The following is a 43,934-nucleotide window of genomic DNA, read 5'->3' on the forward strand; positions in this document are numbered from 1 at the left end:
GTTCAGGGCCACCTGGATTCGGTTCTCGACGTCCACGTTTGGGATTATTTTCCCATTTTGCCAGCGAGTCAAGGACCCTGCCTCCAAGATTTCACCGCCGCTTCACACAAGCCCGGAAGCTTTCGAATGCCCTTCGCAAGCCGCCCGGATGCTGACGACCGTGCCGCGATGGAGCGCGGCACGCCTTCAGGAGAAGCCGCATGCGCCGCGTTCGAGGACCCGTCTTTCCGCTGTTTCGTCACCCCGTGGCGCCGCTGTCACGCACCGGCCGGGTGGTGCTGTGCGTGCTGTTCGCCATCTGGGCCTTCGCCTTGTCCGTGGCCTGGTCGCCGGCCCGTGCCGACGACGCCCAGGCCACCCCGGCCGAAGGCCCGTACTTCCACATCCGCGGCGGCGACCCCGCGCTTGACCGGCTGCCGCTGAAGTCGACCCAGGTCGACGTGCGCATCGCCGGCGTGATCGCCGACGTCACCGTCAGGCAGCGCTACGCCAACGAGGGCCAGCGGCCGATCGAGGCGCGCTACGTTTTTCCCGGCTCGACACGCGCCGCGGTGCACGCGATGCAGGTGAAGCTGGGCGGTCGCGTCATCGTGGCGAAGATCGACGAGAAGCAGCGTGCGCGCATCCGGCACGAGACCGCCAGGCGCGAGGGCAAGACCAGCGCGCTGCTCGAGCAGGAGCGCCCCAACGTCTTCCAGATGAACGTAGCCAACATCCTGCCCGGCGACGACGTGCAGGTGGAGCTGCGCTACACCGAGCTGGTGCTGCCCACCGAGGGGCGCTACGAGTTCGTCTTCCCCACCGTCGTCGGCCCTCGCTATCACCGCGCAGCAGCCGATGGCGGCAGCAGCTCCTTCCCGGCCACGTCGCACCTGAAGGAGGGCGAGGCCTCGCCGGCAGCCTTCGAGCTGAGCCTGCGCTTCGCCTCGCCGCTGCCGGTCAGCGACGTGCGTTCGCCCTCGCACGGCATCGAGGTCGCCGGCGAGGGCACGGCGCAGGCCGAGGTCGTGCTGAGCGACGTCGGCGAGCGTGCCAACCGCGACTTCGTCCTCGCCTACCGCCTGGCCGGCGAGCGCACCGCCACCGGCCTGACGCTGTTCCGCGGCGAGGGCCAAGACGGCGGCGACGAGAACTTCTTCCTTGCCATCGTCGAGCCGCCCAGGTCCATCGCACCCGCGCAGATCAATCCGCGCGAATACATCTTCGTGGTCGACATCTCCGGCTCGATGCACGGCCACCCCCTCGAGACCGCCAAGGTGCTGCTGCGCAACCTGATCGGCAACCTGCGGCCGAGCGACAGCTTCAACGTGATGCTGTTCTCCGGCAGCAGCCAGATGCTCAGCCCGACGCCGGTGCCGGCCACGCGCGCCAACATCGAGCGCGCCATCGCCACCATCGACAGCTCGCGCGGCGGCGGCAGCACCGAGATCGTGCCGGCGCTGCGCCGCATCGCCGCGTTGCCCAAGGCCGACGACGTGTCGCGCAGCGTGGTCGTCGTCACCGACGGCTACGTGACGGTGGAGAACCAGGTCTTCGAGCTGATTCGCCGCAACCTCGGCCGCAGCAACGTGTTCGCCTTCGGCATCGGCAGTTCGGTGAACCGGCACCTGATCGAAGGCATCGCGCGCGCCGGCCAGGGCGAGCCCTTCATCGTCACCAGGCCGGAACTGGCCGCCGCGCAGGCCGAACGCCTGCGCAGGATGATCGACGCGCCCGTGCTGACGGGGCTGCGCGCGCGCTTCGAGGGGTTGGAGGTCTACGACGTCGAACCCGCTGCGCTGGACGCGTTGCCCGACGTGCTCGGCGGCCGCCCGGTGCTGATCCATGGCAAGTGGCGCGGCGAGCCGAGCGGGCAGCTGGTGCTGGAAGGCCAGGCCGCCGGCGGATCGCACACCGACGTGGTGCCGGTCGGCGCACCGGACGACGGCGCCGCGGCGCTGCGCCTTCTGTGGGCGCGCAGCCGCATCCAGCAGCTCTCCGACCAGGAAGCGCTGGAAGGCGGGAGCGGGCAGCGCGAGGCGATCACCGCGATCGGCCTGCACTACAGCCTGCTCACGCAGTACACCAGCTTCATCGCGGTCGACCAGGTCGTGCGCACCCGCGACGCGGCCGTGGCAGCGAACCAGCCGCTGCCGCTGCCGCAGGGCGTGAGCCACCTCGCCGTCGGCGAGGGCCCAGGCGCCGAAGTCGGCGCCGCGGTGCCGAGCACGCCGGAGCCGGCCGCCTGGCTGTCGCTGCTGGTGGTGCTGGGGCTGGTCGGCGTGGCCCTGTCCGGCCGCGGCAAGTGGTGAGGGGGCAGCCATGCAACTCACCTCGATGTGGATGCGCCCGCGAGCCGCCTTCGCCGGCACCGCCCCGGTGCTGGCCTGCCGGCCCTCCTACCTCTCGCCGATGGGCTGGCTGGCGCTGCAGGCCGGCGCGCTGTGGCCGCACGGCGCCTGGATGGCGCGGCGCGTGCAGGATGGCTCGGACGACCCGCTCGGCCTGGCCGCCATCGCCGCGCTGCTGCTGTTGCTGACGCTGCGCGCCCACACGCTGCGCATCGCGCCGCAGACCGGGTGGCTGGCCGCGGCCGCGGCGCTCACCGCGGCCGCCAGTGCGGCGCCGTGGATCGCGCCGCCACTGCTCGCCGCGCTGCTCGCCGCGCTGGCGCTGGCCTGTGCGCTGATGGCCTGGTTGCCGGCGAGCGGGCCGCGCACGCCGCTCGCCGCGCTGGTGGTGCTGGCGCTGCCGCTGCTCTCGTCGCTGCAGTACTACGGCGGCTACCCGCTGCGCGTGCTCACTGCCGAGCTCAGCGCCTGGGCCATGCAGCTCGCCGGCCTCGACGCCGTGCGCAGCGGCGCCTCGATGCTGGTGCGCGGCCAGCTGATCATGGTCGATGCGCCCTGCTCGGGCGTGCAGATGGCCTGGCTGGCCTGGTTCTGCGCCTGCGCGGTGGCAGCGCTGACGGCGCTGCGCGACCGTGCCTTCCTGCGCCGGCTGCCGCTCGTCGGCGTGCTGGTGCTGGCGGGCAACGTGCTGCGCAACAGCGTGCTCGTCGCGCTGGAGTCGCGTCCGCAGGGGCTGGACGCGACGCTGCACGAGGCGATCGGCCTGGCCGTGCTGGCGGCGGTGTGCAGCGCGGTGATCGTGATGATGAAGGGAGGTCGTCGTGAAGTTCTGGTCTAGACACTGGCCGGCGCTCACCCTGCTGCTGCTCGTGCTCTCGGCGTCGCTGCCACTGCTGTCGGCGCCGCGCAGCGGGCCCGTGGCGCCGCACGTCGAATGGCCGCAGCAATGGGACGGCCGCGCGCTGCGCCCGCTGGCGCTCAGCGATGTCGAGCAGCGCTTCGCGGCACGATTTCCCGGCGCCATCGGCCGCTTCTCCGACGGGCAGCGCGTGCTCGTGCTGCGCCAGGTCAACGCGCCCACGCGCATGCTGCATCCGGCGGCGGATTGTTTCCGCGGCCTGGGCTATCGCATCGAGGCCACGCAGCTCGAGCGCGATGCGCAGCAGCGCCTGTGGCGCTGCTTCGAGGCGCAGGGCACCGACGGCCGGCGGCTGCGTGTCTGCGAGCGCATCGCCGGCGAGGACGGCAGCGCGTTCATCGATCCCTCGTCCTGGTTCTGGGCCGCGTCGCTCGGGCAATCGCGCGGCCCGTGGCAGGCGGTCACCGTGGTGGAGGCGTTGTGAAGAAGATCATGCTGTTCCTGGCCGGCCTGATGCTGGCCGTCTCGACGGTGGCGGCAGCGCTGGCCGCGGTGACGCTGCGTGCGCTGGCGCCGCAACCCGGCGAGTGGTCGACGACGCTCGCGCTCGGGCGCTGGCAGAAGCCGGCCAGCGTGCCCACGCTGATGCGCTGGGCGACGCACCCGCTGGTGCTGCCGCGGCTGCACGGCCGGCAGATCGCCGGGTGGCGGCTGCAGGTGAGGGGCGAGCACGGGCTCGAGGCGTCGTGCGCGCCCTGCCGCGTGCAGATCGACGCGCTGGGCCCGCAACCGGTGACGATCGATGCCATGCGGCTGACGCTGCAGGTGCGCGGCGCCGACCGCTTCGACGGCACGCTGCGGCTGGGTGCCGGCGCCAAACCGGTGACGCTGCCGTGGCATGCCGAGTTGAAGGCCGCGGGCCTGGCCCTGCAGGCCGAGTTCGCGCCGACGCCGCTGGCGAGCTTGCTCGCGCCGTTCGGCGCTGCACTGCCCGAGGCAAAGCGGGCGCGCATCGACGGCAGCCTCTCCCTGCGGGCGGAAGCCACGTGGGGCACGCAGGGCCTGCGCTTCACCCGCCTCGTGCCGCGCCTGGCCGATGTCGCGGTCGATGGCCTGGGCACCGAGTCGCTGCTCGATGCCGACGCCGGCGCACGCTGCCGGCCGCAGCCGGCCATCGGCCGCGTCGAGGGCTGGATCCAGAACGCGGTGATCGCCGCCGAGGACCAGCGCTTCTTCGAGCATCCCGGCTACGAGCTGGACGCCTGGGTGTCGGCGCTGAGGGCCAACCAGCGCGACGGCGAGCCGCTGCAGGGCGCGAGCACCATCACCCAGCAGCTCGCGAAGCTGCTGTTCACCGGCGACGAGCGTGACCCCATGCGCAAGCTGCGCGAATGGCTGTACGCGGTGGAGATGGAGCGCACGCTCGGCAAGGGGCGCATCCTGCAGCTCTACCTGGCGGTGCTGCCCTGGGGCGACGGCATCTGCGGCGCCGAAGCCGCCGCCCGGCACCACCTCGGCAAGCCGGCGAACCAGCTCAAGCCGCGCGAAGCCGCTTGGTTGGCCAGCCTGCTGGTCAACCCCGACACGCAGCTGCGCCGCTGGGCGGTGGACGAAGAGGCCGCGCGCGAGCGCGCCGCCTGGGTGTTGAAGGGCATCACGCGGCTGCCGCGCGAGCGGCGCGAAGCGGAACTGGATGCGCTGGTGAGCTGGCGGCCGCCGATCGGGCGCGGTGCGCCGCGCTGACCTGTCGTGCCGAGCTCAGAGCCGCATGCGCGGCGGCGTGGTCGTTGTTGGCGCCGCGCCGCCGAGCCAGTCATTCACCAGCGCCTCCAGGTCTCCGTCCTGCGCCGCCTGCCAGACCCACTCCGGCGCCATCACGCGCGTGCCGGCGGAACTGTCCGGCAACGCTTTCGCGAGTGCGACGACCAGTGCCGCCACCTTCGCCGCGCGCACCGGCTGCTCGCGCTGCGGCACCATCATGCGCAGCTGCGCGAGCACGAGGTCGGCCACGCGCTGCAGGCCGGGCCGGCGCAGCGCGTCGGGGCGCTGAGCGGTGCGCAGCAGCGCCACGTGATCGAAGCCGAGCGCGGCCACCGCCTGCTCGTCCAGCGTCGCCAGGCCGGCCTTCAGCGCCTGCGGCAGCGAGGCGCTGTCGTGCGGCATTACGACGATCAGGTGGCGCACGCCGCAGGCGAGCAACCGGATCGCCAGCGGCAGCAGCTGCTCCGGCTGCGGCTGCAGCAAGGCGGCCTCTCGGCCGTTGACGTGGCGCGGCCTGTCGAACACCACCGCCGCCAGTCGCACCCGAGCATCGGGTGTGTCGCCGAGCGTGGCCGCGTCCTGCGTCTCCAGCCCCTGCACGGTGGCGTGGAAATCCTGCGTCACCAGCACGCGCACCGGCGCAAAGGCGCGTGAGGCAAGCAGTGCTTCGAGCACCGCCGCGCCCAGCGCGCCGCCTCCGCCGGCGACGATCACGCCGGGCTGCGGCGCGCTTGCCGGCAGCATGCCACGGCCGGCGCGCAATGCCTGCTTGACCAGCTCCATAAAGCAATTGTCGCGGGTGCATTGAATTGACGCCGCGCGGTCCCACATCCGGCCTCGCGGAGTACCATCGCCGCGCTTCAACCGGGAGACCCGACCATGCTCAAGACCCTTGTCCGCTCCTCACGCGCCGCTGGCGTCGCGCTGCTGGCGGCCGTCGCGCTCAGCGGCTGCGGCTACAACGACTTCCAGCGCCTGGACGAGCAGACCAAGTCGGCCTGGTCGGAAGTGCTCAACCAGTACCAGCGTCGCGCCGACCTGATCCCCAACATCGTCGCCACCGTCAAGGGCGAGGCGAACTTCGAGCAGGAGACGCTGACCAAGGTGGTGGAGGCGCGCGCCAAGGCCACCTCCATCCAGGCGACGCCGGAACTGGTCAACAACCCCGAGGCGTTCAACAAGTTCCAGGCCGCGCAGGGCGAACTGTCGAGCGCGTTGTCGCGCCTGATGGTGGTGGTCGAGAACTACCCGAACCTGAAGGCCAACCAGGGCTTCCAGGACCTGCGCGTGCAGCTCGAGGGCACCGAGAACCGCATCACCGTGGCGCGCGGCCGCTACGTCAAGGCGGTGCAGGACTACAACGTGCTCGCACGCAGCTTCCCGACCAACCTGACGGCGATGCTGTTCAGTTACCAGGTCAAGCCGAACTTCAGCGTGCAGAACGAGGCGCAGATCTCGCAGCCGCCCGCAGTGAGCTTCGACAAGCCCGCCTCGAAGTGATGCCGTGACGCGTCTGTGGCGGCTCCTGGTGGCTGCCGCGCTGTGCGGCGCGGCGGCGCTCGCCCAGGCGCAGGACGTGCTGCCGGTGCCGCCGCTGTCCGGCCGCGTGATCGACCAGACCGGCACGCTGACGCCGGCGCAGCAGCAGGCGATGAGCGACAAGCTCGCCGCGATCGAGGCGAAGCGCGGCTCGCAGCTCGTCGTGCTGATCGTCGCCACCACCCAGCCCGAGGACATCGCGGCCTACGCGCAGCGCGTCGGCGACAGCTGGAAGATCGGCCGCCTGGCGGTGGGCGACGGCGCGTTGATCGTGGTGGCCAAGAATGACCGGCGCGTGAACATCCAGGTGGCCAAGGCACTGGAAGGGGCGATCCCGGACCTCGCCGCCAAGCGGATCATCAGCGAGGTGATCAGCCCGGCCTTCCGCCAGGGCGACTTCGCCGGCGGACTCAACGCGGCGATCGACCGGCTCGATGCGCGCATCGGCGGCGAAGGCCTGCCCGAGCCTTCGGCGAAGGCCGCCAAGCCCTCGGGCAAGGGCTTCAACTTCGAGGACCTGGCGATCTTCATGTTCGTCGCCGTGCCGGTCATCGGTGCGGTGCTCACCGGCATGCTCGGCCGCAAGCTCGGCTCGCTGGGCACGGCCGCGATCGCCGGCGGCATGACCTGGGCGTTCACCACCAGCACGCTGATTGCCATCGGCGCCGGCTTCGTCGCGCTGATCCTCGTCGGCGTGATGGCTTCGGGGGCGTCGCGCCGCGGCGTGTCGCGCGGACATTCGCAGGGCGGGCCGGTGATCTGGGGCGGCGGCAGCGGCGGCGGGTGGGGCGGCGGCGACGGCGGCGGCTTCAGCTCGGGCGGCGGCGGCGACTTCGGCGGCGGCGGCGCCTCGGGAGACTGGTGATGAACCGCTTCGTGCGCATCTTCAAGCATCGCTGGACCGACGAGCGCGACCTCGCCCGCGCCCTCGACGCCGCCACGCTGGCGCGCATCCAGGCGCGCGTGGCGGCGAGCGAGCGGCGCCACAGCGGCGAGATCCGCGTCTGCGCCGAGGCCGGCCTGCCGCTGAGCTACCTGTGGCGCGGCGCGACGGCCCGCGAGCGCGCGGTGGCGATGTTCGGCAAGCTGCGCGTCTGGGACACCGAGCAGAACAACGGCGTGTTGATCTACCTGCTGCTCGCCGAACACCGCATCGAGATCGTCGCCGACCGCGGGCTGAACCGGCATGTCGGCCCGGCGCGGTGGCAGGAGTTGATGGAGCGCATGCGCAGCGCCTTCCGCGCCGGGCAGTTCGAGGCCGGGCTCAACGACGCGATCGACGCGGTCGACGCCTTGCTGGTGCAGCACTTCCCATTGGCGCCGGGCGAGCACAACCCGAACGAGCTGGCGGACACGCCGCACCTGCGCTGAAAAGCCGGGCTCGCCGCACAATACCGCGGCGATGGACCTCACCGGCCTGGCCACCACCAAGATCCAGCCGCCGCGCGCGCGCAGCACCCGCATTGCGCGGCCGGCGCTCGACGCGGCGCTGCGCGAAGCGATGCGCACGCGCCGCCTGGTGCTGCTGGTCGCGCCGGCCGGCTTCGGCAAGACCTCGGCGCTGGCCGGGCAGATCGCTGCGCTCGACGCGGGCACGGCGCTGGCCTGGGTCTCGCTCGACGAGGACGACGACCCGGCGCGCCTGTTCGGTGCGCTGGCCGCCGCGCTGGAACCGTTCGACCTGCCCTGGCGCAGCGCGCCGTCCGCGCTGGCCGGCCGCCTCGGCGAGGAGGATGGCGGCGCGCGCGCCGCCGTGGCCGAGCTGGTCAACGCGCTCGCTGCGAGCGACGCGCCGCATGGCCTGATCGTCTTCGACGACCTGCACCGCGTTCAGTCGCCCGAGGTGCATGTGCTGCTCGAGGCGCTGCTGGAGCGGTTGCCATCGCAATGGACGGTGGTGATCTCCACGCGCGTCGCGCCGCGCCTGCCGCTGGCGCGCTGGCGCGCCGCCGACGAGCTGGCCGAGTTCGGCCAGGATGCGCTGCGCTTCAGCATGGACGAGGCGCGCGCGCTGGCCGAGGCCGAGCAGGCGCCGGGGCTGGAGGCGCGCCTGTCCGAGCTGATGGCGCGCACCCAGGGCTGGCCGGCCGGCCTGAGGCTGTGCTTCGCGGCGCTGCGCGGCCGTGCCGGCGCCGCGCCGCTGGGCACCGCCGGTGCGCGTCCGGCGGCGGTGGACCGCAGCCTGTTCGACTACCTCGCCTGCGAGATCATCGACGAGATGCCGATCGCGCTGCACGACTTCATGGTGCGCAGCTCGGTGCTGCCGGTGCTCACCGCCGAGGCTGCCGCCGCGGTGACCGGCGACGCGCGCGCCGCACAGCGACTCGACGAGATCGAGCGCCGCGGCCTGTTCGTCACCGCGCTCGACGCCGACGAGCGCACGCTGGTGCTGCATGACCTGTTCCGCGATGCGCTGGAGGACCGCCTGCGCAAGCGCTTCCCCGACGAGCTGCCGGTGCTGCTGCGCCGTGCCGCGGCGGTCGAGCACGATCCGCTGCGCCGCGTGTCGCTGCTGCTGCACGCCGGCGACTGGGCGGCGGCCGAGGCGGCGTTGGCCGCGATCGTCGACGAACTGCTGGTCGAAGGGCAGGGGCCGGAGGTATCGCGACTGGTCGCACAGTTCCCGGCCGGCTGGCGCGAGCGTTCGTCGCGGCTGCTGCGCTTCGAGGCGATTGCCGTGTGCATGCGCTGGCGCTGGAGCGAGATGGCGATGCTGATGGAAGCCGCGGTCGCGGCAGCGCGGCACTCCGGCGACGTCGGCGAGCTGCGTCTCTCGCAGGCCATGCTGCTCGCGGCCTGGAACGCCGACGACCAGGTCGAGCGCGCACAGGCGCTGTCCGACGAGCTCGTCGCGCAGGACTTGCCGCCGGAGGCCGAGCTGCTGGTGCTCGACGCCCAGTGCACGCTGCTGCACGACCGCGGCGACTTCGAAGCGCTGCGCGAGCGCTTCACCCAGGTGCTGCAGCGCCTCGAGGACCACGGCTCGCTGCTCAACTGGTGGGAGTGCTCGCCGCCCACCTCGTGGGCCGGCCTGCCTGGCATGGCGCCGCTGCTCGAGCGCTACGGGCGCGAGGCGCTGCGCCGCATCGGCGAGCGCGAGCTGCCGGTGCGCGCCACGCTGCATGCGCTGCAGGCCGCGTCGCTGGTGTGGGCCGGGCGCATCGACGAGGCGCAGGCCAGCGCGTGCCAGGCCGAGGCCGATGCGCGCTGGCTGGCGCGCTCCTCGGAGATCGCCGTCGCGCTGAACCTCATCCGCACATACATCGCCGCGCTGCATGGCGACGCTGCCGAGGTGCAGGGCCGGCTGGAGGCGCTCTTCACGCAGGAAACCGAGCACGCCTCGCCGAGCCGGCTGCGCTTCTGGCGCGCCCATGTGGCCCGCATCGCCGTGCGCGCGCTCGACCTGCTCGGCGCCGGCGGGGCGGCGCTGCGCCACTGGCAGAGCTGGCACCCGAAGCCGGCTGCAGCGGGCGACGTCGACCCGCTGGCCGCGCGCATCCTCGCCGCCGAGGGCCGCTGGGCCGACGCGGCCGACGCCTTCACCGCGCTGCTGCCCCACGCCGCCGAGCTGGACATGCTCGGCCAGGGCATCGAGCTGCAGCTGCGTGGCGCGCATGCGCTGCTGCGCGCCGGGCGTGCGGCGCAGGCCGGCGCGCCGCTGGCCGAGGCCCTGCAGCGTGTGGCCGACGCGGGCAGCGACGGCCATGCGCTGATGGCCGGCCCGGCGGTGCTCGGGGCACTGGCGGCGCAGGACTGGGCGCAGGCCCTGGATGCCTCGCAGCGCCGGCTGCTCGCTTCGCTGGCCGCACGCTCGGCAGCGCTGCGCGGAGCGTCCGCCGCGCCCGGCATGGCCGGGGCGGCCGGAGTCGACATGTCGGCCACGCCGGCACGGGAAAGCACGCCGGACGCGCCGGAGCCGGCGGCCCTGCTGCTCAGCAGCCGAGAGCGCGAGGTGCTCGAACGCATCGCCGCCGGCGACAGCAACAAGCTCATCGCCCGCGCGCTCGACATCAGCCCGCACACCGTGAAGCGCCACGTGGCCAACATCCTCGACAAGCTCGCCTTGCAGTCGCGCGGCCAGGCAGCGGCCTGGCTGCGCGCCAACCCTCGATAGCCCTTTCTCGGAGAATCGAACCATGCAACGCCGTTCCCTCGTCCTGTCACTGGCCACGCTCGCGCTTGCGCCGCTGGCCGCCTGTTCGAAGAAGGACGAATCCACAGCCGCCAGCCAGGCGGCCGCGCGCAAGCCCAGCGGTATCGAGGCCTACGCGATCGCCACGCGCGGCCACGGCTTCAGCGTCGGCGCGCTGATGGCGGCGAACACCGTCTACGTGTTCTTCGATTCCACCTGCCCGCATTGCGCCGAGCTGTGGCAGGCCTCGCAGCCGCTGCTGAACCGGTTGAAGATGGTGTGGATCCCGATCGGCCTGCTGCGCCCGCAGTCGGGGCCGCAGGGCGCGACCATCCTCTCCGCGCCCGACCCCGCCAAGGCGATGAGCGAGCACGAGGCCAGTGTGCTGCAGCGCGGCGGCGGCATCAGCGTGCCGTCCAGTCTGTCGGACGAGGTGCTGCAGAAGGTGAAGGACAACACCGAACTGTTCCGGCAGCTGCAGGCCGAGAGCGTGCCGTTGATCGTCTATCGCAACGCGCAGTCCGGTCAGCACGGCATGCATGCCGGCGCGGTGGACACGGCGACGCTGGCGTCGCTGGCCGGGGTCTGACGCGAGGCCCGCAGGGCTTGCGCTGACGAGGCGGATCTGCGTCAATGGCCAGCAATCAGCCATCCGTGGATGGTGCCTCGGAAGTGTGCGGACGATGCGGACAATGACTCAGGCGTGGCGGATCGGCCGGTGGGCGCTGCTCCTGGCCGTCGCAGGATGCGGCGGTGGTGGCAGCGACCCGGTCGTCCTCCCGCCGGGGCACTTCACGCAGGGCATCTGGCGCGGGAGCGCCGTGCTCGACGGACAGGATCTCGGGCTGGTGGTGGGCATGATTGCCGCCAGCGGTCAGGCGAACCTGATCCTGTTCGCGGGTGACAGCCAGCTGCGCGGCAACGTCGAGTCGGACGGGGCCGCCCTGGACACGGCGTTCTCGGGCCTGTCGTTGTTCGGCGTGTCCGGGGACTTTTCCGAGCGATACGAGGTCGACGGCGGCACGGTGGCCGCGGGCGCGAGCCTGACCGCCGAGTTGACCGGATCGCTGTCAGGCCGCCCGCTCACGCTCGACCTCCAGTACGACACGCGCTACGAACGCCCCGCGTCGTTCGGGGTGATGGCGGGCGTCTGGCGCCGCGAGCTCGATGGCCACTTTCTCGAATGGCAGATCGATGCCAGCGGCCTGCTGGCAGGCACCGACTCGAACGGATGCGCGTACGCGGGACAGGTGACGATTCCCGACCCCACGCGCAACCTGTACCGCATGAGCTACCAGATCACGGGCTGCTACTCGAGCGCGCTGCAGGTGGACGGTCAGGCCGTGCTCGACGACGGCGCGGCTGCCGGTGACACCCTGCACAGCGCCGGCACCGGCGCCCTGGGCCCGCTGAACATCGACTCCTTCGTGGAACGGCTGACGCGCCAGTAGGAAGCCCGCGCCGCGCGCGGTGCGTTTCGCCCGGCTAGGCCCCGCCGACCTCGGCATCGGGCACGCGGCGGCGTGCCGTCACCTCGATCTCGATGCGCATGCGCTCGTCCAGCAAGGCGGCGCACAGCATCGTCGCGGCCGGCCGCACCTCGCCCATGAAGCGGCGCAGTACCGGCACGCACGCGGCGAAGTCTTCGCGGCTCGGCACGATGTAGTGCACGCGCACCACATCCTGCAGCGACGCGCCGGCGCGCGCCAGGGCGCTGGCGATGTTGGCGAAGCACTGCTCGGCCTGGGCGGCCGCTCCGTCGGGAATCGTCATCGTCGCGTAGTCGAAGCCGGTCGTTCCGGAGACGAAGATCCAGTCACCGTCGACGACGGCGCGCGAGTAGCCGATCTCCGCCTCGTAGGCGGAGCCGGAACCGATGAGGACACGGGTCATGGTGGAGCGAGGTGGCTGCGGGAAGCGTAGTGTCGACCCTGCGAGCCGGACCGCGAAGTCTCGCCCTCGCGCAGGCATGACCGACAATCGTTGCCGACCGCCACCCCGGCCCGATGGCCCCGACCATGACCGACGTTCACGACCGCCCCCCGTTGCCCGACCGCCTGTCCATCGATCCGCGCAGCCCGCACCACGTGGCGGCGGTGTTCGCTCACGAGGTCGGCATCCGCTTCAACGGTGCGGAGCGCAACGACGTCGAGGAGTACTGCATCAGTGAAGGCTGGGTGCGCGTGCCGCACGGCCGTGCGGTGGACCGCAAGGGCAACCCGGTGATGCTCAAGCTCAAGGGGCGAGTCGAGGCGTTCTACCGCTGAGGCGCGGTCGTCGCGTCAGCGCGGCGACACGATCGCCTGCCGGAAGGCCGACAGCCAGCCCTTCAGGCGCTGTGCATGGGTCGTGCCGACGCGCACCATGATCTTCTGCCCGGACGACAGCGACTCGAGCTGCTCGTCCACGTACTCGTAGCGCACCCACGGCCTCGTCGAGGGCACCTCGCCCTTCACGTCGACCAGCTTCACCGCGGGCGGCCGCTTCGGCTCCGGCGCGGCGATCAGGTGGTCGACCACCTCGACGAGGCGGTCGTTGAAGTGGCCCTTCGGGTAGCCCAGCTCCGCGTAGGCCTGCTGGAACAGCGGGTACAGGCGCCGGTACAGCGCCGCCGCCTGCGCGGGCGGCACCGACGCGACGAAGGCGACGAAGGGCTCGTAGCGCGCCGCGTTGTCCGGCCCGATCAGCTCGGCGTCGCCGGCAATCAGGCGCTGCAGCTTGCCGGGCGTGGGCTGCACCGGCCACAGCCGCGACGCCGCCATCGGCCGCGCGAGGTTGTCCACCGTGACGACGGTGCGGCGCACGAAGCCGTCGACGTTCAGGAAGGCCAGCACGCCGGGCCTGCCCACGAGTTCGGCGAGCGCCGACTGCACCATGCCGTCGGACTGGTCGAGCGCCGGCAGCGGCGCCGGCGCCGGGGCTTCGGCGAGCGGCTCGATGGGGTGTTTCGGGCCGGCATCGGCCAGTGGCGCCGAGGCCGGCTCGGGCGCGGGCAGCGGCGCCGGCGCCTCGGCCACCGGCGGCGGCGGCGCCACCACCTTGCCCCGGGACAGCCACCACCAGGTGGCGCCGGTTACGGCGATCGCGACCAGCAGCCCCGCGATCAGGGCGATGTGGCGTCGTTGCATGCGGCCTCCGCGTGTTCCCTCGAACAGAGTGCGACCCGCAGGTTACGCCTGCGTTCGACCATATTTGTATCAATGTTTCGGTGCGAGCGGGGTCAATTCGGGTGCGCCGCGGCCGATTCGGGCTCCGGGCGGGCGCGCAGCGCCCACAGCACGCCGGCCACCAGCAGCGCGATGCCGGCCAGCGTCGCGGCCGCCGGCCACTGCCGGCGCAGCACGAAGGCATAGGCCAGCGCCGACAGGGTCTCGAACACGATCAGCTGCCCGGCGATGGTGGGCGGCAGGCGCTGGCTGGCCTCGTTCCAGCACAGCGTTCCGAGCCAGGAGGCGAACAGGCCGATGGCGAACATCAGAGCGACGAAGTCGGCCGCCCGCGGGCCGAACGGCATGGCGAACGGTGAACCGGACAGGGCGAACCAGGCCCAGGTCAGCGCATAGCCGAGCAGCGCCAGCGGCAGCGTCGCCAGGCCTTGCGCGGTGGCCCAGCCTCGCGGGCTGCGCTCGGGGTGGGCGCGCAGCCATTCGGCGTTGCGGATCGGGTACCAGGTCCAGCAGGCGACCGCGCCCACCGCCAGCGCCGCGCCGAGCAGGTAACGGCCGAGGTCGGCATCGGGCTCGGCCTTCAGCCGCTCGAGCTCGACATGGTTGACCAGCGCGATGCCGATGGCGATCAGCCCGAGCGAGGGTGCGAGCTGCGACCAGCGCAACGGATGCTCGCGCCGCGTGCCGGCGCGGTGGCCGCGCAGGTTGGCGGTGATGGCGATGACCACCGGCAGCGTGCCGATGATCATCGTCGGCAGCGGACCGCCGGCGCGCTGGATGGCGCTGGCAAGGAACAGGTAGTAGACGATGTTGCCGACCAGCGCCAGGCGCAGCGCTTCGCGCCAGTCGGCGCGGCTGAGCTGGCGCAGCGTGGCACGGTCGAGCCAGGCCAGCGGCAGCGCGATCAGACCGAAAGCGAGGTAGCGGCCGAACGACTGCAGCGTGGCCGGGTACTCGGGCAGCATCAGCGGGCCGACGAACACCAGGCCCCACATCAGGCCGGCGGCCAGGGCGAACAGCGTTCCGGTGAACAGGGGTGCGGCAAACATGAGGCCGCGAGTGTCGCTCAGGCCCGCCGCGCCGGTCTTGTACCGAGTTGCTGCTGGTAGCGCGCCGGCGTTACCCCGTAGCGGTGCGCGAAGGCACGCGTCAGGTGGGCCTGATCGACCAGGCCGACGGCCGCGGCCACCTGCGCCGGCGCCTCGCCGGCGGCGAGCTGCCGCTTCGCCTCGAACAGGCGCAGCGCCATCAGCGTCTGCTGCGGCGTGGCATGGTGGGCGCGCTTGAACTGGCGCAGGAAGTGGAACGGACTGAGTCCCGCCACTGCGGCCAGCTCGTCGAGCGTGAGGCGCTCGCCGAGGTGCTCGCGCAGGAACTCGATCACACCCGCGAAGCGCGGCGTGCTTGCGTCGCGCGCCGCCTGCGCCACGCGGGCCGCGGGGCGCAGCGCGTGCACCAGATCGAGCAGCAGCGCGTCGAAGGCGAGGGGCTCCTGCGCATGCCAGAGCTGGCGCAGCAGCCGGCCTACGCGGCGTGCGCGCGGCGCGTCGCGGCGCACCGCCTCGGCGAACCACCAGCCGCGCTCGCCGCTGAGCTGCTCCAGCACGTCGGCGTCGATGTAGGCCATGGCGTAGCGCCAGCCGCCGCTCGTCTCGGCCCGGCCGGTGTGCAGCTCGTCGGGGTTCATCAGCACCAGCGTGCCGGCCGGCGCGAGGTGCTCCTCGCCGCGGTAGCGGAAGCGCTCCACGCCGGCCTCGATCGTGCCCAGGCCGAAGGCCTCGTGGGTGTGCGGCTCGAAGCTGTGGCGCACGATGTGCGCGCGGTAGAGCTCCACGCCCGGGCGGTGCAGCGGGCGCTTGAACTCGGCGGCATCGAGCGCGTGCTCGAAGGTCTCGGGGACGGCTTCCATGGTGGTCGGCGAGGGCACCATTCTCCGCGCTTGCGCTACCCTTGCCGCATGAAGACCTTCAACGTCGAGCTGCAACGCATCAAGGCGATGTCCAACAGCCACGGCTTGGTGCGTGCGCGTGTGGACGCGATCGTGCAGCCGTCGCCGCCGCGTGACGAGGGCGAACCGAGCAGCACGCTGACGCTGACGGTGGAGAACGCGCGCGTGCTCTACCTGCTGCTCAAGCAGCAACTCGCCGAGGTGGACTCGCGCAAGGCGCGCAGCCAGCGCTGATCACTCGGCGGCCGTGGCGGCCACGCGCTGCGGCGGCAGCTTCCATGCGCCGCTGCGGATCTCCGCGTGGGTCAGGCGGCGCACCTCCACCTTGGCGATGCCGCCGATGCCCAGCTTGCGCGCGGCGGCGCGGCTGAGATCGATGATGCGTCCCGGCTTGAAGGGGCCGCGGTCGTTGACGCGCACCACCACCTCGCGCTTGTTCCTCGGGTTGCGCACCAGCGCGTAGCTGGGCAGCGGCATGGTCTTGTGCGCCGCGGTCATGGCGTGCATGTCGTAGACCTCCCCGGTGGCCGTGCGCCGGCCGTGGAAGGGGCGGCCGTACCAGGAGGCGATGCCGGTCTCGACCAGCGGCACATCCTCGGCCTCGGGCTCGTAGCGCTCGCCCTTGATCTCGTAGGGCACGTTGGGCGGGCCCTGCGGGATCGCCGCCACGCGCGGCACCGCATCGGGCGGATGCGGCCGGGGCGCGGGCCTGGCGGGCACCGGCGGCGCGGGCGCGGCGGCGGCTTCCTCGCCGCCGGGCCACGGCAGCGGCAGGGTGGGCAGGCGCAGCGAGCTGCAGCCCGTGAGCAGCAGCGCGAATCCCAGCAGCACGATGGGGCGGCACAGGGCAGGGTGTTGAGGCACGTCCATGGGCGCAGTGAACGGCGCAAGGCGTGTCTGCAGCGGCCGCGGAAACAGTTGTTCGCGGCGAACCGTGACAAGCGGACGGATCGCGGCGGCTCGGCAGGGGCAGATGCAAGTAACCGCAACCGACCGGCGAGGCGCGGGCGCAACAGCGGCGGCTGACATTCGGCAAGCCGAGTGCCGTCGGCGATGGACAGAATCGCCAGATCACGATCGATGACGAGGAGTGATCATGGCGACCTTGCGAAGCCTCTGGCCCGCGATCTGCGGCGCGGCAGGGCTGCTCGCCGGCTGTACGGGCGTGGAACTGCAGAACCGGCAGCCGGCCCAGGAACTCGCGCAGGCGGCCAAGCCGCCCGGCTCGGTCTACACCGGCTGGCGCGTGTTCCAGGAGCGCTGCGCCGGCTGCCATGGCGGCGCGGCCACCGGCACGGCCAATGCGCCCGACCTGCTGCAGCGGGTGCAGTCGATGGGCCAGCGCCAGTTCGTCAGCCGCGTGCTCTACCGCTACGACTGGGGCATTCCTGCCGCGCGGGCCGGCAGCGAGACCGCCGCGCGCGAAGCCCTGGTCGAGGAGATCATGCAGCGCCGCGAGGGCGCGCTGGTGATGCCGGCCTGGCAGGGCGAGCCGAGCGTGAACGCGCACATCGCCGACCTCTACGCCTACCTTTCGGCACGCAGCGAAGGCCGGCAGGGGCCGGGGCGGCCGCTGCCGTAGACACCGCCGTGCCGGGGGGCGGCTCGCGCTAGCCGGACCTGCTGTCCAGCGTGAGCGCGACCGGCACGCCAGCGCGCAGCGTCTGCAGCACCACACAGGCTCGCTCGGCGGCCCTGCAGAGCTGGTGCAGCCGCTGCGGCGGCGTGTCCGGCGCGACGCGCAATCGCGCGACGACGCGGATGTTCTGGAAACCCACCGGCACCTTCGGGTCCATGCCGAGCGTGCCGCGCACGTCGACCTCGGCGTGCACTTCGACGGACAGCGATTCGATGCGCACGCGATAGACGTTGGCAACCATGCGCAGGCTCGATTCCTGGCAACTCGCCAGCGCGGCGCACAGCAGGTCGCCCGGCACCGGCGCGTCGTGCAGGCCGCCGATGGCGCCGTGAACCGCGAAGGTGATGTCGGCCATGGCCGAACTGCCGGCGCGTACCTGGCCATGCAGCGGGTCGTGCAGATCGTCGCTCGCGATCGATGCGTGGTCGACCACCATCGCCGTCTCCGGCGCCGAGCGGTAGCGCGCGCGCAGCGGCGCCTGCCGGTCGCGCACGTCCACCTCGACCCCCCTGCCACGGGCGGTCATGACCCTGTGCCCCCGAGGCCCATGCGCCCCTGGGCGCGCTCCGGCGCGAGGCGCAGCCGGCGGCCATCCGCCTGCACGAGCACGGCCGACCAGCGATGCCGCGGCCGCTCGTCCAGCCACACGCGCAGCCGCGACGGCCGCAGCGCCGAAACCATGAGGCGCGTGGCGCGGGCGTCGAGGGCCGCATCGCCGGGCGCGAGCAGCCAGTCCTGCGTGTGGCCGTCCTGCGTGATCCACAGCAGTCCGGCCTCGGCGCCGATCGCCACAGCGCCGGGGGCGCTCAGGTAGAGCAGCGCGTCGCGGTCCAGCTCGAGGCCGTAGCCGCGGCCGACGGCCCGCGCGGAGTCGGTGTCTTCTCTCATCTCGTTCTCCTGGCTCGCGGCCCGGCAAGGACCTGCGGGCGACAAGCGCGTCAGGCGCGGGTGACCACCACTTCGAGGTACTCGCTCGGCAGGACCAGAGAGCCCGGGCCGGCGCGGTTGAATCGCTCGAGCAGCGCGTGGATGTCGCGCTCCAGCGCGGCGGCGTTCGGGCCCAGCGCGGCGAACGCCTTGTGGACAGGCCCGTACCAGGTGCGGAAGACCTCGATCCAGTGCGCCGGCGAGCGGTAGCGCATCTGGAAGTGCCGGCTCTGGATGTCGATCGCCGCGGCCCCGTCGCCGAACAGCGACTGCAGGTGTGCCTCGGTGCCCCACAGCGCGGGCGAGCGTGCACCGGCCGGTGGCGGCAGGTGTGCGCCGATGGTCTTGAAGAGCTGCCCGATGAAGCCTTCGGGGGTCCAGTTGGCCAGCGCGATGCGGCCGCCCGGCCGGCACACGCGCAGCATCTCCGCGGCTGAGCGCGAATGGTCGGGCGCGAACATCACGCCGAAGGTCGACAGCACGAGGTCGAAGCTGGCATCGGCGAACGGCAGGGCCTCGACATCGGCGACCTGGAACTGCACCGGCAACTGCTCGGCCTCGGCGCGGGCGCGGCCGCGACCGAGCAGCGCGGCGACGTAGTCCGTCGAGACGACACGGGCGCCGCGCCGGGCGGCGGCCAGCGTCGCGTTGCCGTTGCCGGCGGCGACGTCGAGCACCTGCTCGTCGGTGCGCACGTCGGCCGCCTCGCACAGCATCTCGCCGACGATCTGCAGGGTGGTGCCGACGACGGCGTAGTCGCCGGAGGCCCAGGCGGCCTGCTGCTTCTGCTTCAGTGCGGCCAGATCGGGCGCGGCGAGGGTGGGTGCGGCGGCAGGGGTGGTGAGCGTGCACATGGTGTTCCTTACAAGGTGGGTTGGAGGGCGGCATCCGGTGTGTCGGTGCCGGGCCAGTCTCGCGGCCACGCCGTCGGCTGTCCTGACCCGGCGTCCGCGCCGCCTCTCCTCGCGGCCGCCGTGCGTCCAGTGCGGCGCCACGACTGACCGACCGTCCGGCGGAACTGACCGAGCGGCCGCACACCGGCACGCGCCGTGCTGCCGCAGAGCGGCGGCCAGCACAATCGGGCGCTGTCACGCCGGAGGAAACCCATGGATGCGAAATCGATCGCCGAGGCCGTGCAGCGGGTCGAGCAGGCCTTCGCACGCAAACCCGGGCTGGCCCGGCACGACGACCTGCCTGCGCTTGCCACGCTCGCCGAAGGGCTGCGGGTGCGCGTCGAGCTCCCCGGGGGCGCCGCCCTGTACACCGACCTGCCGCCGCAGATGGGCGGCGAAGGAGCGGGTGTGCCGCCGGGCTGGCTGATGCGTGCGGGCCTGGCCTCCTGCCTGACGACGGCGGTGGCGCTGCGTGCGGCGTGTCTGGGCATCGAACTGCGTGCCCTGTCCGTGCGTGCGCTCAGCGAGTCCGACGCGCGCGGTCTGCTCGACGTCGAGCCGGCCGTTGCGGCGGGGCCCCTGGGGCTCACACTGAACGTCGCCCTCGAGGCGGTGGGTGCCGACGAGGCGACGCTGCGCGAGTTGGTCGCCTGGGCCGATGCGCATTCCCCGCTGTCGGACGCGGTGCGGCGGGCGATCGACCTGCGCGTCCGCTTCGAGGCGCAGGCGGCCTGAGCATGGACGCACTGTCCGAGGTGCTTCGCGTCGTGCGCCTGAGCGGTGCGGTGTTCTTCAATGCCAGCTTCAGCGCACCTTGGTGCTTCTCCTCGCCCGAGGCCACCTCGGTGAAGCAGACCCTGCATCCGGGCGCCGAGCGCGTGGTGATCTACCACCTGGTCACCGAGGGCGAGTGCCGTCTCGAGGTCGACGGCCTGCCGCCGACGCAGCTGCGTGCCGGCGACGTGGTCGTCTTTCCGCATGGCGACGCCCACCGCATGGCTTCCGCGCCCGACGTGGCGGCGGCGCCCTCGGCCAACCTGCGCGCGTTGCTGCAGCGGCGGCCGCGGCGCGTCCGCTACGGCGGCGGCGGGGCGGGCACGCGTTTCGTCTGCGGCTACCTGGCCTGCGATCCACGGCTGTGCCGACCGATCCTGACCGCGCTGCCGCGCGTCGTCGTGGTGCACCTGCGCGACGCGCCGGGCGGCGACTGGCTGGAGGCCTCGATCCGCTATGCCGTGGCCGAGGCCGCGTCACCGCGGCCGGGCGGGGAGGGCGTGTTGGCCAAGCTTTCCGAGGTGCTGTTCGTCGAGACGCTGCGCCGGCACGTCGAACAGCTCGCCCCCGAGCAGACCGGCTGGCTGGCCGGCCTGCGCGACCGTGTCGTCGGCAGGGCACTGGCCGCGCTGCACGAGCGGCCGGCGCACGCCTGGACGCTGGAGACCCTCGCGCGCGAGGCCGGCAGCTCGCGCACCGTGCTGACCGAGCGCTTCGGCCACTTTGTCGGCCAGGCGCCGATGCACTACCTGATGCGCTGGCGCATGGCGCTTGCCGCGAACCTGTTGCGCAGCAGCTCGCTGGACCTGGCGCGCATCGCCGAGGAAGTCGGCTACGACACCGACACGGCGTTCATCCGCGCCTTCCGGCGCGAGTTCGGCAACCCGCCGGCGACCTGGCGGCGCGATCAGCGCGAAGCGGCGGTGGCGGGCTGATGCGCCCCACTGCGGCACCTCGGCGCCGAAGTGTTGTCCCGCCGCAAATGTCGGCAGTCTGTTTGAGGCCGCGCAATGCACCCGCCCCGAGGCTGGGCGTCAATGCGGGCGCATGAGCGCTGACTTTCCGGTCCCCACGGCCCTGGCCGACCTGCTGGACATCCTGCCCGATGCGGTGGTGATCGTCACCGCGCAGGGTGTCATCGGATACGTCAACCCCGCGGTACGCGCGCTGCTTGGCTATGCGCGCGACGAGATCGTCGGCCAGCCGCTGTCGACACTCGTGCCGCAGGCGATGCGCGCGCGCCACGAGGCCATGGTCGAGAAGTTCCGGGACGGCGGCGCGCCGACGATGATGGGCTCCCGCCCGGTGCTGCGCGCGGTGCACAAGACGGGCCGGCTGGTGCCGGTCTCGATCTCCTTGTGCAACATGCCGCTGAGCAACGGCGAGGTGGCGTCGGTGGCGGTGGTGCACGACATCTCGCTGCTGCACACGCACCTCGACCGTGCGACCCTGCAGGCGCAGACCGATGCGCTCACCGGCCTGGGCAACCGCCTGCTGCTGTCGCGACAGATCCAGGCCGACCTGGAGAACGCGCGGCCGTTCGCGCTGCTGTTGATGGACCTGACCGGATTCAAGGGGCTGAACGACCGCCATGGCCACGCGGCAGGCGATGACGCGCTGTGCGTCGTCGGCCAGCGCCTGCAGAGCCTGGTGCGCGACACCGACGTGGCCGCGCGCCTGGGCGGCGACGAGTTCGTGCTGGTGCTGGACGGGCTGACCGACACCGGCCGCCTGCAGGCGATCGCGCAGTCGGTGGCCGACAGCCTGGCGCGGCCGCTGCGCCTGGAGGGTGTGACGGTCACGCTGGGCGTGAACATCGGCGGCGCACTCTACCCGGGCCACGGCGACACCGAGAACGAGTTGCTCGGGGCCGCGGACCGTGCGATGTACGAGGCCAAGCAGGCAAGGCAGGCCTACCGGCTGGCGGACTGAGGGCCTCGCCCCGCACCACGAGAAGGCCCCGGCGCCAGGCGCCGGGGCCCGGAAAGACGCGGCGGGCAGCCGCCGCGTTCAGGTCCGGTTCACACCATGCGCCGCATCAGCGCACCTTGCCGGCCTTCCACGCGTTGAGCAGCGTGTCGTAGGCGATCGTCTCGCCCTTGGGCTTCTCGTTGGCCAGCTTGGCCCACGGGGCGCCCTTGTCGCTCAGGTACTTCTTCGGGTCTTCCTTCTTGTTGAGTTTCGGGGCGCAGCGGGCCATGCCGGCGCGCTCGAGACGGGCCATCACCTGATCCATCTCCTCGGCCAGGTTGTCCATCGCCTGCTGCGGCGTCTTCTCGCCGGTCACCGCCACGGCCACGTTCTTCCACCACAGCTGCGCGAGCTTCGGGTAGTCGGGCACGTTGGTGCCGGTCGGCGTCCAGGCCACGCGTGCCGGGCTGCGGTAGAACTCGACCAGACCGCCCAGCTTGGGCGCCAGGTCGGTCATCGCCTGCGACTGGATGTCGCTCTCGCGGATTGGCGTCAGGCCGACGATGGTCTTCTTCAGCGACACCGTCTTCGAGGTGATGAACTGCGCGTACAGCCAGGCGGCCGCGGTGCGGTTGGCATCATGCTCGGCGAAGAAGGTCCAGCTGCCGACGTCCTGGTAGCCGTTCTGCATGCCCTGCTTCCAGTACGGGCCGTTCGGGCCGGGGGCCATGCGCCACTTCGGCGTGCCGTCGGCGTTGACCACCGGCAGGCCCGGCTTGGTCATGTCGGCGGTGAAGGCGGTGTACCAGAAGATCTGCTGTGCGATCTGGCCCTGCGCCGGGACCGGACCGGCCTCGCCGAAGGTCATGCCGGTGGCTTCCTTCGGTGCGAACTTCTTCATCCAGTCGACGTACTTGGTCAGCGCGTACACAGCGGCCGGCGAGTTGGTCGCACCGCCGCGCGAGACGCTGGCGCCCAGCGGCGTGCAGCCGTCCTCGCTCGCGCGGATGCCCCACTCGTCGACCGGCTTGCCGTTCGGGATGCCGATGTCGGCGGTGCCGGCCATCGACAGCCAGGCGTCGGTGAAGCGCCAGCCGAGCGACGGGTCCTTCTTGCCGTAGTCCATGTGGCCGTAGATCGGCTTGCCGTCGATCTCCTTCACGTCGTTGGTGAAGAACGCGGCGATGTCCTCGTAGGCGCTCCAGTTCAGCGGCACGCCGAGCTCGTAGCCGTACTTCTTCTTGAACTTCTCCTTCAGGTCGTCACGCGCGAACAGGTCGGCGCGGAACCAGTACAGGTTGGCGAACTGCTGGTCGGGCAGCTGGTACAGCTTGCCGTCCGGCCCGGTCGTGAAGCTGGTGCCGATGAAGTCCTTCAGGTCCAGGCCGGGGTTGGTGAACTCCTTGCCGGCGCCCGCCATGTAGTCGGTCAGATTCATGATCTTCCCGTAGCGGTAGTGCGTGCCGATCAGGTCGGAGTCGCTGATCCAGCCGTCGTAGATCGACTTGCCCGACTGCATCGAGGTCTGCAGCTTCTCGACCACGTCGCCTTCCTGGATCAGGTCGTGCTTGACGGTGATGCCGGTGATCTCGCTGAAAGCCTTGGCCAGCGTCTTGCTCTCGTACTCGTGGGTCGTGATCGTCTCGGAGACGACCGAGATCTCGGTCACGCCCTTGGCCTTGAGCTTGGCCGCCGCATCGACGAACCACTTCAGCTCCTCGGCCTGCTGGGCCTTGCTCAGCGTCGACGGCTGGAACTCGCTGTCGATCCAGCGCTGGGCGATTTCGCCGCCCGGTGCCGCGGCGGGTGCCGCGGGCGATGCGGTCGCTGCCGGGGCCTGGGCGGCGGGTGCCGCAGGCTCTTCCTTCTTGCCGCAGGCCGCCAGCACCAGCAGGGCGGCCGCCATCGCGGTGTATCGCAGTTTCATGTCCATCTCCTCGTTCTTCGGCTTCCCCGTGTGCGTTGGTGTCAACACGGCCCCGGGGAAGCTCCGGGCCGGATTGCGAAAGCGGGAACGATCAGCCGCGCCGCATGATCAGCGCGAGCAGCGCCATTGAGAGCACGAAGCTGATCCAGATCGACGGTTCGTGCGCCAGGCTCAGCCATGCCATCAGCTTGTCGCTGATCGCGACGAAGGCCAGGTTCACGTAGGCCGCGCTGAGCAGGCCGATGAAGAGGCGGTCGCCGCGGGTGGTGGCGATCGGCAGGAAACCCTTGCGCTCGACGGTCGGCGAGCGCAGCTCCCACACCGTCATGCCGACCAGCATCAGCACGATGCAGGTGAAGAAGACCGCCACCGGCAGGGTCCAGGCCATCCAGTTGAACATCTCACGCCCTCCAGAAATGACGACGTTCGCTCACACGCGTCCCATCGCGAAACCCTTCGCGATGTAGTTGCGCACGAACCAGATGACGATCGCGCCGGGCACGATGGTCAGCACCCCTGCCGCCGCCAGCACGCCCCAGTCCATGCCGGAGGCGCTGACGGTACGCGTCATCGTCGCGACGATCGGCTTGGCGTTGACGCTGGTCAGCGTGCGCGCCATCAGCAGCTCGACCCAGCTGAACATGAAGCAGAAGAACGCCGCCACGCCCACGCCGGCCTTGATCAGCGGGATGAAGATGGTCAGGAAGAAGCGCGGGAACGAGTAGCCGTCGATGTAGGCGGTCTCGTCGATCTCGCGCGGCACGCCGCTCATGAAGCCTTCCAGGATCCACACCGCCAGCGGCACGTTGAAGACGAGGTGCGCCAGCGCCACCGCGATGTGCGTGTCCATCAGCCCGAGCGTCGTGTAGAGCTGGAAAAAGGGCAGCAGGAACACCGCCGGTGGCGTCATGCGGTTGGTGAGCAGCCAGAAGAAGACGTGCTTGTCGCCCAGGAACGAATAGCGGCTGAACGCGTAGGCCGCCGGCAGCGCCACCAGCAGCGACACCACCGTGTTGATCACGACGTAGATCAGCGAGTTGATGTAGCCCGAGTACCAGGACACGTCGGTGAAGATCACCTTGTAGTTGTTCCAGGTGAAGGCGTTCGGCCACAGCGAGAAGGTGCCGAGAATCTCCTCGTTGGTCTTGAACGACATGTTGACCATCCAGTAGACGGGCAGGATGGCGAACAGCAGGTACAGCAGCAGGAAGACCACGCGCTTGTGGAAGCGGTTCTCATGCATGGCCGGCCTCCGTCTTGTCGGCAGTGCCCACGCGCTGCATCCAGTTGTAGAGGATGAAGCACAGCAGCAGGATGATGAGGAAGTAGATCAGCGAGAACGCCGCCGCGGGGCCGAGGTCGAACTGGCCGACCGCCTTCTGCGTCAGGTACTGGCTGAGGAAGGTGGTGGCGTTGCCGGGGCCGCCGCCGGTGAGCACGAAGGGCTCCGTGTAGATCATAAAGCTGTCCATGAAGCGCAGCAGCACGGCGATCATCAGCACGCCGCGCATCTTGGGCAGCTGGATAAAGCGGAACACCGCGAACTTGCTCGCGCCGTCGATGCGCGCCGCCTGGTAGTAGGCGTCGGGAATGGCGCGCAGCCCGGCGTAGCAGAGCAAGGCCACCAGCGGCGTCCAGTGCCACACGTCCATCACCAGCACGGTGAGCCAGGCGTCGGTGGCGGACCCGGTGTAGCTGTAGTCGATGCCCAGCCTCGCCAGCGCGGCACCCAGCAGGCCGATGTCGGTGCGGCCGTAGATCTGCCAGATCGTGCCGACCACGTTCCACGGGATGAGCAGCGAGATCGCCACGATCACCAGCACCGCCGAGGCTTTCCAGCCCTTGGCCGGCATCGACAGCGCCAGCGCGATGCCCAGGGGGATCTCGACCAGCAGCACCGCCAGCGAGAAGCCGATCTGGCGCACCAGCGCGTCGAGCAGTTCCTCGTCGCGCATCACCGCCTTGAACCACTCCGTGCCGACGAACACGCGACGCTCGGGCGAGATGATGTCCTGCACCGAGTAGTTCACCACCGTCATCAGCGGCAGGATGGCCGAGAAGGCCACACAGACCACGACCGGCAGGATGAGCAGCCAGGCCTTCTGGTTCACCGGTTTCATGGGGCCCCCTTCGCGCCTGCGGCGCGGTCTCCCCGAGGAGGAAGTCCGCCCGACTCGAGGCGTCTCGGTGTCTGGTTCATGCGACGAGCTCCTCGTTGGCGTCGTACCAGCAGGTGTGCGTGCCCGCGATGGCCAGCCACACCGTCTCGCCGACCTTCGGGATCGGCTGTTCGCCGGACAGGCGCGCCCGCACCACCGCCCCGTCGGCGATCGCGGCGCCGAGCAGCCAGTAGGTGCCGATGTCCTGTGCCTGCGTCACCGTGGCGGGCACCGCGCCCGCCGCGTGCGGCGCTGCGAGCGCCACGTATTCCGGCCGCACACCCAGCCGCTTGGCGCCGGCGGGTGCGCCGGGCAGCACGTTCGCGTCGAGGAAGTTCATGCCCGGCGAGCCGATGAAGTGACCGACGAAGGTGTGCCGCGGCCGCTCGAACAGGTCCGATGCGCTGCCCACCTGCACTGCGCGGCCGCGCGTCATCACCACCACCTGGTCGGCAAAGGTCAGCGCCTCGACCTGGTCGTGCGTCACGTACACCAGCGTGAGCTTGAGCTCGTGATGGATCTGCTTGAGCTTGCGGCGCAGCTGCCACTTCAGGTGCGGGTCGATCACCGTCAGTGGCTCGTCGAACAGCACGGCGGACACGTCCTCGCGCACTAGGCCGCGGCCGAGCGAGATCTTCTGCTTGGCATCGGCCGACAGGCCGGCGGCGCGCATGTCGAGCTGTCCGCTCATCTCGAGCATCTCGGCGATCCTGCCGACGCGCTGCCTGATGCGGTCCGCCGGCACGCCGCGGTTGCGCAGCGGGAAGGCGAGGTTCTCGGCCACGGTCATCGTGTCGTAGATGACCGGGAACTGGAACACCTGGGCGATGTTGCGCTGCTGCGGCGACAGCCGCGTGACGTCGCGCTCGCCGAACTTCACGGTGCCCTGCGAGGGCACGACCAGGCCCGAGATGATGTTGAGCATGGTCGTCTTGCCGCAGCCCGAGGGGCCGAGCAGCGCATAGGCGCCGCCGTCGGCGAAGCTCATCTTCAGCGGCAGCAGCGCGTAGTCCTCGTCGCGCTGCGGCTGAGGGCGGTAGCTGTGCGCCAGGTCGAGATCGATACGGGCCATGTCAGGACTCCCACCGGACCCACACGAGGAGGGCCTGCGCCCCCACGGCGGGCCGCGAACGAAGGTGAGTTCGGGCGTGCATGTCAGTTTCCCCCTGGCGCCACGAGCAGGTCGCCGCTGGCGTCGAACACGTAGACCTGCGCCGGGTTCAGGTACAGCGTCACCGAGGCGCCGAGCTCGAACTCGTGCACGCCGGTGAGCTGCGCGACCACCTCGCCGACCGGCGTGGCCGCGTGCACGAAGGTGTCGGAGCCGGAGATCTCGGCCAGCTCCACCTGGCCGGGCAGGGCCAGGTCGCCGGGGCGCTGCTGCACGCGCAGCGCGCTGGCGCGCACGCCGATGGTCAGCGTGCTGGTCGCGGTGGTCGGCAGCGGCACCGAGAGGCTGACGCCGGCGGCCAGCGTGACGCCGATGGCCGCGCTGCTGGCCGGCAGCAGGTTCATCGGCGGGTCGCTGAAGGCGCGCGCGACGCGGATCGACTTCGGGCGCCGGAACACCTCGGCCGTCGGCCCGTACTGCAGCAGTTCGCCGGCATCCATCACCGCGGTGTAGCCGCCGAGCAGCAGCGCCTCGGTGGGCTCGGTGGTGGCGTAGACGACCGTCGATTCGCCGGCGGCGAACAGCTGGGTCAGCTCTTCGCGGAGTTCCTCGCGCAGCTTGTAGTCGAGGTTGACCAGCGGCTCGTCGAGCAGCATCAGCGGTGCCTGCTTGGCCAGCGCGCGGGCCAGTGCCACGCGCTGCTGCTGGCCGCCGGAGAGCTCGGCGGGCAGTCGCTTCAGGAACGGCTCGATGTGCAGCTTGGCGGCCAGCGCCTGCACGCGCTGTGCGATGTCGCGCTCGCCGCGCAGCTTCAGCGGCGAGGCGATGTTCTCGGCCACCGTCATCGACGGGTAGTTGATGAACTGCTGGTAGACCATCGCGACATTGCGCTCGCGCACCGGCATGCCGGTCACGTCCTGGCCGTCGGCGAGCACGCGGCCGGCGTGCGGTTCGTCCAGGCCGGCCATGACGCGCATCAGCGTGGTCTTGCCGGCCTGCGTCGCGCCGAGCAGCACGGTGACGGCGCGCGGCACCAGCGTCAGGTCGAGCGGATACAGGTGGGTCTGTGCGCCCACCTTCTGCTCGATGCGTTCGAGCGTCAGTTCCATTGGGTCTCCGTCGGGGCCGAAGCCAGGGTACCCCAGTGCCGGCGGCACCAGTCGTCCACCGCGGCGCGGTGGCGTTCGTCGTAATGCAGGCCGAGCTTGCTGCGCCGCCACAGCACGTCGTCGGCGCAGCGTGCCCACTCCTCGTCGTGCAGGAACTGCAGTTCGGCCTCGTGCAGGCCGGGCGCAACCTCGGGGCCCAGCGGCCGCCTCAGCAACTCGACGGCACGCGCGCCGTAGGCGCGTGCCAGGCGGCGCACCAGCGGCGTCGGCAGCTCGGGATGGGCCAGCGCCAGGGCCTGCACGAAGCGGCTGAAATCGGTGTCGGGCCGCTGCGGCGCGCCGATGGTGGCGCTAAGGTCGCCGCCGGGCAAGAAGGTGCGCTCGGTCCAGGCGCCGCGTGCCGCCTTCAGCGGTGCGGCCAGCAGGTCGGCGGCTTCCTCGGCGAGCCTGCGGAAGGTGGTGATCTTGCCGCCCCAGACGTTCAGCAGCGGCGCCTGAGCGACGTCGAGTTCGAGCGAATAGTCGCGCGTCACCGCGGAGGGGTCGCCCGACTCGTCGTCGAGCAGCGGGCGTACGCCGGAGTAGCTCCACACCACGTCGGTCGGCGCCACGGCGCGCGAGAAGTAGCGGCTCGCCTGCGCGCACAGGTAGGCAATCTCGTCGATGTCGATGCGTGCGGCGCCGATCGCGCCGCGGTGCTCCACGTCGGTGGTGCCGATCAGCGTGAAGTCCGCTTCGTAGGGGATGGCGAAGATGATGCGCTTGTCGGGATTCTGGAAGATGTAGGCATGGTCGTGGTCGAACATCTTCGGCACGACGATGTGGCTGCCTTTCACCAGCCGAAGCGACTTCTGTCTCGGCGCGTGCGCATGTTCGGCGAGGAACTGCGCCGCCCAGGGGCCGGCGGCATTGACCAGCGCGCGCGCCGTCACCGCGCGCCGCTCGCCTTGCAGGCCCTGCAGCGTCGCCTGCCACTGCGCCGCGCCGCGCTTCGCATCAACGCAGGTGGTGCGTGTCAGCACGGTGGCGCCGTGCGAGCGCGCGTCCAGCGCGTTGAGCACGACCAGCCTTGCGTCGTCGACCCAGCCGTCCGAGTAGACGAAGCCCTGGCGGAACGTCTTCTTCAGCGGCGCCCCGGTCGGGTGCGAGCGCAGGTCCACGGTCGTCGAGCCGGGCAGCACCTCCCGGCGCGCCAGATGGTCGTAGAGGAACAGGCCGGCGCGGATCATCCACGCCGGACGCATGCCGGGGTCGTGCGGCATCACGAAGCGCAGCGGCCACATGATGTGCGGCGCGCTCTTGAGCAGCACCTCGCGTTCGGCCAGCGCCTTTCGCACCAGCGAGAACTCGTAGTACTCGAGGTAGCGCAGGCCGCCGTGGATGAGCTTGGTCGACGACGAGGAGGTGTGCGAAGCCAGATCGTCCTTTTCCGCCACCACGACCTTCAGGCCGCGGCCGGCGAGGTCGCGCGCGATGCCTGCGCCGTTGATGCCGCCGCCCACGACGAGCACGTCGCAGTCGATCGCAACATCGGCCGCGCCAGGGTCGCGCCAGCCGTCGGGGCGGGGGTGGTTCAAGCAGTCTCCGTCGGGGATGGCCGCGGCGCGGGCGGTCGGTTCGTGCTGCATTCGCAGCGTTTTCGTTTGTGTTCGTTTGTGCGCTTCTTTTTTCTTTTTAGCCCAGAAGCGCGCAGGTGGCAAGTTGGGTAAGCCCTGTGGTTTTCCCGCAAGAGCCCGCTACGCTCGCCGCCATGACGCCCAATCCCCGCCAGTCGGATCTGCTCGAGGAGGTGCGCGTGCGCGGCTCGGTGTCGGTGGAGGCGCTGGCCGAGCGCTTCGGCGTGACGTTGCAGACGGTGCGCCGCGACGTGAAGCTGCTCTCCGACGAGGGCCTGCTGGCACGCTTCCACGGCGGCGTGCGCGTGCCCGCCTCGACCACCGAGAACATCGCCTACCGCCAGCGGCAGAAGCTCAACGAGCAGGCCAAGCAGCGCATCGCGCGTGCGGTGGCGAAGGCGGTGCCGGAGAACTGCTCGCTGATCATCAACATCGGCACGACCACCGAGGCGATCGCGCACGAGCTGCTGCGCCACAAGGGGCTGCGCGTGATCACCAACAACCTCAACGTCGCAGCGATCCTGTCGGACAATCCGGACTGCGAGGTCATCGTCGCCGGCGGCGTGGTGCGCGGGCGCGACCGCGGCATCGTCGGCGAGGCGACGGTGGACTTCATCGCGCAGTTCAAGGTCGACATCGCGCTGATCGGCATCTCGGCGATCGAGGCCGATGGCACGCTGCGCGACTTCGACTACCGCGAGGTGAAGGTGGCGCGAGCGATCATCGAACATTCGCGCGAGGTCTGGCTGGCCGCCGACCACAGCAAGTTCAACCGGCCGGCGATGGTCGAGCTGGCGCGGCTCGACCAGATCGACGCGCTCTACACCGACACCGAACCGCCCGCACCCTTTCCCGCGCTGCTCGCGGAGGCCGGCGTCAGCTGCCACGTGGCCGAACCATGAGCACCTATCTTCTGGCCCTCGACCAGGGCACCTCCAGCTCGCGCAGCATCGTATTCGACGCCGGCGGGCACATCGTCGCAATGGCGCAGCGCGAGTTCCGCCAGATCTACCCGCAGCCCGGCTGGGTGGAGCATGACCCGAAGGAGATCTGGGCCACGCAGCTCGCCACCGCGCAGGAAGCGCTGGCCGCGGCGAAGCTGAAGGCGACCGATATCGCCGCCATCGGCATCACCAACCAGCGCGAGACCACGCTGGTGTGGAACCGCCGCACCGGCGAGCCCGTCTACAACGCCATCGTCTGGCAGGACCGCCGCGCCGAGCCGACCTGCGCCGCGCTGCGCGCGCGGGGCCTGGAAGACACCTTCAGGCGCAAGACCGGCCTGATCGTCGATGCCTACTTCTCCGGCACCAAGCTGAAGTGGATCCTGGACCACGTCGCCGGGGCGCGCGCCGCGGCGCTGGCCGGCGAGCTGGCCTTCGGCACAGTGGACACCTGGCTGATGTGGCAGCTCACCGGCGGAGCGGTGCACGCGACGGACGTCAGCAACGCCTCGCGCACGCTGATGCTGAACGTGCACACCAACACCTGGGACGACGAGCTGCTGAAGATCCTCGACGTGCCGGTGGAGGTGCTGCCGGCGGTGTGGCCGTCGGCCCATGTCTTCGGCCACACGCGCACCGATCTGCTCGGCGCCTCGCTGCCGATCGGCGGCGTGGCCGGCGACCAGCAGAGCGCCCTGTTCGGTCAGGCCTGCTTCAAGGCCGGCCTGGCGAAGAACACCTACGGCACCGGCTGCTTCATGCTGATGCACACCGGAAGCCAGTTCCAGACCTCGGCCAACGGACTGGTCACCACCAGCGCGGCGCAGCCGGGCACCACGCCGGAGTTCGCCTTCGAAGGCAGCGTGTTCATCGCCGGCGCGGTGGTGCAGTGGCTGCGCGACGGACTGCACGCCATCCGGGCGAGCGGCGAGGTGCAGCAGCTGGCGCAGAGCGTGCCCGATTCCGGCGGCGTGATGTTCGTGCCGGCCTTCACCGGCCTGGGCGCGCCGTACTGGAAGGCCGACGCGCGTGGCGCCATCGTCGGCCTGACGCGCGGCAGCACGGTGGCGCACATCGCGCGCGCGGCGCTGGAGAGCATCGCCTTCCAGAGCGCCGCGCTGCTGCAGGCGATGAGCCGCGATGCGGTGGCGCATGGCGGCGCGCCGGTGGCCGAACTGCGCGTCGATGGCGGCGCCTGCGTCAACGACCTGCTCATGCAGTTCCAGGCCGACCTGCTCGGCATCCCGGTGGTACGGCCGCAGGTGATCGAGACGACGGCGCTGGGCGCCGCCTACCTGGCGGGGCTGTCCGGCGGCATCTACAAGGGCCTGGACGAACTGGCGGCGCAATGGCAGGTGGAGCGCCGCTTCCATCCGACGATGTCGCGCGAGCGCGCCGACGAGCTGATGCAGCGTTGGGAGCATGCGGTCGCGCAGGCGACGCTGTAGGCTCGGCCCCTGCTGACACCACGCTGTCAGCAGGGGGCAGGCAGCATCGCGTGCCCCATCAGGACGGAACGATTGCATGCGTCGCGCCGAGCGCCTCTTCCAGCTGGTGCAACTGATCCGCGGCCGGCGGCTGTCGACCGCGCGCTTCCTCGCCGAGCGGCTCGAGGTGTCGGAGCGCACCGTCTACCGCGACGTCGCCGACCTGATGGCGCAGGGCGTGCCGATCGACGGCGAGGCGGGCGTGGGCTACCGCATGCGTGCCGGCTTCGACCTGCCGCCGTTGATGTTCACCGCCGGCGAGGCGCGTGCCCTGGTCGCCTCGGTGCGGCTGGCGCAGTCGCGGCTCGACACCGAACTGTCCGCGCAGGCCGAAGCTGCGCTGTCGAAGATGCTCGCCGTGCTGCCGCCGACGTCGCGCGCTGCGGCCGAGAGCCTGGCCATCTATGCCACGCCCAGCGGGCCGGACCCGGCGACGCGCGAGCGGCTGCAGCGGCTGCGCGTGGCGACGGAGGAGCGCCGCGTCGTGCGGCTGCGCTACCTCGACCTGCGCGGATGCATCAGCGAGCGCCGCGTGCGCCCGCTGGGCTGCTTCTACTGGAGCGAGGTGTGGACGTTGGCGGCCTGGTGCGAGGTGCGCCAGGACTTCCGCAACTTCCGCGTCGACCGCATCGAGCGGCTGGAGGTGCTGGATGAGCGCTTCCGCGACGAGGCGGGCAAGACCCTGGCGGATCTGTTCCGCCAGGTCGAGGGCGAGATGGACGAACGCGACCGCGCCACCGACGCCTGAGCGCGTCGGTGGAGGCCGGTCACTTCGCCGCCTGGGCCAGGCTGCTGTCCAGCGCGCGCAGGCCGGCGGCGCGGACCTGCTCGAGCTGGGCCGCGGAGGCCACGCGCACGCTGCCTTCGGTGGTGTCGATCAGGCCGAGTCGCTGGGCCTCGCGCGTCTCGGCGATCACCTGGGTGCGGCTCAGCGCCGAGGCGGCCATCGGCGCCGGGGAGGCTTCGCCGTAGCCGGCAGCCCCGCCGCGGACTGCCGACTGCAGGTCGGCGATCACTTCGGCGCGCGTCTTCGACGAGAGCAGCTGCGGCGCGGCAAAGTCCTGCGTGGCTTCCTGCGCGAAGGCGGCACCGCTGCCGGCGAAGGAGGCGAACAGGGCGGTGGCGATGAGGGTCTTGGCGTTCATGGTCATGTCCTTGAAGAGGTGAATGAAGGTGGGGTCCGGAGGAGCAATCGGTGTCTGTCGTCGACACGGGATGAACTCTAGGGAGCGACCCTCCCGCTTTCCCGGACAGCGAGATGACAAATTCGTAATCCAGCGCGGGCGCCATCGGTGAGAACATTCACGCCATCGCGAGACCTCCCCCACCATGCGCCTGCTCGTCATCGAGGATGAACCCAAGCTCGCCGACTACCTGCACAAGGGCCTGTCGGAGAACGGCTACGTCGTCGACGTGGCGGCCGACGGCATCCGCGGCCGGCTGCTCGCCTGCGAGGGCGAGTACGACCTCGTGCTGCTCGACCTGATGCTGCCGGGCGTCGACGGCTTCGGCGTGCTCAAGGCGATGCGCGAGCGCGGCCAGACGCCGGTGCTGATGCTGACCGCACGCGACAAGGTCGAGGACCGCGTGCGCGGCCTGCAGGAGGGAGCCGACGACTACCTCGTCAAGCCCTTCGCGTTCTCCGAGCTGCTGGCGCGTGTCGGCGCGTTGCTGCGGCGGGGGACGCCTGCCGGCGCCGCGCCAGGCGGCAACGGCACGCAGCTGCGCCTGGCGGACCTGGAGCTCGACCTCGCCAGCCGCAAGGCGCACCGCGCCGGCACGCGGCTCGACCTCACCGCCAAGGAGTTCACCCTGCTGACGCTGCTGCTGCGCCGGCGCGGCCAGGTGCTCTCGCGCACCACGCTGGCCGAGCAGGTGTGGGACATGAACTTCGACTCCGACACCAATGTCGTGGAGGTCGCCGTGCGGCGGCTGCGCGCCAAGCTCGACGACCCGTTCACCCACAAGCTGCTGCACACGGTGCGCGGCATGGGCTACGTGCTCGAGGACCGCTCGTCATGACCCTGTGCAGCTACTCGATCGGCCGGCGCCTGTCGCAGAAGCTGGCCATCGTCACGATGGTCGTGCTCGCGGCACTGTTCACCGGCGCCTGGCTGTCGGTGAAGATGTTGATCAAGGAGAAGAACGCCGAGGACGCGCAGTTCCGCGCCAACGTGATCGCGCAGATCCTCGCGCTCGAGCTGAAGAACGGCGGCGAGGCCGCCTGCCTCGCGCGCGTGCGCGCCGACGCGCCGATGCGCGCCAACACGCGGCTCGAGCTGTGGCGGGCCGACGGCAGCCCGTTCTACGCAGACAGCAACGCCGGTTCGCATGCGATGTCGGCGCACACGCACAGCGTGGACTTCGACATCGCCGCGCCGCAACTGGCCGGCGGCCTGCTCAAGGCGCGCTACACGGTGGACTTCGCCAGCGATGCCAAGTTCGGCCGCAACTGGCTGGTCGTCTTCGTCGTGGTGACCCTGGTCGCCGGCACGTTGGTTGCCGCCGGCAGCTTCTGGCACGTGAAGCGCGCGCTGCGGCCGTTGCGCGAACTCGCCGCGCAGACGCGGGCGATCTCGCCGCGGCGGCTCGAGCAGCGCCTCGCGCTGGCCGACCCTGCCGAAGAGCTGCTGCCCTGGATCGAGCAGTTCAACGCGCTGATGGAGCGACTCGAGCGTGCCATGGCCCAGCTCGAGGGGTTCAACGCCGATGTCGCGCACGAGCTGCGCACGCCGCTGGCGGCTCTGATCGGCCATACCGAGGTGGCGCTGTCGCGCGAGCGGCCGGCCGAGGCGCTGCGCGACACGCTGCTGTCCAACCTCGAGGAGGCCCAGCGCCTGGCGGCGATGGTCAACGACATGCTGTTCCTCTCGCAGGCCGATCGCGGCGCCACCGCGCGGCGCGGCCGCAGCGCCAGCCTCGCGGCGCTGGCGGCGCAGGTGGTCGAGTTCCACGAGGCGATGCTCGACGAGGCCGGCCTCGCGGTGCGCATCGAGGGCGATGCCGAGGCGGCGGTCGACGAGCCGCTGCTCAAGCGCGCGCTGGCCAACCTGCTCGGCAATGCGATCCGCTTCGCACCGCGCGGCTCGACCGTGGTGGTGCGCATCGCGCCCGATGCGGCCGAGCAGGTGCGCGTGGAGGTCGAGAACGCGGGCGAGACGATCGCGCCGCAGCACCTGCCGCGGCTGTTCGACCGCTTCTTTCGCGCCGACGTCGCGCGGCCGGACAGCCAGGCCCATCACGGCCTGGGCCTGGCGATCGTGGCGGCGATCGCGCGCATGCACGCCGGCCGGCCGCTCGCCGCCAGCGAGGGCGGCAGCACGCGGGTGGGCTTCACGCTGTTGCCGCACTGAGCGCAACGACAGCGCTGCGGCTAGCATCGCCGCATGAAGCAGCTGCACTACTTCCCGAGCAACGCCAGCATGACGCCGCACATGCTGCTCGAGGAACTCGGCATTCCCTACGAGCTGGTGCTGGTCGATCGCACGAAGAACGCGCACCACGACCCCGCCTACCTGAAGCTCAACCCGAACGGCAAGATTCCGGTGCTGGTCGACGGCGAACTGGTGCTCTACGAGACGGCGGCGATCGTGCTGCACCTCGTCGACACGCACCCCGAGGCCGGGTTGGCGCCCGCGCCCGGCACCATCGAGCGCGCCGAGTTCTACAAGTGGCTGATGTGGCTCACCAACACGCTGCAGGCCGAGATGCCGCTGTACTTCTATGCCGAACGCTGGGCCGACACGCCCGAGGGCGCGGCGCAGGTGAAACGGCACGCCGAGGCGCACATCGCCGGCATGGTCGACCAGCTCGAGGCGCAGTTCGTGCGCCACGGCGCCCCCTGGTTCCTCGGGCGTGGCTTCAGCGCGCTCGACCCCTACGTGCTGATGCTGTGCCGCTGGACGCGCGGCATGACGCGCCCGGCACGCACGCTGCCGAACCTCGGGCCTTACCTGCAGCGCATGCTGGCGCGGCCGGCGGTGCAGCGCGCCTACGCTCAGGAAGGGCTGGGCGAGCCGCGCGTCTGAACCCCGTCGGCCGGCGTGCCGACGGTCTGCGCGAGCAGCAGCCGCTGGTCGTGGAAGATCACTTCCCGCGCAGCTCGGAGCGATGCTGCTTTCGCGGCGCGGGCAGGGGGATGGCCCGCGTGGCGTCGCCGACGGGGGCCTGCGCTCGCAGTTGCCCCATCCGCCCGAGGGCGAGCGTGGTGAGGGTGCTCATGGAGTGGCTGCCGAGGTGGAGCCTGCCGACAGCAGCCTGCGCACCTGCAGCAGCAGCGCGCCCAGGCCGGCGAGCAGCGCGGCCAGCGCGAACAGGCCGCCCAGCCAGGGCAGTGCGCCGAGCAGCCCGAGCCCCACCAGTGCGGCTGCCGCGGCGCCGATGCGCCAGCCCAGCGACGCCGCGCGCGCTGCCTGCCAGCGCTGCAGCGCCCAGTCGCCCAGGGCGATGCCGGTGCTGACATAGGCCACCGGCAGCAGCGTCAGATAGAGCGCGACGAGGAACAGGCCGAGCGGGATGCCGATCAGCGTCAGCATGGCCAGCAGTGCCGCCACCGGCGCGCACACCAGCAGCACGAAGCCGAGCAGCAGGCTCAAACCCGGACGCTCGGACATCGTGCGCGCGACTCCCCCGTAAAAACGCGGCAGCGCGGCGAGCAGGGCGGCCGCCAGCACGACGAGGCCCGCGGTCCATACCACGCCGATGGCGGCGCCGCGGCGGTGGCGCTCGGGCGCGCTCGCGCCCTTGGCGGGAAAGGCAGGCCCCAGCCGTTCGACACCGCCGGCGACCTGCGCGGACGGATCCTGGCGCAAGGCGTCGCCGCTGCGATAGCGCAGCTTGCCGGCGATGCGCGCATTGGGCCCGAGCTCGACCTGCCCCGAGGTGGCGATCACGTCGCCGCCCACCAGTCCGTCGATGAGCAGCCTTCCGCCGGCCGACTGCACATGGCCGCCGACCTGCCCGTACAGGCGGACCTGCCCTCCGGCGGCCGACAGGTTGCCGGCGACTTCGGCCCTCGGACCGAGTTCGACCTGCCCGCCCACCGCGCGCAGGTTGCGTCCGACCTTGCCGTTCACCGTCACCTGGCCGCCGGCGGCGAACACCGATTGCTCGACCTCGGCGCCGAGGCGCAGCTTGCCGCCCAGGGCGAGCGTGTCCCCGGCCACCGCGGCATCGACGTCGACGGCGCCGCCGGCGGCGAACAGGTCGCCCGCCACCGGCTGGCTGACGGTCACCGCGCCGCCGGCGATGAAGAGGTCGCCGCCCAGGTGCTGCAGCGCCGGCGGTGCGACAGGTCGGTCGTCGGCGAACGCGCTTCCCAAGGTCAGGGCGCACAGCAGCGCGCCGCTCCAAGTCTTCCAGCCCATGTGAGTTCTCCCCTGCGTGGCGTCACGCCGACGCGGCGAGGCTAGGCCGCCCATGCGCCGAAGCGTTGAGGGGCGTCAACCCGTGCTGCGTTGCACCAGGCCGAGGCGGCCGCGCCAGTGATCGACCTGCGGCGTCGCCCCGCGCACCAGTTGGCGTTCGTTGAGCAGCGCGCGGCCGAGCGCGCGTTCGCCGCCCGGCAGGGCACAGGCGGCCAGCAGCGTCTGGTCGATCAGGTCGCGCTGCGCGTGGCTGCCGCCGAAGCGGTGCGCCGTCTCGCGCAGCGGTGCGAGCCAGCGGATCGCCTCGGCGGCGTCGCCGTCATCGAAGGCGAGCAGTGCGCGCATCAGGGGCAGGCCGACCTCGCGCGCCATCGGCGCATTGCTGTCGCTGCTGCGCTCGGCGCGGCGCTGCACGGCGGCGACGAGCGCCTGGGCCCTCGCCGCATCGCCCAGGCCGATCAGCGCGATGAGCATGTGCACGTCGTTGAAGGCGGAGTGGCCGGCGTCGCGCGGCGTCAGGTCCCAGCCCTGCGCGAGGTCGGCCCAGCGCCGTGCCAGGTCCGCGCCGAGCAGGCGCAGCCGCCACAGCAGTGCCGCGCCGTCCAGGCGCTGCAGCGTCAGCACGGCGTGGGCGCCGCCCTGGTGCGCGTCGTACAGCGCCAGCGCGCCGGCGAGGTCCATCGCCTCGAGGTGGAACAGTGCCTGATGCCACCACAGGTGTCCCGCGAAGCCGTTGCCTTCGGCCCAGGTCGCTTCCTGTTCGTGCAGCCAGCGCCGGCCCTCGTCGAAGCGGCCCTGCATCTCCATCACGTGCGCCACCGCGTGGGTGGCCCAGGGCACCTTGGCCTCACCCGCGACCGCCTCGCGGCCGACCGCCTCGGCCTGTGCGTAGAGGTTGCACTCCTCCAGTCCGAAGGCATGCATGCCCAGCAGGTAGGGGCGCAGCGGATCGTCGCGCGGCCACTCGGGCAGAACCCGCGCGACCCGACCGCGCAGGTTGCGTGCATCGCCGCGGTAGAAGTCGAACAGGTGTGCCCATTGCAGCGCGTAGAGGTCGCGCGGATGGTCGAGCAGGAGCCGTTCCCAGGCGGCGCAAGCGCCATGCCAGTCGCCGGCGGCGCAGCGGCTCGCCGCGGCCCAGTGGGCGCGCTCGCGTTCGGTGGCCTGGGTGGCGAGCAGGTCGGCCTGCTCGAGCGCGGCACGCGCGTCGGCGATCAGCGAGGGCTCGGTCAGCGTGAGGAGGAAGCCGGCGCGCATGACATGCGGCAGCATCCAGCCGGGGTCGGCGGCAATGGCGGCATCGATGTCCGCCAGCGGTGCGTCGAAGAAGGAGCACATGCGCCACAGCGCCGTCTCGGCATGGGCCAGCGCGTCTGCCGACGCGGTGCCGACCGGGTTGCCGCGTCGATCCTGCATGCCTCAACGCGCCGGCGGTTGCGGCCAGGGCCGCTGCGCGGGCCGCATGCGCTCCCAGGCATGGGCGACCTGCAGCACCCCGAGGTCGTCGTGGCGGTGGCCGGTGATCTGCAGGCCGATCGGCAGGCCGCTCGCGGTGTAGCCGCAGTTGATGCTCGCCGAGGGCTGCTCGCTCATGTTGAACGGCAGCGTGAAGGCGATGTGCTCGAAGGGCCGCGTGGCATCGTCGGTCGGCGCGGGCCACTCGGCGGCGAAGGCCGGGATGGGCGCGGTCGGGGAGATCACCACGTCGAAGGGGGCGCAGGCGGCGACAGCGGCGTCGCGCATCGCGCCCATCTGGCTGTAGCCGCGGAACACCTGCTCGCCGCTGAGGTTCGCGCCGCCGCGCGCCCACTCGACGATGAAGGGCAGCACCTTGGCGCGTCGCGCCGCGGGCAGGGCGGAGATGTCCAGCCAGCTGCGGCAGCGCCAGAACTGGTCCATGCCGTCGATCATGGTGCGCGTCATGAAGGGCCGCAGCGGCTCGACGATCGCACCGGCCTGCTCGAACGCCTTCGCGGCCGCCTCGACCGCGGCGCGGACCTCTGCATCCACGGCCAGGCCCCAGCCGGCGTCGAGCTGCAGCCCGATGCGCAGGTCCTTCACCTCGCGGTGCAGCTGCTGCCAGGCGATGTCCTGCCAGGGCAGACTCATGGTGTCGCGGGCATCGGGCCGACTGAGCACGCCCATCATCAGCGCCGCATCGGCCACCGTGCGCGTCATCGGCCCGGCGACGCGACCGGCATAGGGCGGGTGGATGGGGATGCGGCCGAGGCTGGGCTTCAGGGCGAAGATGCCGCACCAGCCGGCCGGCAGCCGCACCGAACCGCCGATGTCGGTGCCGAGGTGCAGCGGCCCGTAGCCGGCGGCCGCACCCGCACCCGCGCCGGCGCTGCTGCCGCCCGGGTTCTTCGTCAGGTCCCAGGGGTTGCGGGTCAGCGGGTGGAAGCTCGACAGCCCCGAGGACAGCATGCCGTAGTCGGGCATGGTCGTCTTGCCGAGGATCACCGCGCCGGCCTCGCGCAGACGGGCCGCCGGCGGCGCATCGTGCGCGGCGGGCACCAGCTCGGTGGCGGCGGTGCCCAGCGGTACCGGCACGCCCTGCGTGGCGATGTTCTCCTTGATCATCGCCGGCACGCCGTCGAGCGCGCCCTGAGGCTCGCCCCTGACCCAGCGCGCCTGCGAAGCCTCGGCCTGCGTCAGCGCGGCCTCGGCGTCGAGGGCGTAAGTGGCGTGCAGCAGCGGCTCCCAGCGGCCGATGTGGCGCAGCACGTCGCGCGCCACCTCCACCGGCGAGGCGGCCTTGCGGTGGTAGAGGTCGAGCAGCGCGACGGCGCTCAGTTCATGCAGGTCGGCCATCGCGTCCGGCTCACCAGCTCAGCGCCGCCAGGTCGTTGGCGAAGACCGGCGAGCTGCTCCACAGCCCCTTCAGCGGCTTGCGCGCCACCGCGAACTGCGGCAGCTGGAACAACCAGGCGTTGACCTGGTCGGTGGCGAGCTGCTTCTGGATGTCCCCGACCAGCTTGAGCCGCGCCTTCGCATCGGTGGTGGCGTTGTACTTCGCCAGCAGAGCGCGGAAGGCCGGGCTGTCGTAGCCCCAGTAGTAATTGGGGTCGGCGTAGCGGTCGAAGTCCAGCGGCTCGACATGGCTGATCATGGTCAGGTCGTAGCTGCCCTTGAAGGCGCCGGACAGCCACTGCGCCCACTCGACGTTCTCGATCTTCGCCACGATGCCCACCTTGGCGAGCTGCGCGGCGACGATCTCGCCGCCCTTGCGCGCGTACTGCGGCGGCGGCAGTGTCAGCGTCACGTTCAGCGGCGTGGCCACGCCGGCGTCCTTGAGCAGGCGCTTCGCCTTCTCGGGGTCGTGCGGACTCATGCCGGTGAGGTCGAGGTAGCCGGCGTCGCTGGGTACCAGATGGCTGCCGATGGGCGCGCCGTAGCCCTCCATTGCGCCGTCGATGATCGACTTGCGGTCGATCGCCGCGGCGATGGCGCGGCGCACCCGCACGTCGTCGAAGGGCTTGCGCTTGTTGTTGATGGCGACGATGGTCTTGCCTTCGGTGCCGCCGATGGCCACCGTGTATCGCTTGTCGGCCTGGAACTGCTTGAGGTTCTGCGGCGCGCCGAAGCGCGGCATGCCGTCGATGTCGCCGGCGAGCAGCGCCGAGACCTGCGCCGCCGGGTCGCTGATGAAGCGGAAGGTCACGCGGCGCATCTTCACCGTCGCGGCGTTGCGGTGCTCGGCGTGCTTCACCAGCGTGATCGCCGAGCCCTTCTTCCAGTCCTCGAACCTGAACGGCCCGGTGCCGATCGGCCTGGTCGCCGTGCCTGCTGCGCTCTTCGGGTCCAGGATCACCGCCGTGGTCTCGCCCATGCGGAAGAGGAAGTTTCCATCGGCCTGGTTGAGCACCAGGATGACGGTGTGGGCGTCGGGCGTGTCGATGCGGCTGATGTTGTCGAACACCGACTTCTTCGCCTTGTTGGTCGATCCCTCCGCCTTGGCGCGCTCGAAGCTGAACTTCACGTCGGTGGCATCGAAGTCCTCGCCGTCGTGGAACTTCACACCCTTGCGCAGCCTGAAGGTGTAGACCTTGCCGTCCGGATCGACGCTCCAGCTCTCGGCGAGCAGCGGTGTCACCGCGCCGTCCATGCCGATGCGGGTCAGGCCTTCGAGCACGTTCATGTGCACCACCTCGCCGATCGCCGCCGCCGAGGCGCTGGTCGGGTCCAGCCCCGGCGCGGGCTCCAGCACCATGCCGAGCACCACGCTGTCCTTGCGGCCCTGGGCCGATGCGGCGGCGGCGAGCGCGCCGGCGAGCAGGGCACAGGAGATTCGAACGCTGAGTGTCATCGCGGCTCCTCGAACATGCCGCCCACTCTAGCGGAAGGCGGCTCCGCCCCTTCGTGCGCGGCGAGCAGCGCGCGGGTGCAGGCGTGTGCAGGCGCGCGGAAGATCGTCTCGGTGCTGCCGCACTCGACGATGCGGCCGTGCTGCATCACCACCACCTCGTCGCAGACATGGTCGACCACCGCGAGGTCGTGGCTGATCAGCAGGTAGGTGACGCCGTAACGCTGCTGCAGATCGATCAGCAGGTTGAGCACCTGCGCCTGCACCGAGACATCGAGCGCGCTGACCGGCTCGTCGGCGACGATCAGCTTCGGCTTCGTGATCAACGCGCGCGCGATGGCGATGCGCTGGCGCTGGCCGCCGGAGAACTCGTGCGGGTACTTCAGCGCATCGCTCGCGCGCAAGCCGACCGCCTCCAGCGCCTCGGCGACGGCATGCCCGCGCCGTGCGTGGCCGTCCAGCACCAGCGGCTCGGCGACGATGCGGCCGACCTGCTGGCGCGGGTCGAGCGAGCCGTACGGGTCCTGGAACACCATCTGGAAGTCGCGGCGCGCGACGCGCAATTCGGCGGCGGGCAGGCGATGCAGATCGCGGCCCATGAACTCGACGCGGCCGCTCGTCGGCGGTTCCAGTGCCATCGCCAGGCGCGCCAGCGTCGACTTGCCCGAGCCCGATTCGCCGACCACGCCGACGCTGCGCCCGGCGTGCAGCTGCAGGCTCACGCCGCGCAGCGCATCGATCACCGGTGCAGGCGAGAGCAGACTTTCGCGCGGCAGGCTGTAGCGGCATGTGACCTCGTGCAGCGCCAGCAGCGCAGGGGTGGGCGACCTCATGCGCCGATGATGCCCGAGCCCGGCCTCGAAGCACCGGAAAGGTCCTGTCGCCTGCGTTTGCAGCCGGTCACCGATATGTGGGTCACATCTTCGTAAGGACACGTCGCGGCGCGGCCCGCGGGGGTTACCGAAGTAAGTGCCCCGGATACATGTGGGAAAGTTTCCCACTCCACTCGTATGGTGCGTCCGTCGGGCCACGGGGTCCGGCCCACCCATCCAGACGAGGAGAAAACCCATGAAGGCAAGGACATCGACGTCGTTGAAGTTGACCGTGCTCAGTCTCGCCACCGCCGTGCTGTTCGGCTGTGGCGGCAGCGACGGAGGCGCAGGCACGGCGGCCGGTTCGGCGGTGCAGTTCGACCAGACGGCGAGCGCGTTGCGCGTCAGCGTCTCGGGCAGCGACGATTCGAGCAGCGCGCAGACCGTGCTCGCGCAGATGCAGTACACCTTCGCGGCCAACGTGGTCGGAGGGACCAACGCCGGCACGTCGATCGGCGGTACGCTGATGCTCAGGACCGAGCAGGAGGACGGTGCGACGGAAATCGAGGGCCTGTTGATTCCGGCCGTCGTGGCAACGCCCGGCGGCACGGCGGGCTCGACCGAGGAGCAGGCGGCCGCGCTGCGCGAGGCGTTCCAGGGGACGCTCGAGCAGTTGCGTGAGGCCTACCGTGCCGATGTCGAGGCGATGCTGCAGGATCTGCGCGCCGCGATGGCGGCCGGCGCAGCGGCGCGAGGCGGCCAGACGCTGACGGCGGCGCAGAAGTCCACCCTCGATGCGTTCCGCAGCGACTTCGCAGCGCGCGTCCAACGCTACGAGGAAGACGTGGCGGCCGCCACGCAATCGTTCCGCGACCAGCTCGACGCGCTGGGCCTGTCCTCGGGCACCCAGGGGCGGCGCGATGACGGCGAACGCCAGGCACGGCGCGGATATCCGGTGAAGGGCACGATCGACGCCGCCGGCCAGGTCATGCTCACGATCCGCTATGGCAAGCAGGCCGTCATCCAAGCCGTCGGGCAGGTCGCCGCCGACGGCAGCCTCAGCGGCAGCTTCACCGGGCCGGCGAGCGACGACCAGGGCTCCTGGAGTGCGACCGGGTCCGGCATGACACCGGCACCTGCACCTGCACCTGCACCTGCACCTGCACCCGCACCCGCACCCGCACCCGCACCCGCACCCGCACCCGCACCCGCACCCG

The 43,934-nt window shown here is 71.3% G+C and carries 45 protein-coding genes and 1 pseudogene; 23 read left to right on the forward strand and 23 right to left on the reverse strand.

Features of this window, described 5'->3' with window-relative positions; translation table 11 throughout:
- Positions 1-200 precede the first annotated feature (200 nt).
- Genes Q0599_RS19730 through Q0599_RS19745 form a run of 4 tightly spaced genes read left to right on the forward strand, consistent with a single transcriptional unit; the run spans position 201 to position 4,932 of the window.
- Positions 201-2,291 carry a VIT domain-containing protein gene (locus Q0599_RS19730; protein WP_298833328.1) on the forward strand — a complete coding sequence of 697 codons (2,091 nt, stop codon included), beginning with the start codon at positions 201-203 and terminating at the stop codon, positions 2,289-2,291.
- 10 nt (positions 2,292-2,301) lie between these two features.
- On the forward strand, positions 2,302-3,168 hold the full coding sequence (gene xrtQ / locus Q0599_RS19735) for an exosortase Q (protein ID WP_298833330.1): 867 nt from the start codon (positions 2,302-2,304) through the stop codon (positions 3,166-3,168).
- Positions 3,152-3,673 carry a hypothetical protein gene (locus Q0599_RS19740; RefSeq protein WP_298833333.1) on the forward strand — a complete coding sequence of 174 codons (522 nt, stop codon included), beginning with the start codon at positions 3,152-3,154 and terminating at the stop codon, positions 3,671-3,673. The genes xrtQ and Q0599_RS19740 overlap by 17 nt, the downstream gene beginning before the upstream one ends.
- Positions 3,670-4,932, forward strand: a complete 1,263-nt coding sequence (locus Q0599_RS19745) for a biosynthetic peptidoglycan transglycosylase (protein ID WP_298833336.1) — start codon at positions 3,670-3,672, stop codon at positions 4,930-4,932. The genes Q0599_RS19740 and Q0599_RS19745 overlap by 4 nt, the downstream gene beginning before the upstream one ends.
- A gap of 15 nt (positions 4,933-4,947) precedes the next feature.
- Here the strand turns inward: Q0599_RS19745 and Q0599_RS19750 are convergent, their stop codons facing one another.
- Positions 4,948-5,733 (reverse strand): hypothetical protein, encoded by a 786-nt coding sequence (locus Q0599_RS19750; protein ID WP_298833339.1) that lies wholly within the window; start codon positions 5,731-5,733, stop codon positions 4,948-4,950.
- 96 nt (positions 5,734-5,829) lie between these two features.
- On the opposite strand from Q0599_RS19750, the gene Q0599_RS19755 reads away from it, so the two are divergent.
- The 6 genes from Q0599_RS19755 (at position 5,830) to Q0599_RS19780 (ending at position 12,072) form a co-directional block, all read left to right on the forward strand.
- The gene (locus Q0599_RS19755; RefSeq protein WP_298833342.1) at positions 5,830-6,450 is read left to right on the forward strand and encodes a LemA family protein; all 621 of its coding nucleotides are present in this window, start codon (positions 5,830-5,832) and stop codon (positions 6,448-6,450) included.
- Between the two features lie 4 nt (positions 6,451-6,454).
- A complete protein-coding gene (locus tag Q0599_RS19760; protein WP_298833345.1) occupies positions 6,455-7,354 on the forward strand; it encodes a TPM domain-containing protein in 900 nt (299 codons plus the stop codon).
- A complete protein-coding gene (locus Q0599_RS19765) occupies positions 7,354-7,860 on the forward strand; it encodes a TPM domain-containing protein (RefSeq protein ID WP_298833347.1) in 507 nt (168 codons plus the stop codon). The genes Q0599_RS19760 and Q0599_RS19765 overlap by 1 nt, the downstream gene beginning before the upstream one ends.
- 31 nt (positions 7,861-7,891) lie before the next feature.
- Positions 7,892-10,603, forward strand: coding sequence for a LuxR C-terminal-related transcriptional regulator (locus Q0599_RS19770; protein WP_298833350.1), 2,712 nt, complete (start codon positions 7,892-7,894; stop codon positions 10,601-10,603).
- A gap of 22 nt (positions 10,604-10,625) precedes the next feature.
- On the forward strand, positions 10,626-11,210 hold the full coding sequence (locus Q0599_RS19775; protein ID WP_298833353.1) for a thioredoxin fold domain-containing protein: 585 nt from the start codon (positions 10,626-10,628) through the stop codon (positions 11,208-11,210).
- 103 nt (positions 11,211-11,313) lie between these two features.
- Positions 11,314-12,072, forward strand: a complete 759-nt coding sequence (locus Q0599_RS19780; protein ID WP_298833356.1) for a hypothetical protein — start codon at positions 11,314-11,316, stop codon at positions 12,070-12,072.
- A 34-nt stretch (positions 12,073-12,106) separates the two neighbouring features.
- On the opposite strand, the gene Q0599_RS19785 is transcribed toward Q0599_RS19780, so the two are convergent.
- Positions 12,107-12,514, reverse strand: a complete 408-nt coding sequence (locus Q0599_RS19785) for a RidA family protein (protein ID WP_298833359.1) — start codon at positions 12,512-12,514, stop codon at positions 12,107-12,109.
- Positions 12,515-12,639: 125 nt separating this feature from the next.
- Between Q0599_RS19785 and Q0599_RS19790 the strand changes: the two genes are divergently transcribed.
- On the forward strand, positions 12,640-12,888 hold the full coding sequence (locus Q0599_RS19790; protein ID WP_298833361.1) for a DUF3297 family protein: 249 nt from the start codon (positions 12,640-12,642) through the stop codon (positions 12,886-12,888).
- Positions 12,889-12,903: 15 nt separating this feature from the next.
- Here the strand turns inward: Q0599_RS19790 and Q0599_RS19795 are convergent, their stop codons facing one another.
- The 3 genes from Q0599_RS19795 to Q0599_RS19805 form a co-directional block, all read right to left on the reverse strand.
- Positions 12,904-13,749 carry a DUF3014 domain-containing protein gene (locus tag Q0599_RS19795; RefSeq protein ID WP_298833363.1) on the reverse strand — a complete coding sequence of 282 codons (846 nt, stop codon included), beginning with the start codon at positions 13,747-13,749 and terminating at the stop codon, positions 12,904-12,906.
- Positions 13,750-13,841: 92 nt separating this feature from the next.
- Positions 13,842-14,822, reverse strand: coding sequence for a DMT family transporter (locus tag Q0599_RS19800; protein ID WP_298833439.1), 981 nt, complete (start codon positions 14,820-14,822; stop codon positions 13,842-13,844).
- A 32-nt stretch (positions 14,823-14,854) separates the two neighbouring features.
- On the reverse strand, positions 14,855-15,697 hold the full coding sequence (locus Q0599_RS19805) for an AraC family transcriptional regulator (protein ID WP_298833365.1): 843 nt from the start codon (positions 15,695-15,697) through the stop codon (positions 14,855-14,857).
- A 48-nt stretch (positions 15,698-15,745) separates the two neighbouring features.
- Here Q0599_RS19805 and Q0599_RS19810 point away from each other — a divergent pair, with 48 nt between their 5' ends.
- On the forward strand, positions 15,746-15,970 hold the full coding sequence (locus Q0599_RS19810) for a hypothetical protein (RefSeq protein WP_298833368.1): 225 nt from the start codon (positions 15,746-15,748) through the stop codon (positions 15,968-15,970).
- Here Q0599_RS19810 and Q0599_RS19815 read toward each other — a convergent pair whose 3' ends face one another.
- Positions 15,971-16,606, reverse strand: coding sequence for a septal ring lytic transglycosylase RlpA family protein (locus Q0599_RS19815; protein ID WP_298833370.1), 636 nt, complete (start codon positions 16,604-16,606; stop codon positions 15,971-15,973).
- Positions 16,607-16,832: 226 nt separating this feature from the next.
- Between Q0599_RS19815 and Q0599_RS19820 the strand changes: the two genes are divergently transcribed.
- On the forward strand, positions 16,833-17,318 hold the full coding sequence (locus Q0599_RS19820) for a c-type cytochrome (protein WP_298833372.1): 486 nt from the start codon (positions 16,833-16,835) through the stop codon (positions 17,316-17,318).
- Between the two features lie 28 nt (positions 17,319-17,346).
- Here the strand turns inward: Q0599_RS19820 and Q0599_RS19825 are convergent, their stop codons facing one another.
- From Q0599_RS19825 to Q0599_RS19835, 3 genes are read right to left on the reverse strand one after another with little or no spacing between them, the layout of a single operon-like run.
- The gene (locus Q0599_RS19825; RefSeq protein ID WP_298833374.1) at positions 17,347-17,901 is read right to left on the reverse strand and encodes an OsmC family protein; all 555 of its coding nucleotides are present in this window, start codon (positions 17,899-17,901) and stop codon (positions 17,347-17,349) included.
- Positions 17,898-18,263 carry a DUF2917 domain-containing protein gene (locus Q0599_RS19830; protein WP_298833376.1) on the reverse strand — a complete coding sequence of 122 codons (366 nt, stop codon included), beginning with the start codon at positions 18,261-18,263 and terminating at the stop codon, positions 17,898-17,900. The genes Q0599_RS19825 and Q0599_RS19830 overlap by 4 nt, the downstream gene beginning before the upstream one ends.
- Positions 18,264-18,313: 50 nt before the next feature.
- Entirely contained in the window at positions 18,314-19,156 is an 843-nt protein-coding gene (locus Q0599_RS19835) for a class I SAM-dependent methyltransferase (protein ID WP_298833379.1), read from the reverse strand.
- 252 nt (positions 19,157-19,408) lie between these two features.
- Between Q0599_RS19835 and Q0599_RS19840 the strand changes: the two genes are divergently transcribed.
- From Q0599_RS19840 to Q0599_RS19850, 3 genes are all read left to right on the forward strand, one after another.
- Positions 19,409-19,930: an OsmC family protein gene (locus Q0599_RS19840; protein ID WP_298833382.1), complete on the forward strand. Its 522-nt coding sequence runs from the start codon at positions 19,409-19,411 to the stop codon at positions 19,928-19,930.
- 2 nt (positions 19,931-19,932) lie between these two features.
- Positions 19,933-20,904, forward strand: coding sequence for an AraC family transcriptional regulator (locus tag Q0599_RS19845; RefSeq protein WP_298833385.1), 972 nt, complete (start codon positions 19,933-19,935; stop codon positions 20,902-20,904).
- Between the two features lie 112 nt (positions 20,905-21,016).
- Entirely contained in the window at positions 21,017-21,901 is an 885-nt protein-coding gene (locus tag Q0599_RS19850; protein ID WP_298833388.1) for a sensor domain-containing diguanylate cyclase, read from the forward strand.
- A 106-nt stretch (positions 21,902-22,007) separates the two neighbouring features.
- Here Q0599_RS19850 and Q0599_RS19855 read toward each other — a convergent pair whose 3' ends face one another.
- The 7 genes from Q0599_RS19855 to glpD form a co-directional block, all read right to left on the reverse strand.
- Positions 22,008-23,807: an ABC transporter substrate-binding protein gene (locus Q0599_RS19855; protein ID WP_298833390.1), complete on the reverse strand. Its 1,800-nt coding sequence runs from the start codon at positions 23,805-23,807 to the stop codon at positions 22,008-22,010.
- A 91-nt stretch (positions 23,808-23,898) separates the two neighbouring features.
- A complete protein-coding gene (locus tag Q0599_RS19860; protein WP_298833391.1) occupies positions 23,899-24,207 on the reverse strand; it encodes a DUF2160 domain-containing protein in 309 nt (102 codons plus the stop codon).
- A 30-nt stretch (positions 24,208-24,237) separates the two neighbouring features.
- On the reverse strand, positions 24,238-25,050 hold the full coding sequence (locus Q0599_RS19865) for a carbohydrate ABC transporter permease (protein WP_298833393.1): 813 nt from the start codon (positions 25,048-25,050) through the stop codon (positions 24,238-24,240).
- Positions 25,043-25,927 carry a carbohydrate ABC transporter permease gene (locus Q0599_RS19870; RefSeq protein WP_298833396.1) on the reverse strand — a complete coding sequence of 295 codons (885 nt, stop codon included), beginning with the start codon at positions 25,925-25,927 and terminating at the stop codon, positions 25,043-25,045. The genes Q0599_RS19865 and Q0599_RS19870 overlap by 8 nt, the downstream gene beginning before the upstream one ends.
- A 76-nt stretch (positions 25,928-26,003) precedes the next feature.
- A complete protein-coding gene (locus Q0599_RS19875; RefSeq protein ID WP_298833398.1) occupies positions 26,004-27,038 on the reverse strand; it encodes an ABC transporter ATP-binding protein in 1,035 nt (344 codons plus the stop codon).
- Positions 27,039-27,121: 83 nt separating this feature from the next.
- Positions 27,122-28,186 carry an ABC transporter ATP-binding protein gene (locus Q0599_RS19880; protein WP_298833401.1) on the reverse strand — a complete coding sequence of 355 codons (1,065 nt, stop codon included), beginning with the start codon at positions 28,184-28,186 and terminating at the stop codon, positions 27,122-27,124.
- The gene (glpD, locus tag Q0599_RS19885; protein WP_298833404.1) at positions 28,177-29,763 is read right to left on the reverse strand and encodes a glycerol-3-phosphate dehydrogenase; all 1,587 of its coding nucleotides are present in this window, start codon (positions 29,761-29,763) and stop codon (positions 28,177-28,179) included. Before glpD ends, Q0599_RS19880 begins: the two co-directional genes overlap by 10 nt.
- Positions 29,764-29,936: 173 nt before the next feature.
- Between glpD and Q0599_RS19890 the strand changes: the two genes are divergently transcribed.
- The 3 genes from Q0599_RS19890 (at position 29,937) to Q0599_RS19900 (ending at position 32,981) form a co-directional block, all read left to right on the forward strand.
- The gene (locus Q0599_RS19890) at positions 29,937-30,704 is read left to right on the forward strand and encodes a DeoR/GlpR family DNA-binding transcription regulator (RefSeq protein WP_298833405.1); all 768 of its coding nucleotides are present in this window, start codon (positions 29,937-29,939) and stop codon (positions 30,702-30,704) included.
- The gene (glpK, locus tag Q0599_RS19895; protein ID WP_298833407.1) at positions 30,701-32,194 is read left to right on the forward strand and encodes a glycerol kinase GlpK; all 1,494 of its coding nucleotides are present in this window, start codon (positions 30,701-30,703) and stop codon (positions 32,192-32,194) included. The genes Q0599_RS19890 and glpK overlap by 4 nt, the downstream gene beginning before the upstream one ends.
- A gap of 76 nt (positions 32,195-32,270) precedes the next feature.
- On the forward strand, positions 32,271-32,981 hold the full coding sequence (locus Q0599_RS19900; RefSeq protein ID WP_298833409.1) for a YafY family protein: 711 nt from the start codon (positions 32,271-32,273) through the stop codon (positions 32,979-32,981).
- 19 nt (positions 32,982-33,000) lie between these two features.
- Here Q0599_RS19900 and Q0599_RS19905 read toward each other — a convergent pair whose 3' ends face one another.
- Entirely contained in the window at positions 33,001-33,378 is a 378-nt protein-coding gene (locus Q0599_RS19905) for a DUF4148 domain-containing protein (RefSeq protein ID WP_298833412.1), read from the reverse strand.
- 184 nt (positions 33,379-33,562) lie between these two features.
- On the opposite strand from Q0599_RS19905, the gene Q0599_RS19910 reads away from it, so the two are divergent.
- The 3 genes from Q0599_RS19910 to Q0599_RS19920 are packed head-to-tail and all read left to right on the forward strand — an operon-like array spanning position 33,563 to position 36,261.
- Positions 33,563-34,255 carry a heavy metal response regulator transcription factor gene (locus tag Q0599_RS19910; RefSeq protein WP_298833415.1) on the forward strand — a complete coding sequence of 231 codons (693 nt, stop codon included), beginning with the start codon at positions 33,563-33,565 and terminating at the stop codon, positions 34,253-34,255.
- Positions 34,252-35,586, forward strand: a complete 1,335-nt coding sequence (locus Q0599_RS19915; protein ID WP_298833417.1) for a heavy metal sensor histidine kinase — start codon at positions 34,252-34,254, stop codon at positions 35,584-35,586. The genes Q0599_RS19910 and Q0599_RS19915 overlap by 4 nt, the downstream gene beginning before the upstream one ends.
- Before the next feature lie 33 nt (positions 35,587-35,619).
- Positions 35,620-36,261, forward strand: a complete 642-nt coding sequence (locus Q0599_RS19920; RefSeq protein ID WP_298833420.1) for a glutathione S-transferase family protein — start codon at positions 35,620-35,622, stop codon at positions 36,259-36,261.
- A gap of 58 nt (positions 36,262-36,319) precedes the next feature.
- On the opposite strand, the gene Q0599_RS19925 is transcribed toward Q0599_RS19920, so the two are convergent.
- The 6 genes from Q0599_RS19925 to Q0599_RS19950 form a co-directional block, all read right to left on the reverse strand.
- Positions 36,320-36,454 carry a hypothetical protein gene (locus tag Q0599_RS19925; RefSeq protein WP_298833423.1) on the reverse strand — a complete coding sequence of 45 codons (135 nt, stop codon included), beginning with the start codon at positions 36,452-36,454 and terminating at the stop codon, positions 36,320-36,322.
- Positions 36,451-37,599, reverse strand: a complete 1,149-nt coding sequence (locus Q0599_RS19930) for a polymer-forming cytoskeletal protein (RefSeq protein ID WP_298833426.1) — start codon at positions 37,597-37,599, stop codon at positions 36,451-36,453. Before Q0599_RS19930 ends, Q0599_RS19925 begins: the two co-directional genes overlap by 4 nt.
- A gap of 75 nt (positions 37,600-37,674) precedes the next feature.
- Positions 37,675-39,015, reverse strand: coding sequence for a tetratricopeptide repeat protein (locus Q0599_RS19935; RefSeq protein ID WP_298833429.1), 1,341 nt, complete (start codon positions 39,013-39,015; stop codon positions 37,675-37,677).
- A gap of 3 nt (positions 39,016-39,018) precedes the next feature.
- Positions 39,019-40,413, reverse strand: coding sequence for an amidase (locus Q0599_RS19940; protein ID WP_298833431.1), 1,395 nt, complete (start codon positions 40,411-40,413; stop codon positions 39,019-39,021).
- Positions 40,414-40,423: 10 nt separating this feature from the next.
- Positions 40,424-41,908 carry an ABC transporter substrate-binding protein gene (locus Q0599_RS19945; RefSeq protein ID WP_298833434.1) on the reverse strand — a complete coding sequence of 495 codons (1,485 nt, stop codon included), beginning with the start codon at positions 41,906-41,908 and terminating at the stop codon, positions 40,424-40,426.
- Positions 41,905-42,738: an ATP-binding cassette domain-containing protein gene (locus Q0599_RS19950; protein WP_298833436.1), complete on the reverse strand. Its 834-nt coding sequence runs from the start codon at positions 42,736-42,738 to the stop codon at positions 41,905-41,907. Before Q0599_RS19950 ends, Q0599_RS19945 begins: the two co-directional genes overlap by 4 nt.
- A 235-nt stretch (positions 42,739-42,973) precedes the next feature.
- Between Q0599_RS19950 and Q0599_RS19955 the strand changes: the two are divergent.
- Positions 42,974-43,934: pseudogene (locus tag Q0599_RS19955) on the forward strand (hypothetical protein); the annotation flags it as partial.

This window comes from uncultured Piscinibacter sp., from assembly GCF_937952055.1.
Classification (GTDB): Bacteria; Pseudomonadota; Gammaproteobacteria; order Burkholderiales; family Burkholderiaceae_C; genus Piscinibacter.

What these genes read in the sequence shown, in the direction of transcription:
- Q0599_RS19730 (WP_298833328.1), top strand. Translation starts at nt 201, where the DNA reads ATGCGCCGCGTTCGAGGACCCGTCTTTCCGCTGTTTCGTCACCCCGTG.
- xrtQ (WP_298833330.1), top strand. Translation starts at nt 2,302, where the DNA reads ATGCAACTCACCTCGATGTGGATGCGCCCGCGAGCCGCCTTCGCCGGC.
- Q0599_RS19750 (WP_298833339.1), bottom strand. Translation starts at nt 5,733, where the DNA reads ATGGAGCTGGTCAAGCAGGCATTGCGCGCCGGCCGTGGCATGCTGCCG.
- Q0599_RS19755 (WP_298833342.1), top strand. Translation starts at nt 5,830, where the DNA reads ATGCTCAAGACCCTTGTCCGCTCCTCACGCGCCGCTGGCGTCGCGCTG.
- Q0599_RS19765 (WP_298833347.1), top strand. Translation starts at nt 7,354, where the DNA reads ATGAACCGCTTCGTGCGCATCTTCAAGCATCGCTGGACCGACGAGCGC.
- Q0599_RS19770 (WP_298833350.1), top strand. Translation starts at nt 7,892, where the DNA reads ATGGACCTCACCGGCCTGGCCACCACCAAGATCCAGCCGCCGCGCGCG.
- Q0599_RS19775 (WP_298833353.1), top strand. Translation starts at nt 10,626, where the DNA reads ATGCAACGCCGTTCCCTCGTCCTGTCACTGGCCACGCTCGCGCTTGCG.
- Q0599_RS19780 (WP_298833356.1), top strand. Translation starts at nt 11,314, where the DNA reads ATGACTCAGGCGTGGCGGATCGGCCGGTGGGCGCTGCTCCTGGCCGTC.
- Q0599_RS19785 (WP_298833359.1), bottom strand. Translation starts at nt 12,514, where the DNA reads ATGACCCGTGTCCTCATCGGTTCCGGCTCCGCCTACGAGGCGGAGATC.
- Q0599_RS19790 (WP_298833361.1), top strand. Translation starts at nt 12,640, where the DNA reads ATGACCGACGTTCACGACCGCCCCCCGTTGCCCGACCGCCTGTCCATC.
- Q0599_RS19795 (WP_298833363.1), bottom strand. Translation starts at nt 13,749, where the DNA reads ATGCAACGACGCCACATCGCCCTGATCGCGGGGCTGCTGGTCGCGATC.
- Q0599_RS19805 (WP_298833365.1), bottom strand. Translation starts at nt 15,697, where the DNA reads ATGGAAGCCGTCCCCGAGACCTTCGAGCACGCGCTCGATGCCGCCGAG.
- Q0599_RS19810 (WP_298833368.1), top strand. Translation starts at nt 15,746, where the DNA reads ATGAAGACCTTCAACGTCGAGCTGCAACGCATCAAGGCGATGTCCAAC.
- Q0599_RS19815 (WP_298833370.1), bottom strand. Translation starts at nt 16,606, where the DNA reads ATGGACGTGCCTCAACACCCTGCCCTGTGCCGCCCCATCGTGCTGCTG.
- Q0599_RS19820 (WP_298833372.1), top strand. Translation starts at nt 16,833, where the DNA reads ATGGCGACCTTGCGAAGCCTCTGGCCCGCGATCTGCGGCGCGGCAGGG.
- Q0599_RS19825 (WP_298833374.1), bottom strand. Translation starts at nt 17,901, where the DNA reads ATGACCGCCCGTGGCAGGGGGGTCGAGGTGGACGTGCGCGACCGGCAG.
- Q0599_RS19830 (WP_298833376.1), bottom strand. Translation starts at nt 18,263, where the DNA reads ATGAGAGAAGACACCGACTCCGCGCGGGCCGTCGGCCGCGGCTACGGC.
- Q0599_RS19835 (WP_298833379.1), bottom strand. Translation starts at nt 19,156, where the DNA reads ATGTGCACGCTCACCACCCCTGCCGCCGCACCCACCCTCGCCGCGCCC.
- Q0599_RS19840 (WP_298833382.1), top strand. Translation starts at nt 19,409, where the DNA reads ATGGATGCGAAATCGATCGCCGAGGCCGTGCAGCGGGTCGAGCAGGCC.
- Q0599_RS19845 (WP_298833385.1), top strand. Translation starts at nt 19,933, where the DNA reads ATGGACGCACTGTCCGAGGTGCTTCGCGTCGTGCGCCTGAGCGGTGCG.
- Q0599_RS19850 (WP_298833388.1), top strand. Translation starts at nt 21,017, where the DNA reads ATGAGCGCTGACTTTCCGGTCCCCACGGCCCTGGCCGACCTGCTGGAC.
- Q0599_RS19855 (WP_298833390.1), bottom strand. Translation starts at nt 23,807, where the DNA reads ATGAAACTGCGATACACCGCGATGGCGGCCGCCCTGCTGGTGCTGGCG.
- Q0599_RS19860 (WP_298833391.1), bottom strand. Translation starts at nt 24,207, where the DNA reads ATGTTCAACTGGATGGCCTGGACCCTGCCGGTGGCGGTCTTCTTCACC.
- Q0599_RS19865 (WP_298833393.1), bottom strand. Translation starts at nt 25,050, where the DNA reads ATGCATGAGAACCGCTTCCACAAGCGCGTGGTCTTCCTGCTGCTGTAC.
- Q0599_RS19870 (WP_298833396.1), bottom strand. Translation starts at nt 25,927, where the DNA reads ATGAAACCGGTGAACCAGAAGGCCTGGCTGCTCATCCTGCCGGTCGTG.
- Q0599_RS19875 (WP_298833398.1), bottom strand. Translation starts at nt 27,038, where the DNA reads ATGGCCCGTATCGATCTCGACCTGGCGCACAGCTACCGCCCTCAGCCG.
- Q0599_RS19880 (WP_298833401.1), bottom strand. Translation starts at nt 28,186, where the DNA reads ATGGAACTGACGCTCGAACGCATCGAGCAGAAGGTGGGCGCACAGACC.
- Q0599_RS19890 (WP_298833405.1), top strand. Translation starts at nt 29,937, where the DNA reads ATGACGCCCAATCCCCGCCAGTCGGATCTGCTCGAGGAGGTGCGCGTG.
- glpK (WP_298833407.1), top strand. Translation starts at nt 30,701, where the DNA reads ATGAGCACCTATCTTCTGGCCCTCGACCAGGGCACCTCCAGCTCGCGC.
- Q0599_RS19900 (WP_298833409.1), top strand. Translation starts at nt 32,271, where the DNA reads ATGCGTCGCGCCGAGCGCCTCTTCCAGCTGGTGCAACTGATCCGCGGC.
- Q0599_RS19905 (WP_298833412.1), bottom strand. Translation starts at nt 33,378, where the DNA reads ATGAACGCCAAGACCCTCATCGCCACCGCCCTGTTCGCCTCCTTCGCC.
- Q0599_RS19910 (WP_298833415.1), top strand. Translation starts at nt 33,563, where the DNA reads ATGCGCCTGCTCGTCATCGAGGATGAACCCAAGCTCGCCGACTACCTG.
- Q0599_RS19915 (WP_298833417.1), top strand. Translation starts at nt 34,252, where the DNA reads ATGACCCTGTGCAGCTACTCGATCGGCCGGCGCCTGTCGCAGAAGCTG.
- Q0599_RS19920 (WP_298833420.1), top strand. Translation starts at nt 35,620, where the DNA reads ATGAAGCAGCTGCACTACTTCCCGAGCAACGCCAGCATGACGCCGCAC.
- Q0599_RS19925 (WP_298833423.1), bottom strand. Translation starts at nt 36,454, where the DNA reads ATGAGCACCCTCACCACGCTCGCCCTCGGGCGGATGGGGCAACTGCGA.
- Q0599_RS19930 (WP_298833426.1), bottom strand. Translation starts at nt 37,599, where the DNA reads ATGGGCTGGAAGACTTGGAGCGGCGCGCTGCTGTGCGCCCTGACCTTG.
- Q0599_RS19935 (WP_298833429.1), bottom strand. Translation starts at nt 39,015, where the DNA reads ATGCAGGATCGACGCGGCAACCCGGTCGGCACCGCGTCGGCAGACGCG.
- Q0599_RS19940 (WP_298833431.1), bottom strand. Translation starts at nt 40,413, where the DNA reads ATGGCCGACCTGCATGAACTGAGCGCCGTCGCGCTGCTCGACCTCTAC.
- Q0599_RS19945 (WP_298833434.1), bottom strand. Translation starts at nt 41,908, where the DNA reads ATGACACTCAGCGTTCGAATCTCCTGTGCCCTGCTCGCCGGCGCGCTC.
- Q0599_RS19950 (WP_298833436.1), bottom strand. Translation starts at nt 42,738, where the DNA reads ATGAGGTCGCCCACCCCTGCGCTGCTGGCGCTGCACGAGGTCACATGC.